Below are 57469 nucleotides of genomic sequence, written 5' to 3'. Positions count from 1 at the left end.
CACACACTCCGCAGCTCGCCCGGAACCGCGCCGCTTTCGCCGACGATTTCCTGACGGGTGAATATGGATAGATGGAGGAATGCTCCAACACCTTTGCGGCTTGTGCCGCAGCGCGTCACGATGCGGTAATCTTCGCGTTACCGGAGATTTGGCCGATACGCAAAAAGATTATAGGTCGCGTCGAAATTACGCGCCGATCCGCCTGCTGGCATGAGTTCGCCTTGCCACACGCACGCGCGTGCGGATCGCACGACCTTCGAAAACCACTGTCATGCGCGGCCTTTCCGAACCAACGCATCGGCTGAACGGCAATCGCTGGTTCCACTTACACGTTGCAAAAAAACGCGCCGCCGGATGCGACGATCGGCACCCTGAGGGTAAACTCGCTGCCCTCTCCGGGACCTGCGCTGGTTGCCGACACCGTGCCACCGTGAGCTTGAGCAATGGCTCTCACGACCGCGAGACCAATGCCGAGGCCGCCCGCACTGGCGGCGATCGTTCTGCTCGATTGTGCGAACAGCTCGAAAATATGCGGCAGCAGAACGGCCGAAATCCCCGAACCATGGTCATTGATTCTGATGACAAGATCGTTTCGTTCTGCAAGCACGGTCATTCGTATATTGCCGTGCGCCGGCGTGTATTTCACCGCGTTATGCAACAGGTTGCCGACGGCCTGGGTCAAGCGAACGGGATCGCCTTGCACGCGCAAAGGCGCGTCGGGAATCGATACGGTGAAAACCTGTTTCTTCTCGGCGGCGGCTGTTGCCGTGATCTCGCAGACGTCGGCCAACAAAGCCCCGATCTCAATGTCGACCTTGCTGAGACGGAGTGCGTCACGATCGACACGGGTCGCATCCATCAAATCTTGCGCCAACCTTGCAATCCCGTTCACCTGCCGGTCGATCATATCGATCAGGCGGAGTATCTCCGGGCGTTCAGCCGACGCCTGGCGGATCAACTGGCTGGCGAGCCGCAACGGCGTCAACGGGCCGCGCAACTCATGCGCCACCACCGCCAGGATCTGGTTGCTGACTGGCGGTGCCGCGCCGCCGAGGGGCGCCGTGCAAGCGTCCTCCACGGAGTTATCCGCGGCCGCCCGGATGCCGTGCGTCGTCATTGCATCCGTCACGACGAAATAGTTCAAGGCAGCGCCGTCCGAAAGCGACTCGGTGGACGCCAGATGTGCAGACATGTCATTCCCCATTTCGCGCCTGGGTAGACGACGAAGAGCGACGAGAGGCGCGTATCGGACTGGTGGTCAACTACTACAGAGGCTGCTTACTAGGCACCAGAAGCGCGCGGTTCGCCAATCCTGCCTCGCCGGCACGACCAGGATCGTGCAACCAATACAGGTTGAAACAACAGATTCGCCGATGCGGTCCGGTAAGTCTGTACGGTGGCGTTCGGACCGGAAATAACGACCGTTTGCACGCAACACGGCGAGGGTGCGGCGCATGTCTGATGATTGCCCCAAGCCTTGACGCGGCAGTAGCGGCGGCATCGGAAGAATCTCGGTACATCGGCGCGGATGGTGCGTTTAAACATAGACAGGTGTCTGTACGTTGTCGTACCGCTTTCTGCCGCGCGCGCGCGTAGCGTGTGTTTATCGTCGACCAGCGGGGAGAAAATCATGCTTAGACGAACCTTCATCTGGGGTACGCCCGGATCGCTTCTGGCACTCGGCGCGGTGCTTTCGGGTTGCACTACCACCACCTCTTCTTCCGACGCGAGCCGCAGTGGGCAAATGGACAAGCGACGCGCTATCGATGCAGGCGTCGACTCGACGTTGACGCGCCTCTATGGCATCGCGAACGGCTCGCGTGAACTGGTCGGCAAGGCACGCGGAGTACTGACGTTTCCGTCGGTCATCGACGCCGGCTTCGTAGTTGGCGGCCAGTATGGCGAAGGTTCGCTGCGCGTCGGCGGACGCACCGTCGGCTACTACAGCACGGCGACCGGTTCGATCGGCTGGCAGATCGGCGCACAGTCGCGCGCGATCGTGTTCCTGTTCATGACCGACGAGTCGCTGGCCCGCTTCCGTAGCAGAGACGGATGGTCGGCTGGCGGAGATGCTTCCGTGGCCGTGCTGAAGGTCGGCGCGAACGGCAATCTCGACACCACTACCGCCACCGGACAGGTCGAAGCTTTCGTACTGACGAATACTGGCCTGATGGCGGGTGCGTCGCTGCAAGGCACCAAAGTGACACGGCTCGCGTCGCTTTGATATTCGGACCGAGGGACGCGGCGCCATGCCCGCCCTCGCCGGCATAGTGCAAAGGCACAGATGGCATAAACGGCAGGAGCAGGTCATGAGGCAAAACATCCAGAAGTTGTATCAAGCCCGTATTCATACATTCACCCCCGAATGCATGGAACTGCAGGACGGTACCTTCAATTTTCATCTCCGGCATGCTGTGGAAGGTTGTGTGCCATCGGCCGACAGGCACTATGACATCGGTATTTTCAAAACGAGTGCGCAAGGCTATGCGGCCGCACTTGCATACGGCGACAAGTACATTGCCGAACATAAGTTTGGAATGTAGCAACGGCGACGGCCACTACGGCTGCCGTTCAATCAGACAGGTGGCACCATGACAGACAGAATGATCTCAGGCAGGACACACGACGTGTACATGACGGTCAAGGATCATGTTGCCGATGGCTGGGTCGCGAGCGTGTGTATTGTTCGGAAAGGCGCGTCGAAGAGCAAGGAACTCATCAAACTCGACACTTTCTTCGAGCGTGAGGATGTTGCGTGGGAGTCGGTCGAGACGCTCGCGCGTGCCGAGCTCAACAATCTGAAATAGCACACGATTTTCTTCGAGGCCGACATGTATAAACGCATTCTGGTAGCGATAGACGGCAGCGAGACCTCTGAACACGCGTTCGACAGCGCGCTGCAACTCGCACGCGACAATGGCGCGCAACTGCAGCCGCTGTATGTGGTCGACAACCCCCTCATGGCATACGACGCGTCCGGCTACGATCCGACGGTCCTGCGCGACGCCTGCATTGAAGAAGGCCAGCGGCTGATGGCGGATGCGCTGGCGCGAATGAAACACGAAAACGTAGCCGGCACACCGCGGATCGTCGACGTCGCGCCGATCGGCGAAGACATCTCGGAACGGATCCGCATTTCGGCCAACGAATTCAATGCGGACGTGCTGGTGCTCGGCACGCACGGGCGCCGCGGTTTCAAGCGTCTGTTCCTGGGCAGCGTGGCAGAACGCGTCGTGCGCAGCGCGAGCCTGCCGGTGTTGCTGGTTCCGAGCCGGCAAGGGCAAACCACGGTCGCGGAAACCGCCAGTCCCGCACACACCGACGTCGCCGCCGCGACGTACGAACTGCCCCGCTAATCGCGGCCCATGCATCGCGGCGCGCTAGGCCAGGCCAGGCCGCGATGATCACCTTGAACGGCAGCCGGATTCAACGCCTCTATCATCACAGCGCAACGGCGTGCTGCCTGAAGACGCGTGGCTCGCCAATCGGCATGACAATCCGGCCGTGCACCTCGTTGATCACATCGGCTGCGGACAGATAGAACGCGAGCGCCGCCGTGACAAGTCCCACGTAACCACCGGCCATCCGCAAGAGGACCGAACCCGTCCATTCGCCACCCGCCAGCAAGCCGAACGTGATCCACAGTGCCAGAAAGATAGCCTGCAGTGCGCGCGGCGAACGAAACGTGGCCAGCCACATATAGAACGTAAATACGCCCCACAGAAACAGATACCAGCCAACGAAAGCGGCCGGCACTTTATCGTGGAGAAACAACACGAAGAGTGCGAACGACCACCAGAAAGCCGCGTAGCTCAGAAAGGCGGTCGCGCCGAAGGTGTTGCCGCGCGGCAGTTCCATCACGCCGGCAATCGCCTGCGCGGTCCCGCCGTAAGCGAGCGCGCACGCGAGCACGAGGCCCATCGACTCGCCCGTGAACCATCCCGCATTGATCATGCTCAGCAGCCACGTCGTCAATGCAAAGCCGGCGAGACCCAGTGGCGCGGGGTTCGCGAGTAGTGTTCGGTTCGGTGCGCTGGCCATGGCCTGCTCCTGAAAGATAGAAAACAATCCGGCGATCCCGCGGCCTTCGCGACGAATCACCCGAGCTGATCGAGAATGGCCGGATTCTCCAGCGTGGAGACATCCTGGGTGATCTCTTCGCCCGCCGCAAGCGAGCGCAGCAAACGGCGCATGATCTTCCCGGAACGGGTTTTCGGCAGATTCTCGCCGAAGCGGATTTCCTTGGGCTTGGCGATCGGCCCGATCTCCTTGCCGACCCAGTTGCGCAACTCATTCGCGATTCTGATCGCCACGTCGCCGGTGGGCCGCTCGCCCTTCAACACCACGAACGCGACGACGACTTCGCCGGTCGTATCGTCAGCGCGCCCGACAACAGCGGCCTCCGCAACCAGCGGATTGGCGACCAGTGCCGACTCGATCTCCATGGTGCCGAGCCGGTGGCCGGACACGTTGAGCACGTCGTCGATGCGGCCGGTAATCGTGAAGTAGCCCGTGTCTTCGTCACGCACCGCCCCGTCGCCCGCGAGATACAGCTTGCCGCCGAGTTCTTCAGGAAAGTAGCTCTTCGTGTAGCGGTCCGGATCGCCCCATACGTTGCGCAGCATCGAAGGCCAGGGACGTTTGACGACGAGAATGCCGCCCTGCCCGTTCGGCACGTCGCGCCCGGTCTCATCGACCACCGCGGCCATGATGCCCGGCAACGGCAGCGTGCACGAACCCGGCACGAGCGGCGTGGCGCCCGGCATCGGCGCGATCATGTGACCGCCCGTTTCGGTTTGCCACCAGGTGTCGATGACAGGGCAATGGCTGTGACCGACGTGCTCATAGAACCACGTCCACGCAGCCGGGTTGATCGGCTCGCCGACCGTACCGAGCAGACGCAGCGTCGAAAGGTCGAAACGGTCCGGATGAACCTTCGGGTCGGACTCGGCCAGCTTGATCAGCGAGCGGATGGCGGTCGGTGCGGTGTAGAACACCGTCACCCGGTGTTTCGCGATCATCTCCCAGAAACGGCCGGCGTTCGGCCATGTCGGCACGCCTTCGAACACGACCTGGGTTGCGCCGATTGCCATCGGACCATACGCAATATAGCTATGACCGGTGATCCAGCCGATGTCGGCGGTACACCAGAACACGTCGCTACGCTTTGCGTCGAAAGTCCACTTCATGGTTTGCGCGGCCCACATCAGGAAGCCCGCCGTGCTGTGCTGCACGCCCTTCGGCACGCCGGTCGAACCGGACGTGTACAGGATGAAGAGCGGATGCTCCGCGCCCACCCATTCCGGCTCGCAAACGTCACCTTCGGCTTCTGTGAGCTCATGCATCCACAGGTCGCGTCCTTCATGCCACGCGACCTTGCCGCCCGTGCGCCGATAGACGATCACGCTCTTCACCGCGTCGCAGCCGCCCATCGCGAGGGCTTCATCCGCAATGTTCTTCAGAGGCAACGCCTTGCCGCCGCGCATCTGCTCATCGCAGGTGACGAGCGCGATCGCACCCACATTGACGATCCGCTCATTGAGCGACTTCGACGAAAAGCCGCCGAACACGACCGAATGGGTCACGCCGATCCGGGCGCAAGCCTGCATGGCGACGATGCCTTCAATCGACATCGGCATATAGATCACCACGCGATCGCCTTTTTTCACACCGCGGGTTCGCAGCGCGTTGGCAAAGCGGCTCACCCGTTCGAGCAACGCGCGATAGGTGACATGCGTGACCGTACCGTCGTCGGCTTCGAAAATCACGGCGACATGGTCGCCGTTACCGGCTTCGACATGGCGATCGAGGCAGTTATACGAGGCATTCAGGGTCCCGTCTTTGAACCATTCATAGAACGGCGCGCGGGATTCGTCGAGAATCGAGGCAAACGGCGTTTTCCATTGCAGTGTTTCGCGGGCGAGACGGGCCCAGAATCCGGTGTAATCGCGCTCTGCCTCGGCGACCAGCGCGCGATAGGCATCCATGCCGGATATCGCCGCGTACGCCGCTACGCTGGCGTGTGGAAGGAATGCCTGGGGCTCTTCCAGAATCGAATCGGTAGTTGACATCACGTCTTCCTCGCACGCTTTGAGCGTGCTTGAGAAATGCTTTCCGGCGAGCCATTGCGCCAAAGCAGCGCAAGTCACCGGCCAAGGCAAAGTAGCTCGGTCACGGAGATCGTGACTCGAGAAATTGCTTCGTTTCCCGTCGTTGCGTTACGTCAGGAACTTGTAATGACGGTGCTCGTGCAGTGAGCGGAAGTCGGTACGGTGGCGTACCGGTTCGGAAATCCGCTTCTGATCACCGTCACATCCGCATTCGAATGCGCGTGGCCTGAAATGGCCTAATGCCCAGGCATCAGCCGTAAAGACGAAGACGTAGCGAAAATTGTCGCAGGGCGTCGATGCGACTTTGTTCCGCACGATGGCACCAGTCCTGCAACTGGCAGAGTAGTTGTTCACGCGAGAGATTCGAACGCTCCCAGATTGCCGACAGGTCGTCGCGCAATTCGACGTAGACACGAAGCGTCGGCGCATTGTCGTATAGCCCCTTGGGCACCGGTCGACGCGCCTTGGCTTGCCCTGCCTGCCCATCGTCGCGAAACCAGCGTCTGACGCCACGCATCAGCATGGCTTTCTCGCGACGGCTGGTGTGTTTCACATGCACCAGTTCCTGCCGGAAGGCGCGTTCAGCTGTTCGCGCAAAACTCGCCATCACCTCGAAGCGGTTTCGAAGTACGGCTTGCAGCGTATCGTCGTCGATCTCCGCTTTGCCTTTGACCAGATGCGGCCGCGGCGCCACTTTCCTGACCGTGGCCAGCCCGAGCGCGGCAAGCACGCAAATGTACATCCAGCCCATGTCGAACTCGTACCACCTGTTCGACAATTTTGCGGATGTCGCATACGCGTGGTGATTGTTGTGAAGTTCTTCGCCGCCGATCAGGATGCCGATGGGAATCACATTCGTGCTCGCATCAGGAGGGCCGAAGTTGCGATAACCCCAGAAATGACCCAGCCCGTTGACTACTCCGCCAGCCCAGAAAGGAATCCATATCATCTGGATGGCCCATACCGACACGCCGACAATTCCGAACAGCGCGACATCGATCACGATCAGCAGGCTGATGCCGAGGTTTGGATACTTCGCATACACGTTGCGCTCCATCCAGTCGACCGGTGTGCTGTGGCCGAACCGGCGAAGCGTCTCCTCGTTTTTCACCTCGGCGCGGTAGAGTTCGGCACCGCCAAGCACCACCTTCCAGATGCCCTTGATCTGAGGACTGTGAGGATCCTCCTGCGTCTCGCACTTCGCGTGGTGCTTGCGGTGGACCGCGGCCCACGTGCCCGTCACCATGCCGGTCGTCATCCATAGCCACAAGCGGAAAAAATGGCTGGCGAGAGGATGCAGGTCGAGCGCGCGGTGAGCCTGGCAGCGGTGCAGATAGACGGTTACGCTGATAATCGTGACGTGCGTCGAAATCAGCGTAGCTAACAGAATCTGCCAGCCGGAAAGGGCCAGCAGACCATCGGAGAGAAACGCGAGTGAGGTACTGAACAAGTTGCCTCTCTTTCTACAACAACGTAGTGCCGATCTGAATGTCTCGCTACCGATCAATCATATTTCGCGGCGTGCGAGACCTTCAGAATGCCCGAATCCGTATGAGATGTCGGTACGGTGCCGCACCTGTTGCGGACACTTCATGCTTGAGTAGGCAGGACATTCCGGCCTCGGCGAAGGCCGCCGCGTTCACTGGCCGTACACGTCGAAGTCGAAATACTTTTTCGCGATCCTGTCGTATGTGCCGTCCGCGCGCGTGTCGGCGATCGCGTTGTCGATCTGCGCCTTCAGGTCGGTGTCTTCCTTGCGCAAACCGATCGCAGTGCCGCTTCCGAGCGTCTTCGCGTCGTAAAGCGCGTTGCCGGCAAATGCAAAGTCCTTGCCTCGCGCCGTGCGCAGGAAACCGACGTCAGCTTGCACGGCGTTCTGCAGCGATGCATCGATGCGGCCAGCGATCAGGTCCGAGTAAACGAGATCCTGATCCTGGTAAGCCACGATTACCGCGCCAGCCGGCTCCCAGTAAGTCTTCGCATAGGTCTCCTGGATCGAGCCCTGCTCTACGCCGATTCGCTTGCCCTTCAGCGCTTCGGGCGTGGGTGTGATCGTCGAGCCCTTCTTCGCGACGAGACGGGTCGGGATACGGAATACCTTCGAAGAAAATGCGATCTGCGCCTGGCGCGCCGGCGTCATCGACATGGTCGACAGCACGCCGTCGAACTTGCGCCCCTTCAGCGCGGGAATCATTCCGTCGAACGCGTTTTCGACCCACACGCATTTCGCGTTAAGGCGGCGGCAGATTTCATTGCCCAGGTCGATATCGAAGCCGACGAGCTTGCCGTCGGCGGATTTCGATTCGAATGGCGGATAGCTCGCGTCGACACCGAACCGCACGGTCGACCATTCCTTCGCAATCGCGTTGCCGGATGAGACAGTCAACAACGCGATGGTCAGGCTTGCAAGCAGGGATTTCATGTTTCTCCTTTCATGACTTTTTAAACGAATGAGCGGCGGGCTCCGCTGCCGGAACCGCATCCGGCGCGCAGCGCCCGCCATTCGACCGTAATTCGTCCGGTCTTACCAATTCATTAAAAAAATCAACTCATGCGTACGGCGCATGGCAGCGCGTCAAACGGTCTGACCCGCACCGAGGTCCGCGCCTGTCGTCGGATCCGATTCAGCATCCGACGCGGTTCTCGCCGCCATTGCCTGCAATACCTTCACATCGCGTTGCGACACGTTGACGGTGGCGAGGCCATCGCCGCCATCCACGGCCGGCTCCGGCGACTCGACGAATTCCCAATCCGGACCTTCGTTCCATGGCCCGCGCGGCGCATCATCGCCTTGCGACATGTTGTAGTACACGCTCGTGTATTCCGGCACGCCAGGAAGCTTGCCCTGCGGAAAGTTCGGCTGGATCGAATGCAGGGCCTTCTCGAACGATTTCTGGTGGGCGATTTCTCGTGTCATCAGAAAGCCGAGTGTTTCCTTGATGCCCGGATCGTCGGTGACGTTGATCAGGCGTTCGTAGACGATCTTCGCGCGAGCCTCGGCGGCAATGTTCGAGCGCAAGTCGGCCGTCGGATCGCCGATCGTGTCGACATAGGACGCGCACCAGGGCACGCCGGCCGAATTGGTCAGGGCCGGGCCGCCGCCGTATAACAACGCGGTCGTGTGGGAGTCGTTTCCTCCGCCCGTCATCGAACGATAGAGCTCTGCCTCCGCCTCCACGGCTTCGGCAAGCTGGCCCTTGGCGCTCTTGTTCAGCATCGCCACGATCGAGCCGACGATTTCCAGGTGACTCATTTCTTCCGTTGCGATATCGAACAACAGATCCTTTCTGCCAGGATCGTCTTCGCCGATCGCCTGCGTGAAGTATCGGCAGGCGGCACCGAGTTCGCCCTGAGGCCCGCCGAATTGCTCCAGCAGCAGATTCGCGAGACCCGGATTCGGCGCGGCGACGCGCACCGTGTACTGCAGGCGTTTGTTATGGATGAACATGAGGTTTCTCCGGTGATTGGCCGAAGCAATTCCCTACGGGTGCAGACGTGACCTGTTATGTCCCTGCACCAGTCTGGAATCGCGTGCGACCATGGATCAATCCGGACAGCGGTGCAACCGAATGGCTGCCCGCACCCAACGGTGGGCGTCCGGCTCTCAGAGCGGACGCTCTGGCGGATGCTCGGCGGAAATGCCGTGCATGGCAACGCATTGCCACTGAGTGTTCAGCATGCGCTGTGCCCATCGTGCAAATGCGATTGTTTAATTGGCCGTGCGGGGCCAGCACCATGGCTCTGCGGCAAAGCCGATCAAGCGAAGCCGCCTCCTCGCGAGTTCGATTGCCGGCAGCGCTCGCAGATATGGAAGTGTTATTTACGTGCCCGCCGCCGGGCACGTCGAGGCGGTACAGCGAATCTCTACCTGTCGCGCGGCAGTCGCACGGCGAACGCCTCCTATTGCGCCAGGATCGCTTCCATGTTCCGCAGGATGAAGTCAGCGAGTCGCATGTCCGCCCCGAATAGTGGCAGCAACAACCTTTGAACTTCATACGTACGCCACGCCCATGCCAAGCGGAAATAAGTCGTGTGATCCGGCCGGGTCCGCCGATTGCGTTCATCGGCTACACAGTCCGGAGAACCGGCGATGAAGCAGGTCCACTCTCACCATTTACTCATTGCAGACGACGACCCTGCTCTGCTCGCCGCGTACGTCCAGTATTTCGAGCTTCACGGCTACGAGATTCGAGCCACCCGGGACGGAGCCGATGCGTTGTCCGAGTACTGCCGGTGGTTTCCCGCAGTGGTTATTCTCGACGTTCAGATGCCGCGACTCGACGGTCGAGAGGTGGCGAGGAAAATCAGAGGTCTCAAGGGCAAGCCCATACCCCTGCTTGTCGCGGTGTCCGGGTTGTCATCGCAGTACGAGAGAGCGGCATCGCTCAGGTCCGGTTTCGATCACCATTTCGCCAAACCGGCCCAGCTTCCGGTCATTCTTTCCGCCATTGCTCTCCACTCACGTACCCAGGACCCGGACATTGCCCAGGTTCAGCGCCGTCGTTGACCGTCCGTTTTCGGGGCCGTGCGCACGCCGGCAATCCGGCCGAGTCAGCGGGCTGCGTGAAGCTCAGACGGCTCCAGATAGAAATTCCTGTTCCCCACGAGGCGCGCGACCATGAAGTCGATGAACGTCCTCACTCGCAACGGCTGCTCAGTACGATGACGATAGTGGATATAAACCGCCTCGCGCTCGGTGACATGCTGAACCAGCAACGGGACCAGGTGGCCGCTTCTGATCGGCGCGGTGGCTGAGAAGCTGCCGAGTTGACCAATGCCGAGTCCGGCGATCACGGCCGCTGTTTCAGCGTCGATGTCATTGACGCATAAGGCCGTCGCGATGTCGCGATAGACGATTTCATCCCCGATCAGGAATTCCCACGGCGCCTGCTTGCCCGTATTCGCGCGCCGGTATCCCGTGCAGCGGTGAGCGTCGAGTTCGTCGATAGTGCGCGGCGCGCCATGCCGCTCGATATAGGCGGGCGACGCGCAGACGATCAGCTGGATCGGCAAAAGCCGACGCGCGATGCTGCCGCCCGACGGCGGAGACCCGCCACGAAAGCCCACATCGGCGCGATCGGCAATCAGGTCGGTGAAGTGGTCGTCGAATTGCACATCGAGCTGCACGTCCGGATGCAATTCGGCGAATTCCAGAAAGTACGGCCACAGCACCACGTGCCCCATTGCCCTTGGCGCGCTTACCCGCAGCGGCCCCGCAATCTCGGCTTTCGAGCGCCGCGCGTCGTCGAGTGCGGACGACAGGACAGCCAAAGCAGGCTTCACGCTGTCGAGCAGGCCTTGCCCCTCCTCGGTCAGGCTCAGCTTGCGCGTGGTCCGATGAAAGAGCCGTACGCCCAGCTCCTTTTCCAGTTGCATGACCGCGTGGCTCGCCGCCTGCGGCGAGATGCCCTGATCGACGGCCGCCTTGCGCAGGCTGCCGAGTTCCGCCGCCCTGACGAATATGGTGATCGCGCGAACTTCGTTCACCGCCGGCCCCATTAGCAAATAAAAGTTGATTATCAGTCTAGCAATCTACGCCTAGTTCGTGCGAATCGATACTCCTATGATCCGTTCACCCCCACCCCAAACGTAGGAGAAACACATGGTCGAGCTCACGAAGAACGGTTTCAAGCGTGTCTGGTTCATCACGGGCGCGTCGCGCGGCCTCGGCGCGCTAATCGCCGAGGCGGCTCTGGCTGACGGCAATGCGGTGGTTGCCGCCGGCCGCAATGTCGCGGCGATCGTCGAGCGGCTGGGCGACTCGCCGGCGCTGCTGCCCGTTGCGCTGGACGTTACGGACGAAGCGCAGGCGAAAGCCGCGGTTCAAGCCGCGCTCGACAAATTCGGCCGCATCGACGTGCTGATCAACAACGCGGGATTCGGCTTGCTCGGCGCGATCGAGGAGTCCAGCGACGCGGACGTGCGCCGCATGTACGACACCAACGTGTTCGGGCTGCTGACTGTCACGCGCGCCGTTCTGCCGGTGATGCGCTCGCAGCGCGCCGGTCACGTCATCAACATGTCGTCGATCGGCGGCTATCGGGCCGCCGCGGGATTCGGCGCGTACAGCTCGACGAAGTTCGCGGTCGAAGGCCTGACCGAAGCATTGCGCGCCGAATTGAAGCCGCTCGGCATTCACGCGACTGTCGTCGAGCCGGGTTACTTCCGGACTGACTTTCTCGACGCGTCGTCGCTCGTCGTCGCGCGCGAGGTCATTGCGGACTATGACGCGACATCGGGCAACGTGCGCCGGCACGCAGCCGACATGAATCACAACCAGCCAGGCAATCCCGCGAAGCTCGCAGCGGCGATGATCGAACTGGTCGACGCGCAAACGCCGCCATTGCGTCTGCCGCTCGGCACCGACACGCTAAAGGCCATCGCCGAGAAAAATGCTTACGTAGCGCAGGAAACGGAAACCTGGAAGGCGCTGTCGGCATCGACTGACTTCAGCGCTTGATACCTGACGATCGGATAGACGAGCGCCGGATAACGGCGAGAGCGACAGAATGGGTACGCCCGCGGCGTACCCATTTGCGCAAAAGTGATTTCGATACCCGGTACTTCTGAGGCCTGCGGCCCGCACCTATAGTCAGCTCAGCTTTCGGACGCCAGCCCAGCTTCGTGATGGGCCCGCGTGAAGCTTTCCCAATCCAAAGGAACAGACCATGTTGACCCGCACGTCTTCGGCACCTCTCGTCGAATCCACTGCCGCAACGCTCGACGCGCAGTACTTCGAATACACGTCGTCAGCCAATCCGATCGGCGCGAAGCTCATCTCGCGCGTGCCGTTCCGCAATTTCCCGCCTTCGCTGTACGCGGACGGCGCGACCCGGGTCGTGCCGCTCGACCTCTCCGCCGAGTTGGGTTGCCCCAGCCCCGCGACCGGTCCCGGCCTGAGCGCCAACTTCCTGCGCGTCAACGCAGGGGACGCATTGACGCTCGCGCCGAACGCGACCTCGCAGGTTTGCTATGTCATTAGCGGGACCGGCAGCGTGACGCAGGCCGAGACCCACTTCCCGTTCGAGCAGGGCGATTTCTTCACGCTGCCCGGTGGCGCTGCCGCCGTGCTCTCCGCGGACGCAACGGCCACGCTCTATTACGTCAACGACGCGCCGCTGCTCACCTATCTCGGCACGACCGGCGTCACGCCGCGCTTTGCGCCGACTCGCTATCCGGCCGCCCAGGCGCAGGCGGAATTGCGCAAGGTCGCGCAAGAAGCCAACGCGGGCCGCCGCAACCGCATCAGCGTGCTGATGGGCAACGCCAACTTTCCGCAGACGCGCACGGTCACGCATGTGTTGTGGGCCATGTTCGGCATCGTGCCGCCCAACTCGATGCAGAAGCCGCACCGCCATCAATCGATTGCGCTCGACTTCATCGCCGGTGGCAAGCCGGGCGTCTATACGCTGGTCGGCACCGAACTGGATGAGAGCGGCAATATCGCCCATCCGACTCGCGTCGACTGGGAAGCCGGAATGGCGTTCGTGACACCGCCGGGATACTGGCACGCGCACTTCAATGAAACGGACGAAAACGCTTATGTGATTCCGATCCAGGATGCCGGTTTGCAGACGTGGCTGCGCACGCTCGACATCCGCTTCGTCCGTTAAGCCTGAAGCGCCAGCGCGAGTCCGTCGTCCCAGTACGGCGGCTCGCCGATCGCCCCGGCGTAGAAGTCAACGAACGCGCGCACCTTCGACGAGACGATTTTCTTCGGCGGATAGACCGCCCAGACCGCGGGTTCGGCTCGGCCGGTGCGCGCCTCCCACTCAGGCAGCACGTGCAGCAGGCGCCCTTCGCGCAAGGCCGTGGAGGCGAGCCATGTGGGTAACAGAGCAAGGCCGCAACCGGCCGCCGCGAGTTCCAGCACCGCCTCGGAATCGTCCGCGCGCAGGCGTCCTCGCAATGCCACCAGCACCAGCTCGGGCGATGCATGCGCATCCGCGATGCGAGTGAAAGACCATTTGTCGTCCGGCAGCAGCGCCAGGCGAAGCACATCGTGAGCGGCCAGATCCTCAGGGACGCGCGGCATCCCGTTCCGCTCGAAATACGCCGGGCTGCCGCAGACGATACGGCGATGCGGCGCAATCCGTCTGGCCATCAGCGACGAATCGGGCAGCACGCCGATCCGGATCGCCACATCGATGCCGGCTTCGATCATATTGAGCGTTTCGTCGGTCGAGACGATATCGAGGCCGATGTCAGGGTAGCGCGTCATGAACGCCGGCAGATGCGGCACGATATGCCGGCGCCCGAACGCCGGCGGCATCGTGACGCGCAGCATGCCTTGCGGCGTGCGATTCAGCGACGACGTCAGCTGGCGCGCGTCGTCGAGCGCCTGCAAGGCAAGCATCGCGTGCTCACGAAACAGCCTGCCGCCCTCGGTCAGGACGAGCCCGCGCGTCGACCGGTTGAACAGCGCAATACCCAGATCCTTTTCCAGTTCGCTCACATAGCGCGAGATGGTCGAGGTCTTGACCGCCATTTCATGAGCCGTCTTGCTAAAGCTCTGCAGTTCCGCTGCGCAAACGAAGGCGCGTACCGCGGCAAAGTAATCCATCGTGTGTTTAGTGTGAATCGAGCGTTCTGCAAAGAGTTTTCACGACAGAACCCGCGCAACGCTCCGCGCGCGAGCCTGTTCGATCACAGCAACGGCAGCGTCAGCCGGATGTGTTCCGCGAATACCGTGATCAGATGGGACGGGCGCTTGCGCTCGAACTTCAGCGTAATGCCTATGCTGGGCAAAGGCGGGAGCGCGGGGTCGCCATTGAGTATGGAGAGATCCGGGGCGACGGCAGTCTGCGTGATGACGGCGACGGCCTGCCCCGAGCGCACCAGGGCCGTGAGGCCGGCCAGACTGCTGCTCGCATAAGCGATGCGGTACGCCCTGCCTGCGCGTTGCAGCGCTTCGCAGGCCGCCACATGGTCGAGCGTATCCGGATCGGAAAGCGCCAGCGGCAACGGATCGAAATGCGCGCAATCCAGTCCCGGGTAGCCGACCCAGACCAGCGGCTCACGGCGAATGATGTCGTCGTTCGCGGCGTCATCGTCGTCGTTGTCGTCATCAGGCAGCGAGATCATGGCGAGGTCCAGCGCATGCATGTCCAGTTGTTCGAGCAGGCGCGGCGTGGGTGCGCACATCACCTCGACCAGTGCATGCGGATGCTGGCTCGAAAACTGACGCAGCAAATGCGGCAGGAAAACGGCGGCGTAGTCGTCCGGGCAGCCGAAGCGGATCGTTCCCGACAGCCCTTTGCCGGACAGATCGGCCATCGCCTCGTCGTGCAGCCGCAGAATGCGTTGCGCGTGAATCAACAGGCGTTCGCCGGGATTCGTCAGCACCACCCCGCGACCCGTGCGCTGGAACAGCGGCTGATCGACGATCTCTTCGAGGCGCTTCATCTGCTGACTCAGCGCCGACTGGGTCCGGCCGATCCGGTTCGCCGCGCGGCTGAGCGCCCGAACCTCGGCGACGACGGTAAACGAGCGCAGCAGATCGATTTCGAGTGAAAGACTCAAGGTATTAGGCCCGCTTCTATCTTCGATAAGAACTATTCGATTCTATGAAACCAGAGCGCCATCTAGACTGCAAGTTATTCCCGCTAGCCGTCAAGGAGAAGCAAGTGTCGCGAAACAATGATGCAGTTTTCTGGCGCAACGCCAAACAGCACCTCATCCGCTATGGCGGCACCTTCGAGCCGATGATCATCGAGCGCGCCCAGGGCAGTTTCGTCTACGACGCGGACGGCCGCGCGATTCTGGATTTCACCTCCGGCCAGATGAGCGCGGTGTTGGGACACAGCCATCCGGAAATCGTCTCGGTCATCAACGAATACGCCGGCAAGCTCGACCATCTCTTTAGCGGCATGCTGTCGCGACCGGTGGTGGACCTGGCGACCCGCCTCGCCGACATCACGCCCGACGGACTCGACCGCGCACTGTTGCTCAGTACGGGCGCGGAGTCGAACGAGGCCGCCATTCGCATGGCGAAACTGGTCACGGGCAAATATGAAATCGTCGGGTTTGCGCAGTCATGGCATGGCATGACGGGGGCAGCGGCATCCGCCACCTATAGCGCTGGTCGCAAAGGCGTCGGTCCGGCCGCGGTCGGCTCCTTCGCGATCCCCGCGCCGTTCCTGTACCGGCCGCGTTTCGAGCGCCATGGCGAATACGATTACCTGGCGGAGCTGGACTATGCGTTCGATCTGATCGATCGTCAGTCCAGCGGCAATCTGGCCGCTTTCATTGCGGAGCCGATCCTCAGTTCCGGCGGGATCATCGAACTGCCGGAAGGCTACATGGCTGCGCTGAAGCGCAAATGCGAGGAGCGCGGCATGCTGCTGATCCTCGATGAAGCGCAAACCGGCGTCGGCCGCACGGGCACGATGTTCGCCTGTCAGCGCGATGGCGTCACGCCCGACATTCTCACGCTATCGAAGACACTAGGCGCCGGCCTGCCGCTCGCGGCCGTCGTGACATCCGCGCAGATCGAGGAGCGCGCCCATGAATTGGGTTACCTGTTCTATACGACCCACGTGTCCGATCCTCTTCCTGCCGCCGTCGGTTTGCGGGTGCTGGATGTGGTCGAGCGCGAGGGGCTGGTTGCGCGTGCAAACCTGATGGGCGCGCGACTCAAACGCGGCCTGCTGGACCTGATGGAACGCTTCGACTGCATCGGCGACATTCGCGGCCGGGGACTGCTGCTGGGGATGGAGATCGTCAAGGACCGCCGTACGAAGGAGCCGGCGGATGGGCTGGGCGCGAAGATCACCCGCGAGTGCATGAACCTGGGGCTCAGCATGAACATCGTGCAATTGCCCGGCATGGGCGGCGTGTTCCGGATCGCCCCGCCGTTGACCGTTCACGAGGATGAGATCGACCTGGGCCTGGATCTGCTTGGGCAGGCGATCGCGCGTTCGCTGTAGTTCTTCGCGCGCGCTTATTGATGAGCATCTCCAAGCGGCCCGCGGGTTTCCCTGCTGAAGCGGCGGACCGCTTGGGGCGGCTGCCCGATGGTCCGCAGGAACGCCCGCCTCATTCGCTCGCGATCCGTCAGGCCGACTTCGTCCGCGATCACATCCAGAGATAAACGCCCCTTTTCCAGCAACAGTCTTGCGGCTTCGACCCGCAAATGTTCGACGGCTTTAGCGGGCGATTGCCCCGTTTCTGCACTGAAAGCGCGGCTGAACTGGCGTGGGCTCAGGCCGGCGACGTCGGCTAATTCCTCGACGGTCAAAGCATTGCGCAGATTGGCGTTCGCGTAGTCGATCGCCTTCTGGATCCGGTCGGACTTGGGCTCGAGATCGAGCAAGGTGGAAAACTGCGATTGCCCGCCGGCGCGGCGATGATAGACGACCAGCTTGCGGGCTACCGCGCGTGAAACGTCCTGGCCATGATCCCCTTCGATCATGGCGAGCGCCATGTCGATCGTGGCCGTCATGCCGGCCGACGTCCAGATCGGTCCGTCGACGATGAAGATCTGGTCTTCTTCGACAGCTACATTGGGGAAACGGCGCTGCAGGTCATGGGCGAAACGCCAATGAGTCGTCGCCCGGCGACCGTCCAGCACCCCTGCTTCGGCGAGGATAAACGCGCCCGTGCATGGCGCCGCGATTCGCCGTGACGTTGTCAAAGCGCGCCTGACGAACGCAGTCAATTCGCTCGAGACGATGTCGATCTCCACGCCGGAGCCGAACATGACGGTGTCGAATGCGGCGTCGGAGAACGGCTGCGTTTCCACCCGTATACCCGCCGAGGACAACACGAGTCCTCCCTCCTCTGAGAGCAGCGTCACTTGATAGGCGGGTTCTTCAAGCACGACGTTCGCCAGTTCAAAGGCGGTCACTGCCGCAAAGCCCATCAGATAGAAATTTGGAAATACAACAAAGCCGATCGTGTGCATAGCTTGCCCAAGGCATGTCCTGAATCGCTTGTATATATGACATTTGAGACACGGTCAACGGCGCTTATTCTCTATCCATACCGTTCGGGCGCACAGAGCCGGCCGGCCCGACGCCGCGATCGCGTGTCAGTCAGATTGTGCGACGCGCGTCCTTGGACTGAACCTCAAACCGCATAGCACGAGAACTTTCGTATGGATCGCCGACTACTGATACTGGCCGTGGGCATGTTCGCAATGGGCACCGACAACTTCGTTGTCGCCGGTATCCTGCCCGGCGTCGCCGCGTCGCTGAATACATCGGTCAGCCTCGCCGGGCTGATGGTCACCTTTTACGCGTTGACCTACGCGGTGGCCGCCCCGGTCATGGCGGCTCTGGCGGGCGGCTGGCCGCGCAAGCTTCTGCTGGTTGCCGCGCTCGGCATTTTCGTGGCCGGCAACATGTTCACCGCGCTCGCCACGGACTTGCACTGGGTTTTATTTAGCCGGGCTCTGTCGGGCTTCGGCGCAGCGCTGTTCTCGCCCACTGCATTGGGCGTCGCCTCCGCGCTTGCTCCGCCCGAAAAACGCGGCCGTGCGTTAGCCGCGGTAACGGCCGGATTGACGGGGGCGACCGCGCTCGGCTCGCCGATCGGCACGTTTATCGGCGGATTCGGAAGCTGGCGAACGACGCTGTGGTTCGTCACGCTGCTCGGGATGGTGGCGATGATCGGCGTCTGGACGATGCTGCCATCCGTTCCCCGCCCTGCGTCCGTCCGATTGCGAGAACGGCTTGCACCGGTTCGCGACGCGCGGATAACGCTCACCTTGCTCACTTCGTTATTCGGCTTCGGCGGGTTCCTTATGGTGTACACGTATGCGGGCGTGGTGCTGCAACGTGTCACGCACGGCGACGGACGCATTCTCGCCGGCATGTTCCTGTTGTGGGGCGTGGCGGCGACGGCCGGCAATCTGCTCGCCGGCCGCCTCGTGGACCGGTTCAGGAGCCGCCACATCATCAATGCGATGCTGTGGCTGGCCATCATCAATTTTTGCGCGTTGCCGTGGGCATCCGCGCATGTATTCAGCACTGTCGTTGCGCTCACGATCTGGGGCATATGCGGGTGGGGGCTGATCGTTCCGCAACAACATCGGCTGGTGCAACTGAAACCGGATGTTGCGCCCTTGCTGCTGGCTCTGAACAACACCGCGACATATATCGGGCTCGCCTGCTCCGGCGTGCTTGGCGGCGCGGTGCTGCGGGAGATCGGTGCGCAGTACCTGAGTCTCGTTGCGGCCGCGCTGATTGCGATCGCCTTTCTGTTCGCCGAAGCCGCGCATCGTTGCATGAACCGGGTGCACGTACAACACGATGCGACGGCCCGGGGTCGCGAGACCGCGGTCATGGGGAAACCCTGATCCGATCCGGAGCGCCGCACGCAGCGCTGGAAGCGTTTCGCAACTTCTGCGGGATGGTTCTGAAGGGTTAGCGAGACGACCCGAAGATCCGGCGACTCGGCTAAGCAACCTGGTCGAAACTGGCGCCTCCATCTGAACTCACGAGATATGAATTCCTGAGTTGCGCGAGAACAATGCAGTCAACGCAAGTTCAGGCAGCGGTGCCATACAGGGGCAATATTTTCGCCTCCAGCATTGCAATCGCCTGAATGGCAAGTTGTGACAGCGTGTGCTTGCTACTGGTTGCGATTGCAAGACGGCTGAAGAGGGTCGGCTCGGTAATGCGGATCACCCGGAAGCGCCGCTTGAGCACATCGCTACTGGTGGCATTGAGCGATAGCACCGCATAGCCGATGCCCTCGCTGACCAGATCGAGAATCGAGGTCACCGCATCGACCTCCAGCTCGATCCGCAATCTGACGCCCTGTTCCGCGGCAGCCGCCTCGACCATCCGTCTGATCGCATGCATGCGGCCGGGAATGATGAGCGGATAGCGCACGATTTCCCGCAGCGCGATCGCTGTTGTGGACTCGCCCGCTGCGTCTGTGTGTGTATCGCCGTTGTCCGGGCCGATCAGAAACAGTTCCTCAGTAAAAATGGTTCGCTTGTCGATCAGCGGCGTATCGAACGTGTCGTACAGGACAGCGACGTCGATGCGGCCCATCATCAGCCATTCGATCAGATAGGTGGACAGGCCTTGCGCCACCGAGATCGTCGCGCCGGGAAAAGAAGAGCGAAAGCCACGCACGAGTTCATGCGTGGCGACCCTCGCGAAGCTGGGGGTAATGCCGATGCCGAAATGACCGCCGGGTGCTCCGTGCAACTCGTCCAGATCCTGAGAGGCGCGCTGCACCTGCTGGAGGATACCTTTCGCATGCGCGAGCATGCGCTGGCCGGCCGGCGTCAACGTCACGCCGCGCCCGGTGCGCTCGAGCAGCGTATGTCGCAATTCCACTTCCAGATGCCGCACCAGCCGGCTCAAGGCGGGTTGATTCGAGTCCAGCGTAATCGCGGCACGCGTAAAGCTGCCGAGTTCAGCGACGTGAACGAATGCCTCGAGCTGCTTCAGGTCCATTGTCGATAACTCATGTGAAATTCACATAACAGCTAGTTGAATATGGAGATTGTATCGATCCATCGTCGCGGCCACAATGCAGACAACCCATAGAAAGCCGCGCCATGCGGCCTGACATTGAGACGACGCTCATGAAATCCTGCCTGCCGCCCGACCCCCACCCCATTCAACCCGCCCAGCGCCTGCCCGCCGGTGCCTGCGATGCGCATTGCCACGTGTTCGGCCCGGCCGAAATCTTTCCGTATGCCCCGGACCGCAGCTATACGCCGCCCGACGCGCCGTTCGAGCGGCTTGTTGCGCTCCACGATTTTCTCGGCGCGAGCCGCGGCGTGATCGTGCAGGCAAGCTGCCATGGCACCGACAACACTGCAATGCTGGATGCGATTGCGCGCGGCAACGGACGCTATCGCGGCGTCGCGATTGTCGACGGCGACGTCACCGACGAACAGCTGGCTGATCTCGACGCGCGCGGCGTGCGCGGCGTGCGCTTCAATTTCGTCGCGCATCTGGGCGGTGCGCCCGATCTCGACGTTTTCGATCGCGTGCTCGAACGTATCGAGCAGCTTGGCTGGCACGTCGTGCTGCATCTCGATGCACAGGACATCCTCCAATACGCCGGGCGGATTGCGCGTATCAAGGTGCCGTTCGTGATCGACCACATGGGTCGCGTACGCGCGGAAGCCGGAGTCGATCAGCAGCCGTTCCGCCAGTTGCTGGAACTGATGCGTAATCCGCTCGCCTGGGTCAAGGTGTGCGGGGCCGAGCGCGTGTCCGCGGGCCGCCGTCCGTTCGACGATGCGATTCCCTTCGCGCGCACGCTGATCGAAGCCGCGCCCGAGCGCGTGCTGTGGGGTACCGACTGGCCGCATCCGAACATCAGCAAGGACATGCCGAACGACGGCGAACTGGTCGACCTGCTGTTCCGCTTCTGTCCGGACGCAGCGCTGCGCGAACAACTGCTCGTCACGAACCCGGCGCGGCTTTACGGGTTCTGAGCGACCCGCTCCCTTCTCTCACTTTTGAACTGCCACACCACGAATGGCAGTCAGGCGCAAATCCGACTCGATCGGGTTTTCGCTCACCATTCGAATCAGGAGACAACGATGACCGATATGCATCGCCACGCGGCCAACGCAGGCCCTTCGGCCGATCAGGGAGCAGCGCCATGACCGACAGCGCCGTCATGACGCCCTCCGCACTCAGCGCGAAGAAACCCTTCTATCGCACGCTGTACTTCCACGTTTTGCTCGCGATTCTGCTCGGCGTGCTGCTCGGTCATTTCGCACCGTCGCTCGCCGTGCAGATGAAGCCGCTCGGCGACGCCTTCATCAAGCTGGTCAAGATGGTGATCGGCCCGATCATCTTCTGCACCGTCGTCACCGGCATGGCCGGCATGGGCGACATCAAGAAGGTCGGGCGTGTCGGCGGCAAGGCGTTGCTGTATTTCGAAGTCGTCTCGACACTGTCGCTCGTGATCGGACTCGTGGCCGGACATCTGTTTCGTCCCGGCGCGGGCTTCAATCTGAATCCCGCGGCGATCGATACCAAAGCGCTCGCCGGATTCACGACTGCCGCGCATGAACAGAACACGGTCGAGTTTCTGATGCACATCATTCCCGACACCGTCGTCAGTGCATTCTCAGCCGGTAACGTGCTGCAGATTCTGCTGATCTCGGTGCTGTTCGGCGCCGCGCTCGCGGCCACAGGAGAATATGGCCGGCCGCTAGTTCGCATGATCGATCGCTTTGCACAGACGTTCTTCGGCATCGTTCACATCATCATGAAGGTCGCGGCGATCGGCGCGTTTGGATCCATCGCGTTCACGGTAGGTACCTTCGGGATCGGTGCCGTACTGCCACTGCTCAAGCTGATCGGGACGTTCTATCTGACGCTCGCCTTCTTCGTGCTGGTGGTGCTCGGCATTATTTCCCGGTTGCTCGGCTTCAGCATTCTGCGCTTCCTGAGCTATATCCGCGAGGAAATCCTGATCGTGCTCGGCACGAGTTCGTCCGAGGCCGCGCTGCCGCGAATGCTCGAAAAACTCGAACGGCTCGGCTGCTCGAAGTCCGTAGTGGGTCTTGTGATTCCGGCCGGCTATTCGTTCAATCTGGACGGCACCAACATCTACCTGACGATGGCCGTGCTGTTCATCGCGCAGGCCTTCAACATCGAACTTACCCTGACGCAGCAGCTGACGCTCGTGGGCGTGGCGATGCTGACGTCGAAAGGTGCGAGCGGCGTGGCTGGCGCGGCCTTTGTGATGCTGACATCGACATTGATGGTGTTCCCGATTATTCCCGTGTCCGGAATGGTGCTGATCCTCGGCATTCACCGCTTCATGGGAACGGGACTCGCGATCGCCAACACCATCGGCAATGGTGTCGCCACCCTGGTGGTGTCCGCGTGGGAGCACGAACTTGACCGCTCGAAACTGAACGCCGAAATGTCGCGCCGTCACACCGAATGACCGGCTAGCCGGCGACAAAAATCCTCGTGTGTTTCGCTGTCTGTGTGCGCCACCGGCGCACGCAGTGGGAGCACTCGTACATAAAACTACAAACTGGTTTGGAGACGAAACATGACGTCGTTAAAAAAAGGCGCTAACCGCCTGCTTTTGAAACTCAACGCTGCATGCGTGGCCACCGCACTGCTCGCGGCCGGCGGCTTCGTTGCACGTACCGCGTACGCCGACGATTCGCAGGCAGCCGCCGGCGCAGCGACGATGTCAGGCTCCGCCGTTCAGCTGTATGGACTGATCGGCATGTATCTCGACAGTTCCAAACTGAGCACCGCTCGAGCCAGCACGGTACAGCTAGGCGGCGGCGGGATGACGACGTCGTTCTGGGGCATGCGCGGCCGCGAGGACATTGGCGGCGGCAATGCGGTGTTCTTCGCGCTCGAAAGTTTCTTCAGGCCGAACACGGGGCAGATGGGACGCAATACGACGGATGGCCTGTTTTCCCGCAATGCGTATGTCGGCCTGACCGGCGCATACGGCACGTTCAAGTTCGGAGAACAGACCAATCCAACTTATCTTAATCAGACATTCGTTAATCCGTTCGGTGGATCGGTGGTGTTTTCGCCGTTGATCGTGCAGTCGTACACGGCGAGCTACAGCAATACGCAGATCGGCGACACAGTCTGGCAAAACGCCATCGAGTATGTGTCGCCCAGCTATGGCGGCCTCACGGGCACGGCGATCTATGGCGTCAGCAGCACCGCGGGTCAACAGGGGAAGGACAACATCGGTTTGCATCTGACATATGCAAACGGGCCGCTCACGGCAGTGTTCTCGGCGCAGCGTGTACGAACGGCGGCGATCGCGCCGTCTAGCGGTCAATATCTTTATCTTGCAGGCGCTGCGTACGACGCAAAGATCGTCAAGCTCTATGGAGCTGCGCAGATGACAAGCAACAACGACGTTGAGACCGGCTCGCATACGTATGAGCTAGGGGTTTCCGTACCGTTGTCACCGGCGAACGTGATCCTTGCCGAATGGGCGCGCACGAAGAAGAGCGCACCGCTGAACCATAGCAACGTACGCAACACCGGCTCCATTGCATACGACTACATTCTGTCCAAGCGCACGTATGTGTACGTGGTCTATTCCTACGACAAGCTGACGGCCAATCCTTCGGGCAGTACATACGGTGTCGGCATGCAGCATACGTTTTAGGGCGAGGCGAATCTGCAGACGCAAAAGATTAGCTAACGAAGTCCGCGCGCATGCATCCCGACACAGAGATGCATCGAGGGCATTCCTCTCATTTCCGACCTCCCCTGCGGCCGCCCCCGCCAAGCTTCGTCACGGCCTGGAGCCGGCATGAAAGAGGATGGACCTTGCTTAAACCTCCCGGGCACGCGGCCACGGCGCTCGTCACCGGGCACACGCCGTGTTGTCAGCGCGCGGCAAGCTTCATCCTGACGGGGTGTCCGCGGATAAATCACTTGTGGAGTCCCCGTCTCCCGGCCCTTCCGACGCCCACGCTTACACCTTCAACTCTTATATAAGATATAAGATAATTGACCGCAAGCGCTTGTCCCCTTTAAAATTGCACTAAACGCTACCCGGCACAGCCATGGCGGGCCGGATGCCATCCCCTGAAACGCCAACATCAGCAGGTTCTTTCATGCTTGAAAACTTTCGCGCTCACGCAGCCGCACGCGCCACGCTCGGTATTCCTCCCCTGCCGCTGACCGCCCAGCAGACCGCCGAACTGGTGGAGCTCCTCACCAACCCGCCCGCAGGCGAAGAGCAAACCCTGCTCGACCTGATCACCAACCGCGTGCCCGCCGGCGTCGACGAAGCCGCCCGCGTGAAAGCCGGTTTCCTCGCTGCCGTCGCCAAGGGTGAAACCGCCTGCGCGCTGATCCCGCGCGCTCGCGCCACGGAACTGCTCGGCACCATGCTGGGTGGCTACAACATCCAGCCGCTGATCGAGCTGCTGTCGGACGCGGAAGTCGGCACCGTTGCCGCCGAAGCGCTGAAGAAAACCCTGCTGATGTTCGACGCGTTCCACGACGTGAAAGAACTGGCCGACAAGGGCAACGCCAACGCGAAGGCCGTGATGCAAAGCTGGGCCGACGCCGAATGGTTCACGAGCCGTCCGGAGGTGCCGGAAAGCCTGACCATCACCGTGTTCAAGGTGACGGGCGAAACCAATACGGACGACCTCTCGCCGGCGCCGGACGCCACCACCCGCCCGGACATCCCGATGCACGCGCTGGCCATGCTGAAGAACGCGCGTCCCGGCATCACGCCGGAGGAAGACGGCAAGCGCGGCCCGATCAAGTTCATCCAGTCGCTGAAAGAAAAAGGCCATCTGGTCGCCTACGTCGGCGACGTGGTCGGCACCGGCTCCTCGCGCAAGTCGGCCACCAACTCGGTGCTGTGGTTCACGGGCGAAGACATCCCCTTCATCCCGAACAAGCGCTTCGGCGGCGTGTGCCTCGGCGGCAAGATCGCTCCGATCTTCTACAACACCATGGAAGACGCGGGCGCGCTGCCGATCGAACTCGACGTGTCGCAAATGGAAATGGGTGACGTGGTCGAACTGCGTCCCTACGAAGGCAAGGCGCTGAAGAACGGCGCGGTGATCGCCGAATTCCAGGTCAAGTCCGACGTGCTGTTCGACGAGGTGCGCGCTGGCGGCCGTATTCCGCTCATCATCGGCCGTGGCCTGACCGCCAAGGCGCGTGAAGCCTTGGGTCTCGCTCCGTCCACCCTGTTCCGCCTGCCGCAGCAGCCGGCCGATAGCGGCAAGGGCTTCTCGCTCGCGCAGAAGATGGTCGGCCGTGCGTGCGGCCTGCCGGAAGGCCAGGGCGTGCGCCCGGGCACGTACTGCGAACCGAAGATGACCTCGGTCGGCTCGCAAGACACGACCGGCCCGATGACGCGCGACGAACTGAAAGACCTCGCGTGCCTCGGCTTCTCCGCCGACCTCGTCATGCAGTCGTTCTGCCACACCGCCGCGTATCCGAAGTCGGTGGACGTGAAGACGCACCGCACGCTGCCGGACTTCATCAGCAACCGTGGCGGCATCGCGCTGCGTCCCGGCGACGGCGTGATCCACTCGTGGCTGAACCGCATGCTGCTGCCCGACACCGTCGGCACCGGCGGCGACTCGCACACGCGCTTCCCGATCGGCATCAGCTTCCCGGCGGGTTCGGGGCTGGTCGCGTTCGCCGCAGCCACCGGCACGATGCCGCTGGACATGCCGGAATCGGTGCTGGTTCGCTTCAAGGGCAAGATGCAGCCGGGCGTCACGCTGCGCGACCTCGTCAACGCGATCCCGCTGTACGCGATCAAGCAAGGCACGCTCACGGTCGCCAAGCAAGGCAAGAAGAACATTTTCTCGGGCCGTGTGCTCGAAATCGAAGGTCTGCCCGATCTGAAAGTCGAGCAGGCGTTCGAACTGTCCGATGCATCCGCCGAGCGTTCGGCTGCCGGCTGCACGGTGCATCTGAACAAGGAACCGATCATCGAGTACCTGAACAGCAACGTCACGCTGCTCAAGTGGATGATCGCGCAGGGTTACCAGGACCCGCGCAGCCTGCAGCGCCGCATCAAGGCAATGGAAGCATGGCTCGCCGACCCGCAACTGCTGTCGCCGGACGCGGACGCCGAGTATGCAGCCGTGATCGAGATCGACCTCGCCGACATCCATGAACCGATCGTCGCCTGCCCGAACGACCCGGACGACGTGAAGACGCTGTCCGACGTGGCCGGTGCGAAGATCGACGAGGTGTTCATCGGCTCGTGCATGACGAACATCGGTCACTTCCGTGCGGCGTCGAAGCTGCTGGAAGGCAAGCGCGACATTCCGGTCAAGCTGTGGGTCGCGCCGCCCACCAAGATGGATCAGAAGCAACTGACCGAAGAAGGCCACTACGGCGTGTTCGGCACGGCCGGTGCGCGTACCGAAATGCCGGGCTGCTCGCTGTGCATGGGCAACCAGGCACAGGTGCGCGAAGGCGCGACGGTCATGTCCACGTCGACCCGTAACTTCCCGAACCGTTTGGGCAAGAACACGAACGTGTACCTCGGCTCGGCCGAACTGGCGGCAATCTGCTCGCGTCTGGGCAAGATTCCGACCAAAGAGGAATACATGGCCGACATGGGCGTGCTGACCGCCAGCGGTGACAAGATCTACCAATACATGAACTTCGACCAGATCGAAGACTTCAAGGAAGTGGCGGATACGGTCGCGATGTAAATGTGATGACGAGCTACAACGCGCGATGCGCGTTGTAGCTGACGCAAGAAAAGCGCTGTAGGTGTTTGAACTACACCCCGAAGAGTTGGACACCTGTCCAACGATTTGGGGTGTTTTTTTTGAGCAGGCACAACCCCAACGCTACCTTTCCGGCCGAAACGAAACCTATGACGGCACGCTGGCTAGCTGCCTTTCTGGCAGTTCGTGCTTACCTGAATCGTTGACCAATTTCGAGGCCAGATGCAGCAAACGCCATGTGCAGGCCATCCGAGAGCAACAAAACGCTTGGGCATGGGTCACGACCGATAGCTGGCCCGGAATCTGCGCAGTGTTTCGGGCAGGCGCGCATTTGCGCGTCCCGCTTACTCAAATCAAGGATTCTCCATGACCGATCCCCGCAACATCGCGCACGACAAGAAAGTCCAGCAAGAAAAGAAACATCACGGCGAAGACGTCGCGCCCGACGCGGAACACGCGCCTCAGCCTGGAAAGAAGCCGCACATCAAGCATGAAGAACCCAAGGAGGAGAACTCACCCGCTGACGAAGCCTCCAGCTAGGTTTAACGCCCGGGCGTGTCCCGGGTCCGTCGGCGCAGCAAGGGTGCGGCGGCAGGCCTGCGCGGAGCTTCCGTAGGCCATGAAGCGCCATCCGGGCTGCGTCTGTGAATGTCCGCCATCGACGAAACAGCAGCTACTTCTTCATCAACGCGTGTCGCGGAAGGGTAATCGTGAATATGCATCCGATACCCGGAATGTCGCGCACGCTCAGAACGCCATCATTTAATTCGACGCTGCGCCGAGCGATAGACAGGCCGAGCCCGAGTCCCGATTTGTCCGTTCCGAACTGGGTGAACGGCAGAAACATCTGTTCCGCCTTGCCCGGCGGCAAACCACCCCCATGATCCTTCACTTCAATGAGAATCTTGTCGGCGACGGCATATGCGTTCAGCGTGACCTCGGAATTTGGCTCAGTAAATTTGAAGGCATTCTGTAGGAGATTGCCGAGTGCCGAATAAAGAAGGTCGCGGTTGCCACTCACAGCGAGCTGGGGATCGACTGGCGTTACCACAAAGCTACACCCGCGTAGCTGCGCGGCCAGATTTGCCGCCTGCTTTGTTTCGTTTATGAAGTCCGACAGCGAAAACAGCGTCCATTTCGCGCTATCCCCTGAGGGGACGCGAGCTTCTTCAACTGAATGATCGATGAGCTTTCCCAAGCCGGTCAGGCTACGTTCCAGGACGGCGCCCGTGGCGCCGAACAACGGTAAATTTCCAGCCTTTGCGGCGGCAAAGGCGAGATTTGCCGTGTTCAGGAAGTTGCGAAGCTCGTGGACGAAGGACCCAATGCGCTCGCCTTCTTCAAGGGCGTGTTGAGTAACCATTCTGGAGTCGCGCTGATAACTGAATTCAGTGACAGCATCGGCAATCGCGTTGTCGAGGCAACGGTTCAGCGTGCGGAACTCGTCGATCGAAAACGGCGCGTCGCGTTCGTGAGCCAGATCGGTAATTGCCTGACACAGGTCGCCGTAATCATGGACCACCTGATCGACCGAGTACCCGAGCCGCAGTAACTCGTGTCCGTGCTGGGCTGCCGCCTCTCCGATCTCCGAGCGGCCGACATTACCCCCGGATGAGCCCGACACAGTGACGCTGTCTCCTGGGTGATCTGTCTGCTCTATGCGCAGCGTGCTAATGAGTTGTTCGAGGAACAGCGGAACACCGTTTTCGAGTTGCAGAACGGACGCGTCGCGCGCTGGACGCTGTCCCACCTTGATCCTACATCGGGAGATCAGCTCGTCGCGGTTATTTGCAAGAAATGTGTGAAGCATCGTGCCTCCGCTGGTGCCTTCCATACTAACCCAGAATGCCGACAACTTCAGATGGACCCGATGACCATGTGTCACCGACAAGGTCCACGCAAAAAAGACGCCAGCTTTAAATCGGGCTTCGGGCATGTGCAGATGCGCGCCGCTACCCTTCCGGGCACCGAGCGGGCGGGCGCGGACACGAAAAAGCGGATGTGAGCCGGACGGTGGCCATGACGCTCTGGCAGATTCAGATCGACTTGAACAACGGGCTCTTCCCGAACGCTTCAGCGCCGTCCGCACTGGTCAGGAATTTTTCCGTGTAGATATCGCGTTCGAACAACTGCCCTTGCATCAGCGTTCTAATGGACGCTTCGATCATGACGGGCGGTCCGCACAGATACGCTTTGTGGCCGCGAAAGTCGCCGGCGAAATGCGCTTTTGCCGCTTCATGAACGAAACCTCGAAAGCCTGTCCAGGAGGAGTCTTCAGCCTCGCTGGAGAGGGCCGGGACGTACGTGAAATTCGTATGGCGGCGCGCCAGTTCGAGAAAGAACTCGTGATAGTAGAGTTCTGCGCGGTCGCGGGCGCCGTAGACCAGCGTGATGGGCCGCGCATCGCCCCGCTCCAGAAGATCGAGCAGCATCGAGCGCGGGCTCGACAGGCCGGAGCCTCCCGCAATCAGGATCACCGGCTGCGGGTCGGATACCCGCATGAAGAAACGGCCGAACGGTCCACTGAAGCGGATCGCGTCGCCGGGCTTTAGCGTTTCATGCAGATACGCCGTGCCCTTACCACCCGGCACACGCCGTACGTTCAGTTCGACGAGCGTGGACGCCCCCGGCTTGTCGGCAAGCGAAAACGCGCGCGGCACATCTTCACCGGGGATATGCACATTGACATACTGGCCGGCCTGAAACTGGATGCCCTGCTCGTTCAGTTCGATAAAGATGCCCTTGATGGTGGGCGTCAGATCGACAATGTCCTTCACGCGTCCCACGTAGTCCCTGACCGGGAAATGGCGCGCATCCGCGTCCTCATCAATATCCGCCTCGATGGTCGTATCGGACTGCACCGTCGCGCAGCACGCGAGGCACTTTCGTTCATCGCGTTCGAAATCCATCAGCGCGAACGGCGATGCGTTGCCATGTTCGACCTCGCCGTCGATCACCTGCACCTTGCAGGTTGCGCACATTCCGTGGCAGCACGCGTGCGGCAACCACACGCCTGCGCGCAGACACGCATCGAGAATGGTCTGATCGTCGTGGATTTCGATCGAGTGGCCAATTGGCTCGATCGTCAGCTGATAACTCATGTCAGCCCTCCTTTTTTCCGTTGATGGCGTGGACCCGTGACTAGCTGCACGACCCGTGAATACCCGTCAGACCCGGCGTGCGAAAGCGGATCACCGCTTTGTGCTGCAGGCCGTTTTCGCCGAGGGTCTTGTCGAACTCGGGTGTAAAGCGCTCGTTGGAGCGAAACCATTCGATCTGCTCGACCGAGACCTTGTCCCAGTCCGGGTGCGACGAATAGATACCCGGCAGCACTTCCTTGACGAGTGCGTCGAACGTCAACGTCGGCGGCACCGGAATGCAATGGGGCGCACAGAACATGAGGTGGTCTTCCCAGCCGATGAAAAGCAGCCGGTTGCCGTGAAAGTTTTCTTCACGGTCTTTCACTTCGCCCTGATAGCCTTCTTTGAGCGCGATAACGGCCATGATGTGTCTCCTTGAATGATCGATGAACGCGCGTTCAGGCGGCTTTTTCAGTGGATTCGGTTGCCGCGGGCGCACCGCCGCTGACACCCGGTTTGCCGGTCCAGCGCATCCAGTTCTTGCGGTCGGACGAGTCTTCGAACTCGTGACCGTCCTCGCCGACATTGATGTGGTAGTAGCGCAGTACTTCGAGAAGCGGATTGAAATCCGCCGCGCTCGGGTCGGCGTCTTTCTCGAAACAGTTTCCCTGGTAGATCTGCTGCACCGGCATCCACGCCTGCACGTATTTCTCAGGCTCGTTGTTGAAGATGTCCTTGCAGCCGTCGGAACAGAAGTGATATTTGTTGCCGAGATAATCGCTTTCGCGATAACAGATCTTCGTCGGGTCGTCCGGCTCGGTGAACGCCATCGGAATCTGGCAGATCTGACAGAGCATGGGAAGCGTATTGTTGTAGAAACGCTTGCCCGCCTGTTGCTGCTCGCGCCAGTATTCGAAGCGCGGCCGATAAAGCGTGTCGAACGTTTTCGGATACTTTTCCGCCAGCCACGTCATCTCGTCGTCGGAAGGAATCCATGTGTGCATTGCAGCCGCGTGTGTGTAGTTGTAGAAGATGCCCCACGCTTCGTGGGAAAGACGGTCCTTTTCTTTCGACGCTACCTCGTGGTACTTCGGCATGCGAATGCCATAGCGCTCCAGATCGTGGAATAGCGCGCCACCGTTTTTCTCGAAGTAGGTTTCCCACGCCTCTTGCCACGACATGATCCGCTTCGGCAACATGTAATCCATCATCATGGCGACCAGCGTCAGCAACCGGTAACCGCGCCAGAACCACTTGTCGACCCATTTCTGGATGATCGGCACATTGCCCGGGTCCTGCTCCAGCAGAAACTTCACGACCTCGAGGCCCAGCGTCATATGCCGCGATTCGTCCGATTGCGCGGAAAAGCCGAATGTCACCGTCGCCATATCGCCATTGAATGCGGCGCCTGACATGAACGGCATGAACAGCAGATTCGTCAGCACGTATTCGAACGAGAACGAGATGGCCGTGACGAATTCGAACGGTCCCGCGCTCATCGCATCTTCGAAATACGACTTCGGCACCGAGAGATACCAGACCCGGTCGTGCATATGCTTGAAGTCGTGAAAACCGTTGAAGAACTTGTTGTAATGGCTGATGGTGTGAACCTGCGTTTGCGCGTGACGCAGTTCGTCGATTGCCTGCATCTGGCACGCGATACGCGCGCCGGCGCCGCGGAAATTACGCCCCGCAAGGGCGAAACCGCGATGCGCGGCATATTCGAGCGGACTGACGCCGGTCAGGAACAGTTTCAGCGCGTTGATATAACGCGGATCCGTGACGTTGAACTGACCGTTGTTTTGCTGGAACGCGTCGATGATCGCGTAGAGCTTGCGTTCCTTTTCGCCCTGGTACTTCCAGTACGCGTCCATCGTGAGACGGAACGGGTCTTCCCATTTGTCCCAGTCATGCACCTTGATGCCTTCGAAGGTATCGTAGGGAAAGACCTTGTCCATCGGTTGATAAGTCGTCTCCCAGCCAAGGCCGCGCGTCAACATCGCGTAGTTTTCCTTGATGCTGAGTTTTTTCGGCGTTGCGCTTGTCGTGCTCATGTTTTGTCTCCGGTCGCCGCTCAGGCTTTCCATTCAAGAATGAATTCGTCGTCGGTCTCGTCGATGTTGCCGCCGAGCGAGATCAGGTTGAGTTGCAATTCGCGCAGATCGAAATCGCGGCCGATCAGCGCTTCGATCGTTTGCCGGCGGATCACGAGACGGCCCACCGCATCGATCTTGACCATCGCAGGAAACGCGTTGACGACCGCATGTGGGTTATCCGCTTCGATGGCTTCGATGATCGGGCGCGAGTCGTCGTTGGTCTGAAAGGCGATGAATACGGAATCAGGCATGGGTCACCTCGGCGGCGTTTGTCGGGACGGCCACGCCCTGTTTGGCGATGCGTGCATCGAAGCTTTCCGCAATGACGCGCAAAGCGCTTTCTGCCGGCATGTCGCCCAGCGCCTGCACGGCGACCGGTCGCAACGCGGCCAATACCCGCGTGCGCCACACTGCAATCCACTGCCCCAGCAGCGCCGCGTTTTCATCCGACTCCGAGGCTGCCGTTTTGAGCGTGGCATCGACCCATCGGCTCGACTCGTCGAACCACCCGCTGGCGAACTCGTTGAGCATGCCGAGTCCCGCACCGTACTGCGCCGAGAAATGCGGGTCGATATGGCGATAGACGAGCGGATAAAGCAGGCCGTCGAGCACGACGTTTTGCGCGACGTAGGTCTCGAACCAGTCCTTGATCACCATGGTGTCCTCGACCACGCGACGCAGTTCTTGCCACACCGGATCGTCGAGCCAACGCGCTTTGCCTTCTTCGAGCGACGTGCCCTGATTGCCGTCGAGCATCAGGCCGATCCGTGACAGGTATTGCGCAATGCCCAGGCGGTCCATGCTATGGAACATCGTCGCCTGCGTAATTGCGGTACCCCAGCCGTAGCCGGTCACGAAACAGTTGTTCGTGTTGGCCGCCCACTCGACGTGCCTGAGCGGCACCATCAAGGCGGCGATTTGCGCCTTGGCATCATCGGGCAGATCGCTGAGAAGACGCCGCTTCGAGACGAACTCGATGTTCTTCTCCATCGCGTCCTGCTGTCGCGCGCGCGCAATCGTGTAGGTGCCGTAGTAGTACTGACGCGGATCCTTGAACGCATACCAGTCGCTCATCCGGATCGCCGTGCGGCCCTTGTCGTAAAGCGCGAATTCGGGCTCCCACAGCGGGCGGTAGTGAAAGTTGTCTTCAGGCTGCAATTCCAGCGTGGCTTCCTGATAGCGCGACGCCGGCTTGTCTGCGCCGAGCCGGCGCGCCACGTGCGAAAACGTTTGACGTACCTGCTGGACAGCAGACGTCTTGATGTCGATTTGCATGCGTCTCTCCTTTCGTTGTTTGATTCGAATCACTCGGCAAGGCCGGGCTGTCCGTAGCGCCACTTCAACTGTTCGGCATCGAGCGCCTCTCCTTCTTCGTCACTTAGATGAACCACGTGGTTTGCCGCGCAGAACCGCTCATATGCTTGCCATGGCATGACGAGTTCGACGCTGAGCGCCGGATCTCCAATTGAAAAATCGAACTCGACAAAACCATCGAGACGCTGGTGCCTGAAACGCACATAGCGTTGCGTGACATCGAAAGCGCGCGCGATAGGCGCGGATGATTGCGGATGCGATTGCATCGCTGTCTCCTGTTTGTTTTGCTTGATGCGTCTGTTGTCTCGACGTTGCGTGATCCGGAGAACGAGTTCTCTTCACGCTTTGATCGAAATCCGGACTGGCGTGCCTATAAATGCAACTCGTGTGCCAATCCAGGTTTCGAGCTTCGATGACGCGCCGCGCCAACTAGCACAATCCCTTGTAGATCAAGGCTCGAACAGCCGGCGAACCGGCGGCGACAGGACAGGCATCGAGTCGGCGAGGCAACCCGTATTTGACGAAATGATCGAAGCCTGCCCCCAATACGCGATTGCTGTTCGATCAAATCAGCATCCGGGAACACCCCATGTGCCGGGAGCCACGATTCGACATGCAAGAGGCCGCGACGCATTGCATACTGATGGGAATCCCCTGCCGTTGATTCGATAAAAGAAGTCGGAGACAAAACCAGATGGTCACGCGAGGCAAAACTCAGACCGCCAAACGCGAGCGGATATCGGTCGTTTCCCCGAAGGGAAGCCGTGTCGACAGCCTGCGATATCCCGACATCGCTGATCTGATGTCGAGGCTCCATTTCTCCCCGGCCGATGGGCGCATCTGGTTGGACGATCAGCGCATGCTGCTCGTTCATACGGGGTCCATCGGTGTGATGCGGCGCGAGTTGATCGACAGTCTCGGTATCGATGCAGCGCGTGGACTGCTGACGCGCATGGGCTACAACTCCGGTGCGCGCGATGCCGAACTGGCGCGCAAGGTTCGCCCCGATAGCACGATCACGGAAATGTTCGCGGTCGGCCCGCAACTGCATATGCTCGAAGGCATGACCGCCGTCGAACCGGTGCGTCTGGAAATCAACGTCGAGAAAGGCGAGTGCTACGGCGAATTCATCTGGAAGAATTGCGCGGAAGACGAAGAACATATCCGCATCTACGGAATTGGCGCAGAGCCTGTCTGCTGGACCCAGATCGGCTACGCGTCCGGCTACACGAGTGTGTTCATGGGGCGCCCCATCCTCTACCGCGAGCTCGAATGCCGCGCGTTGGGTCAGACACAGTGCCGTATCGTCGGCAAGCCCGTCGAGGAATGGGGCGACGAGGCCGCGGACGATCTGCGTTTCATGCAGGCACAGTCGTTCACGCAAGGTCTGTCCGCGGCAAGCTCCAGACGCGAGCCTGACGTGGCGGCGCTTCGGGATGTGCCCGCGCCGACCGCTTTCGGTGACGACAATATGGTCGGCGCATCGCCAGGCTTCAACGCGGTGTGCCACATGATCCGGCGCGTGGCGGGTACGCGTGCCACCGTGCTCTTTCTGGGCGAGAGTGGCGTCGGCAAGGAAGTGTGCGCCCGCACGTTGCATCGGATCAGTGCCTGCGGCGATGGCCCATTCATCGCCGTCAATTGCGCGGCCATTCCCGAGGCGCTGATCGAGTCGGAGTTGTTCGGTGTCGAACGCGGCGGTTTCACCGATGCGACGCAGAGCCGTCCTGGCCGTTTCGAGCGAGCGAATGGCGGCACGCTGTTTCTCGACGAGATTGGCATCCTCAGCATGACCGCACAGGGCAAACTGCTGCGCGCGCTTCAGGAGGGGGAGATTGAACGGGTTGGCGATACGCAGACGCGCCGGGTCAATGTGCGGGTCGTTGCGGCGACCAATCTCGACCTGAAGGACGAGATTCGCGCGGGCCGTTTTAGAGAAGATCTGTATTTCCGGCTCAACGTCTTTCCGATTCGCGTTCCATCACTACGCGAGCGGCGCGAGGACTTGCCGGTCCTGCTCAATCATATGCTGCGCAAGTATCGCGAACGGCATGCGCGCGACGTGACCGGCTTCACCGGTCGCGCGCTCGATGCAATGCTGAACTATGGGTGGCCGGGCAACATCCGGGAGATGGAGAACATCGTCGAGCGCGGCGTGATTCTCGCGCCGGATGGAGGTGCGATCGACATCGGCCATCTTTTCACGAGCGGAGAGACCATCGATGCGAAGCTATTCGGGCTCGGCACGGATGGCTCGCTCGCGCCTTCGGGATCGTTGCTTGAACAGGCCGCGCAAGGACAGGAGGCCGAGGTTGAACGCGTCACGAGGAAGGTCAACAGCCTGCTCATGGGACTCGCCGGGGACGTCGATACGACGTCGCTGGACGATATCGAAACGGCACTGCTGAGAAGTGCGGTTCAGCGGGCGCAGGGCAATCTCTCCGCTGCCGCTCGTACGCTCGGCATCACGCGGCCTCAACTGGTGTATCGCCTGAAGAGCCGCGGGCTTCGGGTATAGGGCGTAGTTGCCGGATCGTCAATTGAGTCGGCTCTGCACTACCTTTCATTGGGTGTTGCCTTTGCCGCATGGACGGCGTGCATCACACCGTCCGGTTTGCGTGGTTTCATTCCGAGCTCAAGCTTTTCAGCCAATGCTCGATTGAAGCACCCGAACACTCACTACTTCTCCAGCCAATATGACCGTCTGGCCTGACGATCCAGACGTCGCCGCCTTTCGCACGGAACGTTGCGGCAAAGTCGCCCTCGGCGTCCGTCACGATCGTCATGAGCTCGGACACAGGCACTTCGCAATCCGGATGCGTAACCAGTACGGCCGATGCGGCGCCCGGCAACGACGCAGCAAGTGCATGACAACCGTCGGCGAACGCGTCATATTGCTGCCCGGCCGCGTCGACATAACCGACGAGCGTATGCCGTCCCGAGCCGACATAGTCATGCAATCGCCTCGCGTGGCCAACGAAGCGTTGTGCCAGACCTCGCACGTCAGGCAGCCGGTCGCCAGGTGCGGGCGATTCAGGATTTGCGTCAGAACATAGGTCAGCGACGATCGGGCTGCCACGATAGGTGATCAGCAACTGGGTCTCGCGCATCGCCGGATTGGCGGCCTGGCGCGCGAGCACGGCATTGAGTGCCGCGCTCGTCGACTTGACGACTTCGACGCCAACGGGATGCCGTTCTGCCGGATAGCTATCCAGCAACGCCGGACCCGTCAGCCCCTTGGCGACATAGGCCAGTTTCCACGCGAGATTGTGCGCGTCCTGCAGACCCGTGTTCATGCCCTGTCCACCCACAGGCGGATGTATATGCGCCGCATCGCCGGCAATGAACACCCGGCCTCGCCCGTAAGCGGACGCGATACGATGGCTGACCCGGTAGACCGACGACCAGCGCATCGACGATAGTTGCGTGCCTTCGGGTAGCAAAGGCAGCATCAGTCTGCATATCGTTTCGAAGTCTGGAGCGTCAGTGCTCGCGAGCGAAGCGACACGTTCGTCGGGCACGATCATCGAGAGCCGATAGCGCTGCGTGGCGCCTCGAATGGGCACAGCCACGAGGCTGGCCTTCGCGCGTGCCGCATCGGTCCACTCGAATCGATACATGGGTCCGCGCGGATACGGCCAGACCACGTCGACATCGGCGAGCGCGAAAGTTTGCGGATATTGTTCGCCTTCGAAGCTCAGTCCCAACCCTGAGCGGACCTTGCTGTGCGCGCCATCGCACCCGACCAGCCATTTGCAACGAATAGCGAGCGATTCGCCTTGCGATCCGGTCAAATGGGCTTCGACTGCATCGCCGTTGTCGGTGAAGCTGTCCAGCGTGCATCCGTAATTCACCTGACCGCCGTGTTCCGCGTACGCCGCTTCGAGCAGCTGCTCCGTCTCGTACTGCGCAAGTGAAAGGGACCCGTAGGGCAAGCCTTCTTCCGGCACACGCATGCTCCGCGCGGGCACCATCGTCGCGTCTACCCGCGTTTCGACGCCGGTGAGCCATACGCCCGCCTCGATGGCACGATCGGCGATGCCCAGATCGTCGAAAATTTCGAGCGTGCGGGGCGTCACGCCGAGCGCCTTGCAGAAGAATCCTCTTCCCGCCATCCTGTCGATCACCTTCACCGCGACATGGTCGCGTTGCAATTCGGTGCCCAGCAGCAAGCCGACCGGGCCGGCGCCAACGACGAGTACGTCCACGTCTTCCATGTTTTGCTCCTGACAGGCTGCGTGTTCAACTGTTACGGAAGCCTATGCATCGAAGCGCTTCGAGTTCGCATAACAGGTATGAATGTGACGTTTGCTTCAGAACGGGGATAGGCGTAGCGCGCTTTAATTAGAGCGCAGGCAGGGCAGGACAGCAAGGTTCCGTATTCCGTCGACGCTCGTGTACGCCATTTGTTCATGCGTGAACTATGTCTCGGAGCGCTTTAGCCGCGTTGAAACCGAAAAACGTTCTGCAGCATGAATGCTGATCGATACTTCGAAAGTCTCACCTGTCGAGCCCTCGCGCAACGATCTGCCCGAAGGCTTTTCTCGGTGATCCGTAGTCTTTGTGCGTCACATCCATCACTGCCGGGAACAACGCGGCTTTCTCCTGCGCCTCGCGCAACTGCGTCTCCAACTCCTTGATGCGCTGCTCCGGCTTGAGCAGCTTCGAGCGTTGCTTTGGCATGGTGGAACCTGATCGCACACGACCGGACGGACCGGCCCAATCCTGCAAGCCGTGCTTGCGTAACCACGCCAATACCGTCGAGCTTTTATCGTTGTGGGATTTCGGAGTTATCTGATTCGGTGGGAAGTGCGGAGAGCGCTTAATGAATCGCCGGTTTAAAAAAGAACACAAGCATCGAAGTCCTTTGATCGTGTCCGGCAATGTGGCGTGCATTGCACATAGTTCGGACTTCCAAAGGCAGAAATGGAACCGACTGCGATTCCCGAGAGCTTCATCCTGTCGGCCGACGCGCTGCATCAGGCGAAGTTCGCAGTAACTGCGTTCAGCTAAACCGCCGCTTCCCGATAATTCCGGAACTTCGATGTCTGCCCGATCCCCGGATTGAAGCAGTTGCAAGGATCCAGTTGCTGATAGAACGCCGCAAGCTGCGGCTTCGCGTGGTAAAGATGGCCGACGTTATGTTCCGCCGGATATTCGGCGCCGCGGCGGTCCAGCAGTGTCCACATCTTGTGTTCGACCTCGAGGCAGTCGTTGCCCTTCCTGACGATGTAATCCTGGTGAAACACATGGCACAGGAAGTGGCCGTAGTACAACTTGATGGCAATCGTTTCCTCGATGTCGGGCGGCAGCGTCTCGATCCAGTCGCGATCGTTGCGGCGCAATGCGATGTCGAGCGCGACGATATCCTCAACCTCGCGGGTATGCACGGCACGATAGCGAACCGCGGCACCGGCGGCAGCGAAGCGATGCAGGAACGCTTTTCTGCCCTCTTCATCGGTGCATTCGAAATAAGCACCCGTGGCGTTCGCAAAGTACCCGGCGAGGAACGCACGAGTTTCGTCGACGCTTTCGGCTGCGACCTTCAGCATCAGGTGATGCTCGTATTTGTCGCGATACTGCTTCATTCGCACCGGCAAATGGCTCGGGAACAGGCGGCTCCCGGCCTGCATGACGCGATCCGTGAAATGCGAAGGGAGAAAGCCGAGGCGATCGAACAGCGCGTCGCAACGGCTCTTCAATCCGAACAGCGCGGGCAGGCGCGACGTACCAAGATAATTGATCGCCAGAAAGGTGTCCTTTCCGTACTCTTCGGCAACGTCGAAAGCATCCCGGTGAAGATATTCGCCCGAGATCGGCAAGAATTTGAAGTCGTGCAGTGCGTGGCGGCGGATCTCGGTGAGCTCGTCGGGTTGGTTCGTGCCGATATAGAACACCTTGGCGTTCCGTTCGATCGGGAACGTGTCAAGTCTCACTGCAAACACCATCAGCTTGCCAGCCGAGCCTGATGCTTCATAAAGGCGCTGCGGGTCGGCGTTGAAGCGCGCCGGCGTGTCGGCATCGACCTCACGCACATGGCTCTCGTAGCCGTGGTCCGACCCGGCGCCGGCGTCGCGCTGGACATCGGAATCCGAGAACTCACCGCGTTCCAGCCGGCCAAGCATATCCTCGGGCGTCTCGCCGAGCCGGATCCCGAGATGGTTGACGAACTGCAGGCTGCCCGTTTCATCGACCTGCGCAAATGCCGCCATTTCCGTGTACGCCGGGCCGCGCTGCACCAGCGCACCGCCCGAGTTGTTGCAGACACCGCCAAATACCGACGCGCCGATGCAACTCGAGCCAATCACCGAATGCGGTTCCCGGCCAAGGGGTTTCAGCGTCCTCTCCAATTGGTCGAGCGTGGCGCCAGGCAGGCAGACGACCTGCTTGCCGCCGTCGATCACAAACACCTTCTTCATGCGGCTCGTGCTGACGATCACGATGTCGCGATCGTAGTCGTCGCCGTCGGGCGTCGAGCCGCCCGTGAGGCCCGTGTTCGATGCCTGCGTGATCACGATCACGTTCGCCGCGACGCATGCCTGCAGCACTTTCCATTGCTCGACGATCGTACCGGGACGCACCACCGCGAGCGCCTTGCCCGCGCCAAAGCGAAAACCGGTCCGGAAGCGTCGGGTCGCGGCGTCATCGGTCAGCGTGTGTTTCCTGCCGACGATGCTGCGTAGCTCCGCGATCAACGTGTGGGCCACGTCGGGGCGGACGGCGACTAACGGTGAGTGCACTGCTGACATTGGATTCTCCTCGTGAGGTATCGATGCGCGCCGACTTTGCTCAGGGTTGTCGGCTGCGGCCTTTGCGCGCATCGGATTGACACGAAGGTTAAAATCACTCCCGTCATTAGTCCAATATCTTGAAGACGCTATTTGGAGACGAAAAACATATGGAATTTCGCCAACTGCGTTACTTCCTCGCCGTCGCCGAACACCTGCATTTCACCGACGCCGCGACTCATCTGGGCATCGCCCAGCCGCCTTTGAGCCAGCAGATCCTGAAGCTCGAGCGGGAGATCGGCACCCCGCTGTTTCTCCGCCATCCGCGCCGCGTCGAGCTGACCGAGGCGGGACGACTCTTTCGCGATCGCGCGCAGCGTATCGTGGATGACGCGCAGCAGGCATTCGTCGAAGTGCAGAACGCGGGACGCGGAGAGACCGGACGCCTCTCGCTCGGCTTCGCGGGTTCGACGGTGTTTCATCCGGCGGTAGCGATGACCATGCAGCGCTATCGGCATGCGTATGAGCGCGTGTCGATCAGTTGCGAGGAGAGCAACAGTTCGCTGCTGCTGGATAAAGTCGCCGACCGGCAACTCGATGCTGCGCTGGTGCGCATGCCGTTGAACTGCCGGGATCTGATAGTCGAACCATTGGTCGACGAAGACATGTTGGCGGTGTTGCCGGCGCATCATCGCTTGAACCGGCGACGGCGCATCGATCTGGCGGACCTTGCGGACGATCCTTTTATTCTCTTTCCGCGCCCCATCGGCCCGGATTTGTACGACTCAATCATTGGCGCCTGCCGTGAAGCCGGCTTCGCGCCGACGATCGGCATGGAGTCGCCGCAGATCTCATCGGCGGCGAATCTCGTGGCGGCAGGGTTCGGCGTCGCGGTGGTTCCCGCGTCGATCCGGCAGATCCAGGTCGAAAGCGTGTCGTATCACGGACTGCGGGGCGATCCGCTGTCGACGGGTATCGCGTTGATCCATCGGCAGCGCGAGAAGTCGCCGACCGTACTGAACTTCGTGAGGATTTTGCGCCAGCAGCGAACCGCCGCCCGCAAAGGGTGAGGTTCAACGCTGCATCCTATCAATGAGGATGCCGATTCAATTGACTCGCGCACTTCCGAGCTAGCGCTCCTCCTCATCCGTCAATCTGGTTAGCGCGCCGGATGCGCGCCGCCAGGCGCAGACTGCCGCACGACGAGAACCGGGATTGAACTATGCGTCAGGACCTTCTGGGTTTCGCTGCCGAGCAAGAACGCCCGCATACCGCTTCGACCGTGCGACGCCATGACAATGAGATCACAGTTCTGTTGCGCTGCAACGCTGATAATCGCTTCATACGGATGGGCGCGACTTTCAGAGACCGTATTGCACTCCACGCCGGCCTGCCCGGCGGCTTTTTTGATGACGCCGAGATAGTCCTCCGCGCGCTGTCGCGCGGTCTGAATGATGCGATCCTCGTTGTCGGCAATCATCTCCGTGCCGTACGCGAGGACATGAAACTCCGGAATGACATGGAGGCCCGTGACTAAAGCTCCGCTTTCCGCCGCGAGCGTGACCGTCATCTGAATGGCGGCCTCGGAAAGCGTCGAGCCGTCGGTCGGCACCAGCAGATGCCTGAACATATGTTTCTCCCCCGCGACCTGGCCCGGCTCGCGTCGAAATGCTGCACGGCGCCGCTCTCACCTGAACCCGGTGAACCTGAATCAAAGGCGGCCTCTTTGAGTATAGTCACCCTCGCCTCGCAGGCAGTGCTGTCCGTGAGCGAAAACAGGCGCTCCCGCGCCTCTTTACCGGTCTTCCGTCAGCCCTTTCAAATAAGCTTCACCGGCGTCCTGAGCCGCGGCGCGCATGGCGAACCTGTCGTCCGAAACCATCGACCGTTTGACCTTTTGTGCTCCGAAGTCGACCAGCGTAATCACCCAGACAAACTCGCCGGCCTGCTCGGCCGTTTGAACGAATGCGCGTACGTCTTCACTGTCGTTTGTTTTTGCGTTCATTGTGATCTCCTGAGAAAGGTCGCGGAAAGAGACCGGTTCACGCGCCGGATGAAGGCCTGTTTTATGGAAGCTTGCCGATAATCGCGCTGCATTCGTCCTTCGTGAACGCGCGCAGCGTTTGCGTGCGGACATTGCCTGCCGATCCCAGCGCGTAGCCGAATGCCGCGAAGCTCTGTTCATCCGGTGCGTCGATGATCGTGACGATGTCGTATTTGCCCACCGTCCAGAAAATCTCTTTCATTTCACAGCCGAAGGACTTGGCCAACTCCGCCGCCTGACCCGCCCGCTGCGGACTGTTTTTAATGTTGCGTATGCCCTGATCGGTGAATTGTGCAAGAACCACATAGGTCGCCATGACGATTCTCCTTACGATTAGTACGAATCGCGTTGTCCACGCGCAAGCTCGATCGCGAACGCGGCTGCGATCGGGTTGCCCGAAAGCGTTCTGCGCGTAACCTGATTCTATGCAATGGAATTGCGTGCCACTGGATGTTTGGCTCGGTCGGCAATTGAGCGGCGGGCAGGTCGTGACTGCCTCAGATAACAGGCTGACGATGAACAGTTCACGCTCCATCGACGTGCTGCGCGACGGCATGCGTTCGCGTCGCTCAATGCAACGAATGACTATCCTGCACATCGACCGACGATCTGCCGCGCTCGCTTTCCTGTACACCTGCGCCCGGCTTCACGGTACCGTCGGCCTGCGGAACTTCCACCGGTTTGACTTCGACGGGGACGACGCCGTCTTTCTTCAACCCGAGCTTATCTGCAGTCTTGGGTGACAGGTCGACGATTCGATCTTTGACATAGGGGCCCCTGTCCCGGATTTCGACCACCTCGCTGTTGCCGTTTTTCAGATTCGTGACCCGGGCTTTGGTGCCAAGCGGTAGCGTCTTGCTCGCGGCGGCATTGGATTGCGGATTCATCGGCGTACCGTCGGCCATTTCTTTTTTATAAAACTCCCGACCATAGTACGAGGCCTTGCCCTTGCGTGACTTGCCGGAGCGATCGAGATGGCGTGGTGCTGGCGTCGCGCTTGCCGGGCCGGTATCGGCGGACGCTTGCGGTTGCGCCGGGAGCGCCGCTCTCAGGAAGCACGACAAGACCACTAACAGAAACGTTTGAAGCATGGATCCTCGAGCGCGTCGCAAACGAACGTGGTCGGCATCGCCGGGTAGCCAATTCTCTGTGGTATGAAGATTGTTTTTCATTTGCCACTCCTTTCCAGCTTGTCCAGACAGCGGGCACTTCGTTCAACGAGCGGTACGTAAATTACCGGTGCATTCGGGATGCTAAACAAAGCTCCCGCGCCAGGTTAAGCGATGCCTGTCTGCTTCGGCCCGGCGTCCGTCCGTTCGTTACGCGAGTCGCCTGGCGAGTCCACGCGCGGCTGCGCCACACAATTGCCTTCACCGGAAGGCCGCAACAATCATCGTGCACGCTCAAACATCTGTTGATTGCCTCGTTTCCCGCGGACGACCCATGCCTGTTTCACAAGCAATTTCGTCGCCACGTCTATCACCCGGCAATCTGAACGAGTTGATTCGCCCTGCTCGACATCCAGGTACTCGGACTCTCCGAGTGCCTGGTCAGTCAGGGATTCATGCTGGAGTTGGAGGGGCACGACGCGCCAGGCATCCACTACATCATGCCGGGCGGGGTCTTGCGCCGACAATGTGCCGGCGTGGCCAGGGCGCTTCGACATCGAGGTCGAGTGCGTGGCGGGGATCGATAGCAGCCGCACCTCAGTGTCTGGAAGATGCCGGTCGCAGGGTAATTCGTTGCCGCTCGTTGAAATAGGAAATGGAATGCATGAGCGGCAAAAAGCCGGCGCTTCTTCGCGCCGGCTTCAACCATGCCGCTATCAGTCGATCTGCTGGATGCCGGCCAGTCGCCACGCCGGGTCACCCTGCGCCTGCTTGACCAGGTTCCAGATTTCCTGGAACGGCTGCGCGGTCTGTGCATCGTCTTCCCGGATCTGACCGTAAAAGCGAACGCTGACCAGCGTCTCGACCGCGTTGCTTTCGCTACTTAGCACCTCAGCTTCGAGTTGCGGCACCTCCGTATGGCTCGCCTCGCGGCCCCGCGTTTCCAGATCCTGCTTGAGACGCGCGAACATCTCCGGCGTCGTCAACTCGAACAGGTCACCCTGCTCGTTGCGGTCCCATGCACCTTGAAGTCGCATGAACATCGCCTTCGCCGATACGAGAAACGCCGTCTGATCCGGCCCGGACGAAAGCTCGGGCGCCTTCATGGTGTCCGTTGCTGCGGCCGATCCCATCGCGGCACGCGGCCAGCCGCGAAAAGTCGTCGTTTCAGGCCGCGCTTGCCCCATCTGATTCAACAATGGCGAGGCGCCGTTTTGCTGCCGGTTCGCGGCGCCGTGTCCATAAGCGAGATCCGGACGACGCCGATTGGCGATAAAGCGAAACAGCATGACGCCCGCGAGAATCACTGCGCCGATCAGCAACGCATTGGACATCAATTGCGCGAGCCCTTCGCCGAGGCCAAACGATGACAGCAACGCCGCAATGCCGAGTCCGGCGGCGAGTCCGGCGAGCGGCCCCATCCAGCGATTACCCGCCGCGGCGGCCGGCGCCTGTGCGGCCTGCTGGGCCGGTTGAGCTTGCTGGCTGCGTTGTGCCGGCCCGGACGGCGACGCCGCTTGCGACTGACGGCCGATGCTTTGGCTCCCGCCCACGCGCTTCGCTTCGGCATCGTTCGAAGCCACGGCGCCGAGAGCAAGGAGCCCCGCCAGACCGAGCGCCGCCGTCCCGCGCGTCACCGCGCCGGCAGCACGTCGAAGTTGATTGATTATCTGCGTGTACATAAAAAGCCTCTTTGGTAAGTCAGGGGACTGTCCGCTTCGCGCGTTCTGCCTCGTCGCGCCGAATACATTACGAACAGTAATTTTTTTCAGGTCGCAAAACCGGCTGGTGAGTGCGTTTGAAAGCCATGGTGGCCGACCTGAACAGTGTTGCCATGGATGTAGTGCTCCAACTGCCGGATCGTGTCTTCCTGCTCGGCAATCAGGTTCTTGATCAGATCGCCGATCGACACCATGCCGATCACCTGTCCTTCCGTAATCACAGGCAAATAGCGGATCCGGTACTCCGTCATGAGCGCCATGCATTCCTCGGTGGTCTGCTCCGGGCCGACATAGCGCACGGTCGTCGACATAATGTCGCGCACCGGCGTATTCCTTGATGAGCGGTGCATTAGCGCGATCTTGCGCGCGTAGTCGCGCTCCGTGACGATGCCGGCCACACGCCCCTCATGGACGACGATGAGCGCGCCCACCCGCCGGTGAGCCATGATCGCGACCGCGTCGTAGACCGAGGTGGATGCCTGGGTCGACCATACTGTCTGGGACGCCTTTGAACGCAGGAATTGTGCAACCGATGCCATCTGCCACCTCCGTCAGCTACCGTTAGCCGCCCCACACGAACCCTTGGGCGAGACCTCAATCTACCTGAACACGAGATAACGTAAAATGCGTATTTTTTATATCGATACTTCGAGAAAACCGTAGCATTTCGTAATCTTTGGAGCAATCGTGAACTTTAAGCATCTGCATTACTTCTGGGTCGCGGCGCACGCGGGCGGCATCGTTCGGGCGGGCGAGCAGTTGCATATCTCGCCGCAAACGCTGAGCGGCCAGATCAAACTGCTCGAAGAAGCGCTGGATAAGAAGCTGTTCAGGAAAAGCGGCCGCACGCTCGAACTGACCGACGCAGGCCGCCTGGCGCTCGATTACGCCGACGAAATATTCTCGCTAGGCTCGGAGCTCGAAAGCGCCGTGCGGCGCGAGAACGAAGCGGGCCCGCAAACGCGGTTTCGCGTCGGCATCGCGGATTCGGTGCCGAAGGCGATCGCTTACCGGCTGCTGGAGCCGGCGCTAAGCCCGTCCGTGTCGGTGCGCATGATCTGCCACGAGGGCAAGCTGCATGCGCTGCTCGCGCAACTGGCCTTGCACCGCCTCGACCTGATCATCGCGGATGCTCCCATTCCCGCCGACGTCAATGTCAAGGCGTTCAATCACCGGCTCGGCCGTTCCACGCTTAGTTGCTTCGGCGCGCAGGCGCTGATCCAGAGCGGCAAGAAACGCTTTCCGTTGTCGCTCGGTCAGTTGCCGGTGCTGCTGCCCGGTACGGAATCGGCGGTGCGCCGCAAACTGGACCACTGGCTGGCGTCCCATGCTATTTCACCGCGCATCGTCGGCGAATTCGACGATGGCGCGATGACCATGGCATTTGCTCGTGAAGGCCGCGGCTTGCTGTTCGCGCCCACCGTGCTGGAAAGCCAGTTACAGGCCGAGCACAAACTCACGACGGTCGGGCAGATCAATTCCATCGTCGAGGAATTCTTTGCGATCTCGATCGAGCGCCGGATCAGCCATCCGGCTGTCGCGATGATTCTGGACGCCGCGCGCAGCGAGCTGTTCAACGTCTAGCGGAGCATGCTTGCGGAGATGCCATTACAATCCAGCACTTCGATCCGACTACCTTGATTCGCGCCATGAAATACCTCTTTGCATCGACACTCGTGGCACTCATCGCGGCTGCAAGCACGGCCGCGACCGCGCAGACATCCGCGAGCAGCGACACACCCAAACTGCAGTGCGCGATTGGGTATGTCACCGGTATCGGCGGGTCCGCGCGGAGCTTTCGCGAATATCTGGCGACACCGGAAAGAGACCGCTATCGCTTCCTCGCGGACAACCCGATTCAATGCAAGGTTTCCGACGAGGGTCGTGCGTCCGGCTGCACCGGACTCACGAGTCTGCGGCGTGAAAAGGTCAGCGTGTACGACGATATCGACAGCGAGACGATGTCCGTCGTCGCGCGCGTGGAACTCGAACACGGAACGTATCCGGTGATCATTTCCGTGCGAAGACAGGACGTGAAGTGCGAGGAGTGAACACGCCTCACGCCCCGTTTGGCAATGTAGCAATGACTCAGGCGCGCTTCGCAAGAAAATCCGAGATTTTGGCAAGCCCTGTTTCAAGCACATCGCGGTTGTTGGCGTAGCCGAGGCGCACATAACCTTCCATGTCGAGCGCACTGCCCGGCGTCAGCATCACGCCGGTTTGTTCGATCAGTTCAGTGCAGAATTCAAGCGACGACATCGACAGGTCGTACTTCAACAATGCCGTGGTTCCGGACTTGGGCTTGATATAAGACATCGCCGGTTCTTCGGCAATCCATGCGTCGACGATCGCCAGGTTGGTCCGCACGATGTCGTGGTTGCGCGCCAGAATCGCCGCACGATTTTCCAGCGCGATTGAAGCAAAATGATCGTCGATCATGCCCACGCTGATCGTGTTGTAGTCGCGATGAATCGCCACGGCGCGAATCAGATCCTTCGGGCCGGCGATCCAGCCGAGCCGCAAACCCGCGAGCGAGTACGTTTTGGACATGCTGCCGGTACTGATGCCGCGCTCGTACAGATCCGCAATCGAAGCCGTATAACCGCTGCCTTGCTGGTCCGTGCCGCGATACACCTCGTCGCATAGCACGTACGCTCCGCACGAACGCGCGATCTCGCCGACTTCGGCGAGGAACGCCTCGTCCATCAGCGAACCGGTGGGATTGTTGGGGTTGTTGATCGCGATGAGCCGGGTTTTGTCGTTGACGAGACTACGCAGTTCGGCGAGATCCGGCAGAAACCCGTTCTCTTCGCGCAGCTTCAGAATCCGCACGTCGGCGCCGTAGCTCTCGGGAATCGAATAGTGTTGCTGGTAGGTCGGCAGAACGGAAATCACCGTGTCGCCAGGCTCGACCAGGGTTTCGTACACCAGCGCGTTGCCGCCGATGGCGCCGTGCGTCACGATCAGGTTTTCCGGCGACTGACGCGCGTACATGGCCGAGATCGCTGCACGCAAGCGGGCCGATCCTTCGATCGCGCCGTAGGTCAGCTTGAGCCCGCGCAGCTCGTCGAGAATGTTGTCCTGTTTGTTCGCGAGCGTCAGCAACTGATCGACCGTTAGCGATTCCACGCAGGTTTCCGCCAGATTGCACGTACACCGGTTTTCGTACAGATCCATCCAGCGTTCGACGCCGAAGTCCTTGATCTTCATCTCACTCTCCTTTGTTATTCAATCAGGTGATCCGTCGGTGAACATCTAGCGGAACCGCTCGGGACGAAATGGCCGCGCATCGATAAAAGGCTGGGCGCCCGTCATCATCTCCGCCAGCAGACGACCCGTCACCGGACCGAGCGTCAAGCCATGGTGGTTGTGGCCAAACGCAAACCAGAGCCCGCGATGGCGCGGCGCGGGCCCGATGACCGGCCGCATGTCGGGCGTGCACGGACGCAAGCCGAGCCACGGATGTTCGTCGAGCCGCGCGCCGAGACCGAATGTCGGTCTGGCGGTACGCTCCGCTCGCTCCAGTTGCACACCTGTCGGCTCCGCCTCGCGCCGGGCTATTTCGACGCCTGTTGTGAGCCGCAAGCGGCCTTGCATCGGCGCCACCACGTAACCCTGCTGCGAGTCTACGAGCGGCATCGACAGCATGGGTTGTGTGGGTTGGTAATGCATGTGATAGCCGCGTTTCGCCCGCAGCGGAATGCGATATCCGAGCGGCGCGAACACCCGATCCGACCACGGGCCCAGCGCGACGACGACCTCTTTCGCGCTGATCCTGCCCGACGAAGTCTGCACGGTCCACGCGCCGCCTTCCGCCTTCACCGTCGTCGCCTCGCCCGTCAACAGCGCGCCGCCGCCCTCCTCGAACAGCCGCGCATAACCTTTCGTCAACGCGCCGGGGTTGACGATGCTCTTCGGATCCTGCCAATGCAACGCCCCGCAAAATCCCTCTGCGACGCCGGGCTCGCGCGCGGCCAGTGCCGCGGCGTCGAGCGTCGTCACACGCAACCCATAGGTGCTTGCCGTGACTTCGGCTGCCGCCGCTTGCCGCAAGAATTCCGCCGGCGTGCGAAACGCCTCGATCCAGCCTTTGTCGCTCGCTAGCTGTTCGAGGCCAGCACGCGCGATCAGCGCATCGTGCTCCGCAACGCTGTGCCGCATCAGCGGCAGCATATCGTGCGCCGCGGCCATCAGCCGTTCGGGTGACGATTCCCACCAGAAGCGCGCGAGCCAGCCGGCAAAAGACGGCAGCGCCCGATAGTCCCAGTAAAGGTCGGTCGAGCGATTGCGCGCATAACGCAGCAGCGTGCCGAGATCGCGCGGAAAAGCGTACGGAACCACCGACGAACTCTCGATCAGGCCGGCGTTGCCGAAGCTGGTCTCTTCACCCGGACCACGCCGGTCGACCAGCGCCACCCGGCGGCCGCGATCCTGCAAGTGCAGCGCGGACGACACGCCGACGATCCCCGCGCCCAGCACGATGACATCGAAATCCATACACTCGCTCTGCTTTCCCTGGCGGGACCGGAAGCATGCATGCGACAGCACGCACACAGGTCCGGTGCGACTCCGTTCGCACCGGTTCGACAACGCCTTACTTGGCGATGATGTCGCGTTTGAAGTACTTCTGCGAAAGCGCGCTGAGCGTGCCGTCTTTCTTCAGCGCGTCGAGCGCGGCATCGATTTTCCCGGCCAGCGCCTTGTCGCCCTTGCGCAAGCCGAAGCCGGTGCCTTCGCCGAGCGTCGCCGGATCGCTGAGCGGCTGGCCGGCAATCGCATAGTCGTGGCCCGCGGGCTTGTTCAGAAAACCATCCTGAACCGTCTGCGCTTCCTGAACGGCGGCATCGAGGCGGCCGGCCACGAGGTCCGCGTATACCTGATCCTGGTCGGCATAAGAGACGATCGACACGCCGGCATTCGCCCAATGGCGCTTCAGAAAATCTTCCTGCGACGACGCCTGCAGCACGCCCACGCGCTTGCCCTGCAGACTCTTCACGTCAGGCAGCAATCCCGAACCACGCTTCGCGACCATCACGATCGGCACGACATAAATGGGCCGCGTGAAAGCGATTGTCTGCTTGCGCTTTTCGGTGATGTTCATGGCTGAATTGATCGCGTCGAACTTGCGGGCCTGCAAGGCGGGAATCAGCCCGTCGAATGCGTTCTCCACCCACTCGCATTTCACGCCCATCTTCGCGCAGACGGCGTTGCCGACCTCGACGTCGAAGCCCTCCAGTTGCCCCGTCGGCGACTTGCTTTCGAACGGCGGATACGCGGCTTCGATGCCGAAACGCAAGGTATTTTGAGTCTCCGCGCTGACGGTGCCGACCGAACCGAGCAACGCAGCAGCGACGAAAATTGAAAGTGAAAGCTTCTGAAGCATGGTGGCTCCCTGTGTGGTGAGGCATCGCGAATTGAAGGCACGGACGACGGCTGACTGCAAAGCTTCGAGGCGGCGCCGATGGCACCGGAGCAACCCGGACTGACGCTTTCTCTGGAACAACAGTCTATTCTGGACTCCCGCAAAAGCAAGCGATTTTCAAAATAAAAGTCCAGACTGGACATTTTGACTTTAGAATTGCTTTCACGCCGCAGGCCGGCAACGTTGTGGAGAGCAGTCCAATGAGCAAGACAGACAAAGCCGTTCCGTTGATCGTCGTTGAGGAAACCATTCGCAAAGCCCTGCCTCATCTCGACGTGCGCCAGGCGTTGACGCAGATGTTTCGCGCGCTCGGCAACGACGCCGCCGTGCAGCCGCCCCAAACGCTCACGCTATTTCCAGGCGGCGCGGGGGACTTCATTACGTACCTCGGCGTGATGGCGAGCGCCGGGGTATTCGGCGCGAAACTGTCGCCGTACATCGTCACGCCGACCAAGCCAGTCATCACCGCGTGGACCGCGCTGATGTCGATGGAAACGGGACAGCCTTTGATGTGGTGCGATGCCGGCCTGCTCACGATCGAGCGCACGGCCGGCGCAACGGCGCTAGCCATCGAGCACCTCGCCGCGCCCGATGCGCGGAAGCTCGCGATCGTCGGCTCGGGCGCGGTAGGCCAGGCGCATCTGCGGCACCTGGCGTCAGTCCGCCCTTGGCGTTCGATTCAGGTGTTTTCGCCCGACCTCGAGGACAACGCGGCGAAGCGCGCCACGCTCGCGGCCCTCGACGAACGCGTCGCCGTCTGCACCGCGCTTGAAGACTGCGTGCGCGATGCCGATGTGGTGGCCTTGTGTACTTCATCAGGTGCGCCCGTGCTGCTCGACGGCATGCTCGGCAAGCCGGCGCTCATTACGTCGATCAGCACCAACGCTGCGAACGCGCACGAAATTCCGCCCTCATGGATTCCCGCCATGGACGTCTATTGCGATTACCGGCAGACCACGCCGGCCAGCGCGGGCGAAATGAAATTGGCCGCGGAGCGACACGGCTGGTCCGCGGAAAACGTGGTGGCCGATTTGCCGGAACTGGTGTCGGGCGTCGCGCAAAAGCCGTCCTATCGGAAACACGCGTTTTTCCGCTCGATCGGACTCGGACTCGAAGACGTGGCCATCGCGTTCGAACTTTTCAGGCATCTGAAGCAGCGGGATGCATGACAGCGCGCGCGGCTGGATCGAGGTCCCGCCCATGGCAAAATGGCGGATAACACACGCACCTGCAGCACCATCACGCAACACGCTGCGGACTTTCCGAAAACCGGAACTTCATCTCTCCCTATGCGAAAGACCAAGACCACGGCCGCCCGCCGGCTGCTTCTGGATCGATACAGCCGTGTCGCCGACGGCATCGCGCTGCTGTTTTTCCCGTACGTCGAGATCGTCATTCATGACTTGCAAAGCCAGACCGTTGCTTACATAGCCAACAACCTGTCCAAGCGCGAGCTCGGCGACGAGTCGGCGCTGGAAGAAATGGATCATACGGCCGAGTCCGGCACCGTCGGCCCTTATGAAAAAATCAACTGGGATGGCAGGAGAATGCGCTGCGTCAGCACGGTCCTGTTCGACGACGCCGGGGCCGCCATCGGCGTGATGTGCGTGAACTACAACATCGCGGTATTCGAGGACGTGAAGCACGTGATCGACCGCGTGATCTCCGGCGCCGGCGTGGTGAAGCAACCCGAGGAACTGTTCAAGGACGACTGGCAGGAGCGCATCAACACGTTCCTTCACACCTGGCTGCAGGAGCGTCAACTGGCGCTGAACTCCCTGACTCGCGACCATCGCCGCGAACTGGTCGAAGCGTTGTGGGCCGAGGGCGCGTTCAAAGGAAAAAGCGCCGCGAATTACGTGGCGAACGTTCTCGGAATGGGGCGCGCCACCGTCTATCAACACATCAGGGATCTGCGAGGCGCGGCGGCCTGACCGGCGGGCCCACTTTTATTAAAGAAACATGACTGGGACGCCGTTATCCGGGTAACGCATCATCAACCGCCAGGCGCGTTTTTGCCGTCGCACCAGATACCCATTCGTGCCTTGCCCTTACACGCAATCTACCCCGCCTGCCGCCGAACCGGCGGCAGCGCCGCAAGCTTTCATCAGCCTCCAGCCGGACAGCGCTGCACGGCTCGCAACACATTGCGATGAAATCCGCAAATGCGCCGTTGCGACGATTAATTTGGAAAAGGGCAAGATCGGCAACAAGCCGTCATACTCTGTCTCTTCTTGCAGTGGACGGTCCCGGCAACGCATCCGGAAAACTTCACCGGAAACGCGATCCATGCATGACCGTCCGCTCCGTCCTTTCGACGGCAATTTCCGCGTTGCGCCACGCGCGGTTCAAGTGGAGCGTGCTTTGCAATGAGCTACACCCCTGTCGTTCCGTTCGCCCACGACAAGGCTGATTCGGGCGCCTTCGTGGGCGGCGCCCCGGCGTTTCGCCAACTGGTCCGGATGATCGATCGGGTCGCCCCGACTGATCATCCTTTGCTCATCTTCGGCCCGACGGGTTCCGGCAAGGAACTGGTCGCGCGCCGGGTGCATGCGCACAGCCAGCGCCAGGATCAACCGTTCGTCGACGTCAACTGCGGCGCGATTCCCGAGAACCTCGTCGAAGCCGAACTGTTCGGGCATGTGAAAGGCGCGTTCACCGGCGCGGCCGAAAATCGCCAGGGACTTTTTCAGCAGGTCGGCAAGGGCACGCTGCTGCTCGATGAAATCGGCGAACTGCCGCTCGCGCTGCAGCCGAAACTGTTACGCGTGCTTGAAACGCGCACCTTCCGTCCGATCGGCTCATCCACCAGTCTGCATTTCGCGGGGCGCGTCGTCGCCGCGACGCATCGCGATCTGCGCGAACTCGCGCGCGAAGGGCTATTTCGCGAGGACCTGTTCTACCGCCTCGCGGTGTTCGTGCTCGCCGTCCCCGGACTCGAACAGCGCATCGAGGACATTCCGGCGCTTGTCACCCACTTCGCAGCGCAGCACGCGCGCCGTCTCGAGTTCTCGCCGGCTGCGATCCGGCGGCTTTGCCAGCATTCGTGGCCGGGCCATATCCGGCAATTGCGCAACCTGATCAGTCAGTTGAGCGTGCTCGCCGAAAACACGCTGATCGATGTCGACTCGCTCGAACCGTTTCTCGCTAACGAAACCAGCGGGCCGGTGTCGCGCGCTAGTCTTGCCGACATGCTGTTGCAGCTCGAGGGCCGCGACAAGCTCGCCGCCGCCGAAGACCTCCTGATCGACCGCGCGCTCGAGCGGACCAGCGGCAATAAGAGCGCGGCCGCCACCATGCTCGGTGTGGGACGCAAGACCATCGAGCGGCGTTTGAAGTCGCGCGAGGAACATCACCGGGAAGCGCGCAAGTGTCTCGAACACGCGAGCGCGCTGATCGAGGAGTCGAAGTTCGCGGAAGCGATTCCACTGTTGCGCCGCTGCCTCGACGTGCTGCAGACGCCTCACGAACAGGAGGCCGTGCGCCGTTTGCAGTTCGACGCCTACCGGCTGCTCGGCATGAGCTTGCGCAGCGTGCACGGCTGGCTCTATGCGGAAGCCACCGCCTGCTACGCCGCCGCGCTGACAATCGGCGAAGGCGTCTGCGAGCCCGCCGAGATCGCCGCGATCCAGTTCGGCATCTGGACCACGCAACTGACGACGCTCCAGCTGAAGCAGGCGCGCGGCACCGCGCAGAACATGCTGGAGCGCGCGCAGAACGGCGGCGACCGGGTCTCGCTCGACGAAGCCCACGTCGCGATGACCAACACCCTCTTCTGGCTCGGCGACAGCGAGGAAGCGCTGGCCTGTCTCGCGCGCGGCAACCTGCTCGGCGTGGGGCGCAACGACACCCGTACCGGCTCGCAAGGGATCGATCTCGCCAGCCTCGCGTTGACTTTCGAAGGGCTGGCCGCGTATCAGATCGGCGCATTCGGGCAGGCGCGGCGCGCCATGGAGATGTTGATCCTGCGCGCGTCCGAACCGGGCGCGCATGCGCTCGCGCATGCCGTCAACCTGCAGGGCGCCGCGTGGCTCGCCTGCCTGTTCGACGACGTGGACCGGCTCGGCGACCTCGCGAGCGAACTCGAATCGGTGTCGATCGCGAACGGCTTCGCGTTCTATCGCGGCGTCGGCCAGGTGCTGCGCGCCTGCCATCTCAGTGCGCTCGGCCATTCCGACCAAGCGGAAACCGTGATGCTCGACGGCTACGACAATCACGTCGTGTGCAATGGCGGTGCGCTGTTCTATTCGTTCAAGACGTGGCAGCACGGCGAACTGCTGTTGCGCGCCGGCCGCGCAAAAACTTGCGAGGCGATTCTCGCCACCGCGATCGACGAGACCCTCGCCCGCCAGGAGCGCGTCTATCTGGGCGAACTGCTGGTCACCCGGGCGCGCGCGCAGTGGGCGCTCGGCGACGTGAACGCCGCCGAACTCGGTCTGCGCACCGCGCTGTCCACCGCGCTCGCGTTCGGTTCGGTGCCGGCGCGCGTGGACGCCGCGCGCTATCTCGCCGATCTGCTGCGCTCCACCGGCCGCAGCGCCGAAGCCATCGACACACTCGAGCGCGGCTTGCGCTCGCTGACCACCGATCCGACGACTCGCGTCACCAGCGCCGCGAATCTGCTTGCCGAACTTCAGCTGGACGCATCTTTCAACCTCGACAGTAAAGGAATCGCAAATGGCATATGAATTACGCCGGGAAGATCTGGAACCGCTGCTATTGGGAGCAGCGTTCTTCGGTAGCGGCGGCGGCGGCACGATCGAATCCGCACGGCATCTCGCCGAGCATTTCGTGACCGGCGACTATTACCCCACCGACACGGTCAAGGTCGTGTCGGTCGACGAGGCCACCGAAGGCGCGGCCGTCATGGTCGCCTACCTCGGCGCGCCTGAAGCGATCAACTCCGCGACGTATCCGCTCGGGCCCGTGACGGCCGTGCAGAACGTTCAGGCCCGGCTCGCCTCACAATCGACGAAGCTCGCCTACGTGATGCCGCCGGAAAGCGGCGCGCTGGGCTTCACGGTGGCGGCGCTGGTGGCGGCGAAACTCGGCCTCGCGGTGATCGACGCCGACGGCGCCGGCCGCGCCGTACCCTCGCTGCCGATGCTCACCTTCGCGGCCGCCGAGATCGATCCGCGCCCGGCGTTTCTCGTGAGCCAGGGCGGCCTGTGCGTCGAGCTCGACGTGACGCCGCGCAACAGCAATCAGGGCGGCCCGACGCATCAACGCGACGTGTCGGCGATCGTCGAGCAGATGATGCGTCCGGTCGTCGCCGATCCAGAATTCGGCCAGTTCGGCGGCCTCGCGATGTGGGTAATGAAGCCGGCCGAGATCCGCCACGCCACGCCGATTCACGGCACCTTGACGCGCGCGCTGGAACTCGGGCGCGCGTTGCAAGCCGGGCGGATCGGCAGCGCGCAGCAGATGATCGGCTATCTCGCCGAGCATTGCGGACTGGCCGCGCGCGCCATCTCGGAACCCGGCGAGCTCGTTTCGGCCGAGGTCGATACGAGCGGCGGCTTCGACGTCGGCAAGGTGCATATTCAGGCCGGCCAGCGGACCTATACGGTGCTGTATCAGAACGAGTCGCTGCTTGCGTGGGACAGCGCCAATCCGCAGCCGATCGTGTTGTCGCCGGACAGCGTGGCGTATTTCGTCGGCGGCGAAGGTCAGGCGATCTTCAGCAACGGCGATTTGCTCAAGGACGACGGTTCGTTGAACCCGGTGATCGGCAAGCGCCCCGTGACGCTGATCGCCTGGCGTGCCGAAGCCGAGTTGCGCAAGCCCGGCCTGATTCTCGACAGCTTCATGCAGTTGCTGAACACGCTCGGCTATCTCGGGCCGTATGTGCCGCTTGAGACGCTCCACACCGCACGTAAGGGAGAGGCATCATGAGCACGCCTTCGAACTCCCCTATCCGCATCTGCGTGCTCGTGCCCGTCGCCACGTCGGCCTATAACGACCGCATCATGAAAGCGATCGCGCCGGTCCTGCCGGCGGACGTGCAGGTCGAGATCCGCAATATCACCACGGGGCATCCCGATATCGAGAACCGCACGAACTGGCTGCAGAACGGCATGCCGGTGGTCGAACTGGCGCAGGCGATCGCCAACGACGGCTTCGACGGCATCTGGCTGACCGACTTCGACATGTGCGGCGTCGAGGCGGCGCGCGAAGTGATCGATATCCCGATCATCGGCGGCTTTCCCGCTACGGCCTTCACCGCGCTCGCGCTCAGCCAGCGCTTCTCGATCATCACGATCCTGCAGAGCACGCTGGCGATGCAGCGCGGTCATCCGCAGACTTACGGCATCCAGGACAACTTCGCGTCGATCCGCGCGATCGATTGCCCGGTTTCGCAGCTCGACAACGTCGACGTGGTGGTCGTTCGCACCTTCGAGGCGGCGCTGAAGGCGATCAAGGACGACGGCGCGCAGGCCATTCTGCTTGGCTGCACGGGTTTCGTGGACGTCGCGAGCCGCGTGTCCACGCTGCTTGGCGAGGCGCTCGGCGCGTATGTGCCGGTGATCGATCCGAATCAGGCCGGCTTCAGCTTCCTCGTCTCGCTGGTGCGGATGAAGGTACGTCCCAGCCGGTTGACTTACAGCAAGGTCAGTTTGCAGTCGTAAGCCGGTTGCTTGTCTTGTTATGCTGGTCCGGCGCGGCACGCTTGCCGCGCCCGCCCCCCCCCCGTTTC

Annotated in this window: 53 protein-coding genes and 1 pseudogene; 23 read left to right on the top strand and 31 right to left on the bottom strand. The window is 61.4% G+C overall.

What is annotated here, in order from left to right:
• Positions 1-325 precede the first annotated feature (325 nt).
• Positions 326-1192, bottom strand: a complete 867-nt coding sequence (locus tag PQR54_RS16080; RefSeq protein ID WP_408247290.1) for a sensor histidine kinase — start codon at positions 1190-1192, stop codon at positions 326-328.
• 438 nt (positions 1193-1630) lie between these two features.
• Here PQR54_RS16080 and PQR54_RS16075 point away from each other — a divergent pair, with 438 nt between their 5' ends.
• From PQR54_RS16075 to PQR54_RS16060, 4 genes are all read left to right on the top strand, one after another.
• A complete protein-coding gene (locus PQR54_RS16075; RefSeq protein ID WP_408247288.1) occupies positions 1631-2224 on the top strand; it encodes a BPSL1445 family SYLF domain-containing lipoprotein in 594 nt (197 codons plus the stop codon).
• An 85-nt stretch (positions 2225-2309) separates the two neighbouring features.
• Positions 2310-2543 carry a hypothetical protein gene (locus tag PQR54_RS16070; protein ID WP_408247286.1) on the top strand — a complete coding sequence of 78 codons (234 nt, stop codon included), beginning with the start codon at positions 2310-2312 and terminating at the stop codon, positions 2541-2543.
• A gap of 48 nt (positions 2544-2591) precedes the next feature.
• The gene (locus tag PQR54_RS16065; RefSeq protein ID WP_408247284.1) at positions 2592-2807 is read left to right on the top strand and encodes a hypothetical protein; all 216 of its coding nucleotides are present in this window, start codon (positions 2592-2594) and stop codon (positions 2805-2807) included.
• A gap of 24 nt (positions 2808-2831) precedes the next feature.
• Positions 2832-3356 carry a universal stress protein gene (locus PQR54_RS16060; protein WP_408247282.1) on the top strand — a complete coding sequence of 175 codons (525 nt, stop codon included), beginning with the start codon at positions 2832-2834 and terminating at the stop codon, positions 3354-3356.
• An 85-nt stretch (positions 3357-3441) separates the two neighbouring features.
• On the opposite strand, the gene PQR54_RS16055 is transcribed toward PQR54_RS16060, so the two are convergent.
• The 5 genes from PQR54_RS16055 to PQR54_RS16030 all read right to left on the bottom strand — a co-directional run bounded on the left by PQR54_RS16055 (position 3442) and on the right by PQR54_RS16030 (position 9558).
• On the bottom strand, positions 3442-4041 hold the full coding sequence (locus PQR54_RS16055) for an acetate uptake transporter (RefSeq protein ID WP_408247280.1): 600 nt from the start codon (positions 4039-4041) through the stop codon (positions 3442-3444).
• Positions 4042-4097: 56 nt separating this feature from the next.
• Positions 4098-6071 (bottom strand): acetate--CoA ligase, encoded by a 1974-nt coding sequence (gene acs, locus PQR54_RS16050; RefSeq protein ID WP_408247279.1) that lies wholly within the window; start codon positions 6069-6071, stop codon positions 4098-4100.
• A gap of 289 nt (positions 6072-6360) precedes the next feature.
• Positions 6361-7560: a DesA family fatty acid desaturase gene (locus tag PQR54_RS16040; protein ID WP_459251830.1), complete on the bottom strand. Its 1200-nt coding sequence runs from the start codon at positions 7558-7560 to the stop codon at positions 6361-6363.
• A 189-nt stretch (positions 7561-7749) separates the two neighbouring features.
• Positions 7750-8532, bottom strand: a complete 783-nt coding sequence (locus PQR54_RS16035) for an ABC transporter substrate-binding protein (RefSeq protein ID WP_408247277.1) — start codon at positions 8530-8532, stop codon at positions 7750-7752.
• A gap of 153 nt (positions 8533-8685) precedes the next feature.
• Complete coding sequence (locus PQR54_RS16030; protein WP_408247275.1) at positions 8686-9558, bottom strand: manganese catalase family protein; 873 nt, start codon at positions 9556-9558, stop codon at positions 8686-8688.
• Positions 9559-10200: 642 nt separating this feature from the next.
• Between PQR54_RS16030 and PQR54_RS16025 the strand changes: the two genes are divergently transcribed.
• Positions 10201-10617, top strand: a complete 417-nt coding sequence (locus PQR54_RS16025) for a response regulator (protein ID WP_408247273.1) — start codon at positions 10201-10203, stop codon at positions 10615-10617.
• Between the two features lie 44 nt (positions 10618-10661).
• On the opposite strand, the gene PQR54_RS16020 is transcribed toward PQR54_RS16025, so the two are convergent.
• Positions 10662-11597 (bottom strand): LysR family transcriptional regulator, encoded by a 936-nt coding sequence (locus tag PQR54_RS16020; protein ID WP_408247271.1) that lies wholly within the window; start codon positions 11595-11597, stop codon positions 10662-10664.
• A gap of 115 nt (positions 11598-11712) precedes the next feature.
• Between PQR54_RS16020 and PQR54_RS16015 the strand changes: the two genes are divergently transcribed.
• Positions 11713-12570: an oxidoreductase gene (locus PQR54_RS16015; RefSeq protein ID WP_408247269.1), complete on the top strand. Its 858-nt coding sequence runs from the start codon at positions 11713-11715 to the stop codon at positions 12568-12570.
• 208 nt (positions 12571-12778) lie between these two features.
• Positions 12779-13723, top strand: coding sequence for a cupin domain-containing protein (locus tag PQR54_RS16010; protein ID WP_408247266.1), 945 nt, complete (start codon positions 12779-12781; stop codon positions 13721-13723).
• Here the strand turns inward: PQR54_RS16010 and PQR54_RS16005 are convergent.
• Both PQR54_RS16005 and PQR54_RS16000 read right to left on the bottom strand, forming a co-directional pair.
• Entirely contained in the window at positions 13720-14673 is a 954-nt protein-coding gene (locus tag PQR54_RS16005) for a LysR family transcriptional regulator (protein WP_408247264.1), read from the bottom strand. The two genes, PQR54_RS16010 and PQR54_RS16005, sit on opposite strands and share 4 nt — an antisense overlap.
• An 83-nt stretch (positions 14674-14756) precedes the next feature.
• Entirely contained in the window at positions 14757-15632 is an 876-nt protein-coding gene (locus tag PQR54_RS16000) for a LysR substrate-binding domain-containing protein (RefSeq protein WP_408247262.1), read from the bottom strand.
• 104 nt (positions 15633-15736) lie between these two features.
• Between PQR54_RS16000 and PQR54_RS15995 the strand changes: the two genes are divergently transcribed.
• Positions 15737-17038: an aspartate aminotransferase family protein gene (locus PQR54_RS15995; protein WP_408247260.1), complete on the top strand. Its 1302-nt coding sequence runs from the start codon at positions 15737-15739 to the stop codon at positions 17036-17038.
• Between the two features lie 14 nt (positions 17039-17052).
• Here PQR54_RS15995 and PQR54_RS15990 read toward each other — a convergent pair whose 3' ends face one another.
• A complete protein-coding gene (locus PQR54_RS15990) occupies positions 17053-18015 on the bottom strand; it encodes a GlxA family transcriptional regulator (RefSeq protein ID WP_408247259.1) in 963 nt (320 codons plus the stop codon).
• A 192-nt stretch (positions 18016-18207) separates the two neighbouring features.
• On the opposite strand from PQR54_RS15990, the gene PQR54_RS15985 reads away from it, so the two are divergent.
• Complete coding sequence (locus PQR54_RS15985) at positions 18208-19410, top strand: MFS transporter (RefSeq protein ID WP_408247257.1); 1203 nt, start codon at positions 18208-18210, stop codon at positions 19408-19410.
• 190 nt (positions 19411-19600) lie between these two features.
• Here PQR54_RS15985 and PQR54_RS15980 read toward each other — a convergent pair whose 3' ends face one another.
• Positions 19601-20524 carry a LysR family transcriptional regulator gene (locus tag PQR54_RS15980; RefSeq protein ID WP_408247255.1) on the bottom strand — a complete coding sequence of 308 codons (924 nt, stop codon included), beginning with the start codon at positions 20522-20524 and terminating at the stop codon, positions 19601-19603.
• Between the two features lie 131 nt (positions 20525-20655).
• Between PQR54_RS15980 and PQR54_RS15975 the strand changes: the two genes are divergently transcribed.
• The 5 genes from PQR54_RS15975 to PQR54_RS15955 all read left to right on the top strand — a co-directional run bounded on the left by PQR54_RS15975 (position 20656) and on the right by PQR54_RS15955 (position 27798).
• Complete coding sequence (locus PQR54_RS15975; RefSeq protein ID WP_408247253.1) at positions 20656-21519, top strand: amidohydrolase family protein; 864 nt, start codon at positions 20656-20658, stop codon at positions 21517-21519.
• Positions 21520-21689: 170 nt separating this feature from the next.
• Complete coding sequence (locus PQR54_RS15970) at positions 21690-22991, top strand: dicarboxylate/amino acid:cation symporter (RefSeq protein ID WP_408247251.1); 1302 nt, start codon at positions 21690-21692, stop codon at positions 22989-22991.
• A 111-nt stretch (positions 22992-23102) separates the two neighbouring features.
• Complete coding sequence (locus tag PQR54_RS15965; RefSeq protein ID WP_408247249.1) at positions 23103-24200, top strand: porin; 1098 nt, start codon at positions 23103-23105, stop codon at positions 24198-24200.
• Positions 24201-24654: 454 nt separating this feature from the next.
• Positions 24655-27240, top strand: a complete 2586-nt coding sequence (gene acnB, locus PQR54_RS15960; protein ID WP_408247248.1) for a bifunctional aconitate hydratase 2/2-methylisocitrate dehydratase — start codon at positions 24655-24657, stop codon at positions 27238-27240.
• A gap of 384 nt (positions 27241-27624) precedes the next feature.
• On the top strand, positions 27625-27798 hold the full coding sequence (locus PQR54_RS15955; protein ID WP_408247246.1) for a hypothetical protein: 174 nt from the start codon (positions 27625-27627) through the stop codon (positions 27796-27798).
• A gap of 133 nt (positions 27799-27931) precedes the next feature.
• On the opposite strand, the gene PQR54_RS15950 is transcribed toward PQR54_RS15955, so the two are convergent.
• The 7 genes from PQR54_RS15950 to PQR54_RS15920 all read right to left on the bottom strand — a co-directional run bounded on the left by PQR54_RS15950 (position 27932) and on the right by PQR54_RS15920 (position 34014).
• Positions 27932-29068, bottom strand: a complete 1137-nt coding sequence (locus tag PQR54_RS15950) for a sensor histidine kinase (RefSeq protein ID WP_408248042.1) — start codon at positions 29066-29068, stop codon at positions 27932-27934.
• 226 nt (positions 29069-29294) lie between these two features.
• Positions 29295-30359 carry an NADH:ubiquinone reductase (Na(+)-transporting) subunit F gene (locus PQR54_RS15945; protein ID WP_408247244.1) on the bottom strand — a complete coding sequence of 355 codons (1065 nt, stop codon included), beginning with the start codon at positions 30357-30359 and terminating at the stop codon, positions 29295-29297.
• A gap of 40 nt (positions 30360-30399) precedes the next feature.
• Positions 30400-30762 carry a phenol hydroxylase subunit P4 gene (locus PQR54_RS15940; protein WP_408247242.1) on the bottom strand — a complete coding sequence of 121 codons (363 nt, stop codon included), beginning with the start codon at positions 30760-30762 and terminating at the stop codon, positions 30400-30402.
• Positions 30763-30796: 34 nt separating this feature from the next.
• Positions 30797-32392, bottom strand: coding sequence for an aromatic/alkene/methane monooxygenase hydroxylase/oxygenase subunit alpha (locus PQR54_RS15935; RefSeq protein WP_408247240.1), 1596 nt, complete (start codon positions 32390-32392; stop codon positions 30797-30799).
• A 20-nt stretch (positions 32393-32412) separates the two neighbouring features.
• Positions 32413-32685: an MmoB/DmpM family protein gene (locus PQR54_RS15930; protein WP_408247238.1), complete on the bottom strand. Its 273-nt coding sequence runs from the start codon at positions 32683-32685 to the stop codon at positions 32413-32415.
• Positions 32678-33709, bottom strand: coding sequence for an aromatic/alkene monooxygenase hydroxylase subunit beta (locus tag PQR54_RS15925; RefSeq protein WP_408247236.1), 1032 nt, complete (start codon positions 33707-33709; stop codon positions 32678-32680). The genes PQR54_RS15930 and PQR54_RS15925 overlap by 8 nt, the downstream gene beginning before the upstream one ends.
• A gap of 29 nt (positions 33710-33738) precedes the next feature.
• Positions 33739-34014 carry a phenol hydroxylase subunit gene (locus PQR54_RS15920; RefSeq protein WP_408247234.1) on the bottom strand — a complete coding sequence of 92 codons (276 nt, stop codon included), beginning with the start codon at positions 34012-34014 and terminating at the stop codon, positions 33739-33741.
• Between the two features lie 428 nt (positions 34015-34442).
• Between PQR54_RS15920 and PQR54_RS15915 the strand changes: the two genes are divergently transcribed.
• Positions 34443-36266, top strand: a complete 1824-nt coding sequence (locus PQR54_RS15915; protein ID WP_408247232.1) for a sigma 54-interacting transcriptional regulator — start codon at positions 34443-34445, stop codon at positions 36264-36266.
• Positions 36267-36372: 106 nt separating this feature from the next.
• On the opposite strand, the gene PQR54_RS15910 is transcribed toward PQR54_RS15915, so the two are convergent.
• From PQR54_RS15910 to dld, 3 genes and pseudogenes are all read right to left on the bottom strand, one after another.
• Entirely contained in the window at positions 36373-37965 is a 1593-nt protein-coding gene (locus tag PQR54_RS15910; protein ID WP_408247230.1) for an FAD-dependent monooxygenase, read from the bottom strand.
• A 286-nt stretch (positions 37966-38251) separates the two neighbouring features.
• A pseudogene (locus PQR54_RS15905) lies at positions 38252-38512 on the bottom strand (IS3 family transposase); the annotation flags it as partial.
• Between the two features lie 245 nt (positions 38513-38757).
• Positions 38758-40497: a D-lactate dehydrogenase gene (gene dld / locus PQR54_RS15900; protein ID WP_408247229.1), complete on the bottom strand. Its 1740-nt coding sequence runs from the start codon at positions 40495-40497 to the stop codon at positions 38758-38760.
• A 149-nt stretch (positions 40498-40646) separates the two neighbouring features.
• Here dld and PQR54_RS15895 point away from each other — a divergent pair, with 149 nt between their 5' ends.
• On the top strand, positions 40647-41546 hold the full coding sequence (locus tag PQR54_RS15895; RefSeq protein WP_408247227.1) for a LysR family transcriptional regulator: 900 nt from the start codon (positions 40647-40649) through the stop codon (positions 41544-41546).
• An 89-nt stretch (positions 41547-41635) separates the two neighbouring features.
• Here PQR54_RS15895 and PQR54_RS15890 read toward each other — a convergent pair whose 3' ends face one another.
• The 6 genes from PQR54_RS15890 to PQR54_RS15865 all read right to left on the bottom strand — a co-directional run bounded on the left by PQR54_RS15890 (position 41636) and on the right by PQR54_RS15865 (position 45889).
• Positions 41636-42106, bottom strand: coding sequence for a universal stress protein (locus tag PQR54_RS15890; RefSeq protein WP_408247225.1), 471 nt, complete (start codon positions 42104-42106; stop codon positions 41636-41638).
• Positions 42107-42271: 165 nt separating this feature from the next.
• Entirely contained in the window at positions 42272-42481 is a 210-nt protein-coding gene (locus tag PQR54_RS15885) for a hypothetical protein (RefSeq protein ID WP_408247223.1), read from the bottom strand.
• Between the two features lie 61 nt (positions 42482-42542).
• Entirely contained in the window at positions 42543-42836 is a 294-nt protein-coding gene (locus tag PQR54_RS15880) for a GYD domain-containing protein (protein WP_408248040.1), read from the bottom strand.
• A 253-nt stretch (positions 42837-43089) separates the two neighbouring features.
• A complete protein-coding gene (locus tag PQR54_RS15875) occupies positions 43090-43692 on the bottom strand; it encodes a septal ring lytic transglycosylase RlpA family protein (protein ID WP_408247221.1) in 603 nt (200 codons plus the stop codon).
• 653 nt (positions 43693-44345) lie between these two features.
• A complete protein-coding gene (locus PQR54_RS15870) occupies positions 44346-45311 on the bottom strand; it encodes a Tim44 domain-containing protein (RefSeq protein WP_408247219.1) in 966 nt (321 codons plus the stop codon).
• An 86-nt stretch (positions 45312-45397) separates the two neighbouring features.
• Positions 45398-45889, bottom strand: a complete 492-nt coding sequence (locus tag PQR54_RS15865; RefSeq protein ID WP_408247218.1) for a CBS domain-containing protein — start codon at positions 45887-45889, stop codon at positions 45398-45400.
• Between the two features lie 148 nt (positions 45890-46037).
• Between PQR54_RS15865 and nhaR the strand changes: the two genes are divergently transcribed.
• A complete protein-coding gene (nhaR, locus tag PQR54_RS15860; protein ID WP_408247216.1) occupies positions 46038-46934 on the top strand; it encodes a transcriptional activator NhaR in 897 nt (298 codons plus the stop codon).
• 65 nt (positions 46935-46999) lie between these two features.
• The gene (locus PQR54_RS15855) at positions 47000-47401 is read left to right on the top strand and encodes a hypothetical protein (RefSeq protein WP_408247214.1); all 402 of its coding nucleotides are present in this window, start codon (positions 47000-47002) and stop codon (positions 47399-47401) included.
• A gap of 37 nt (positions 47402-47438) precedes the next feature.
• On the opposite strand, the gene PQR54_RS15850 is transcribed toward PQR54_RS15855, so the two are convergent.
• From PQR54_RS15850 to PQR54_RS15840, 3 genes are all read right to left on the bottom strand, one after another.
• Positions 47439-48560, bottom strand: coding sequence for an aminotransferase (locus tag PQR54_RS15850; RefSeq protein ID WP_408247212.1), 1122 nt, complete (start codon positions 48558-48560; stop codon positions 47439-47441).
• A 45-nt stretch (positions 48561-48605) separates the two neighbouring features.
• The gene (locus PQR54_RS15845; protein ID WP_408247210.1) at positions 48606-49847 is read right to left on the bottom strand and encodes an NAD(P)/FAD-dependent oxidoreductase; all 1242 of its coding nucleotides are present in this window, start codon (positions 49845-49847) and stop codon (positions 48606-48608) included.
• A gap of 97 nt (positions 49848-49944) precedes the next feature.
• A complete protein-coding gene (locus PQR54_RS15840; protein WP_408247208.1) occupies positions 49945-50733 on the bottom strand; it encodes an ABC transporter substrate-binding protein in 789 nt (262 codons plus the stop codon).
• 239 nt (positions 50734-50972) lie between these two features.
• Between PQR54_RS15840 and PQR54_RS15835 the strand changes: the two genes are divergently transcribed.
• Complete coding sequence (locus tag PQR54_RS15835; protein WP_408247206.1) at positions 50973-51941, top strand: ornithine cyclodeaminase family protein; 969 nt, start codon at positions 50973-50975, stop codon at positions 51939-51941.
• Positions 51942-52061: 120 nt separating this feature from the next.
• Positions 52062-52706 carry a helix-turn-helix transcriptional regulator gene (locus PQR54_RS15830; protein WP_408247204.1) on the top strand — a complete coding sequence of 215 codons (645 nt, stop codon included), beginning with the start codon at positions 52062-52064 and terminating at the stop codon, positions 52704-52706.
• A gap of 117 nt (positions 52707-52823) precedes the next feature.
• Here the strand turns inward: PQR54_RS15830 and PQR54_RS15825 are convergent, their stop codons facing one another.
• On the bottom strand, positions 52824-53063 hold the full coding sequence (locus PQR54_RS15825; protein WP_408247202.1) for a hypothetical protein: 240 nt from the start codon (positions 53061-53063) through the stop codon (positions 52824-52826).
• A gap of 78 nt (positions 53064-53141) precedes the next feature.
• Here PQR54_RS15825 and PQR54_RS15820 point away from each other — a divergent pair, with 78 nt between their 5' ends.
• The 3 genes from PQR54_RS15820 to PQR54_RS15810 are packed head-to-tail and all read left to right on the top strand — an operon-like array spanning position 53142 to position 57401.
• A complete protein-coding gene (locus tag PQR54_RS15820) occupies positions 53142-55460 on the top strand; it encodes a sigma-54 interaction domain-containing protein (RefSeq protein WP_408247200.1) in 2319 nt (772 codons plus the stop codon).
• Positions 55450-56667 carry an S-methyl thiohydantoin desulfurase domain-containing protein gene (locus PQR54_RS15815; protein WP_408247198.1) on the top strand — a complete coding sequence of 406 codons (1218 nt, stop codon included), beginning with the start codon at positions 55450-55452 and terminating at the stop codon, positions 56665-56667. The genes PQR54_RS15820 and PQR54_RS15815 overlap by 11 nt, the downstream gene beginning before the upstream one ends.
• Positions 56664-57401 carry an aspartate/glutamate racemase family protein gene (locus PQR54_RS15810; RefSeq protein WP_408247196.1) on the top strand — a complete coding sequence of 246 codons (738 nt, stop codon included), beginning with the start codon at positions 56664-56666 and terminating at the stop codon, positions 57399-57401. Before PQR54_RS15815 ends, PQR54_RS15810 begins: the two co-directional genes overlap by 4 nt.
• Positions 57402-57469 lie beyond the last annotated feature (68 nt).

Origin of the sequence: Paraburkholderia phytofirmans (assembly GCF_046028095.1) — a bacterium.
GTDB classification, from domain to species: domain Bacteria; phylum Pseudomonadota; class Gammaproteobacteria; order Burkholderiales; family Burkholderiaceae; genus Paraburkholderia; species Paraburkholderia phytofirmans_A.
The sequence above is the reverse complement of the archived record's forward strand: the minus strand, read 5'-3'. Positions and strand labels throughout refer to the sequence as shown.

Bases quoted from the DNA above. Each gene is read 5' to 3' on its own strand.
- PQR54_RS16035 (WP_408247277.1), bottom strand. From the start codon at position 8,532: ATGAAATCCCTGCTTGCAAGCCTGACCATCGCGTTGTTGACTGTCTCA.
- PQR54_RS15915 (WP_408247232.1), top strand. From the start codon at position 34,443: ATGGTCACGCGAGGCAAAACTCAGACCGCCAAACGCGAGCGGATATCG.
- PQR54_RS16065 (WP_408247284.1), top strand. From the start codon at position 2,592: ATGACAGACAGAATGATCTCAGGCAGGACACACGACGTGTACATGACG.
- PQR54_RS16055 (WP_408247280.1), bottom strand. From the start codon at position 4,041: ATGGCCAGCGCACCGAACCGAACACTACTCGCGAACCCCGCGCCACTG.
- PQR54_RS16030 (WP_408247275.1), bottom strand. From the start codon at position 9,558: ATGTTCATCCATAACAAACGCCTGCAGTACACGGTGCGCGTCGCCGCG.
- PQR54_RS15975 (WP_408247253.1), top strand. From the start codon at position 20,656: ATGAAATCCTGCCTGCCGCCCGACCCCCACCCCATTCAACCCGCCCAG.
- PQR54_RS15950 (WP_408248042.1), bottom strand. From the start codon at position 29,068: ATGCTTCACACATTTCTTGCAAATAACCGCGACGAGCTGATCTCCCGA.
- PQR54_RS15855 (WP_408247214.1), top strand. From the start codon at position 47,000: ATGAAATACCTCTTTGCATCGACACTCGTGGCACTCATCGCGGCTGCA.
- PQR54_RS15845 (WP_408247210.1), bottom strand. From the start codon at position 49,847: ATGGATTTCGATGTCATCGTGCTGGGCGCGGGGATCGTCGGCGTGTCG.
- PQR54_RS16005 (WP_408247264.1), bottom strand. From the start codon at position 14,673: ATGGATTACTTTGCCGCGGTACGCGCCTTCGTTTGCGCAGCGGAACTG.
- PQR54_RS15825 (WP_408247202.1), bottom strand. From the start codon at position 53,063: ATGGATCGCGTTTCCGGTGAAGTTTTCCGGATGCGTTGCCGGGACCGT.
- PQR54_RS16070 (WP_408247286.1), top strand. From the start codon at position 2,310: ATGAGGCAAAACATCCAGAAGTTGTATCAAGCCCGTATTCATACATTC.
- PQR54_RS15930 (WP_408247238.1), bottom strand. From the start codon at position 32,685: ATGCCTGATTCCGTATTCATCGCCTTTCAGACCAACGACGACTCGCGC.
- PQR54_RS16015 (WP_408247269.1), top strand. From the start codon at position 11,713: ATGGTCGAGCTCACGAAGAACGGTTTCAAGCGTGTCTGGTTCATCACG.
- PQR54_RS15895 (WP_408247227.1), top strand. From the start codon at position 40,647: ATGGAATTTCGCCAACTGCGTTACTTCCTCGCCGTCGCCGAACACCTG.
- PQR54_RS15880 (WP_408248040.1), bottom strand. From the start codon at position 42,836: ATGGCGACCTATGTGGTTCTTGCACAATTCACCGATCAGGGCATACGC.
- PQR54_RS16080 (WP_408247290.1), bottom strand. From the start codon at position 1,192: ATGTCTGCACATCTGGCGTCCACCGAGTCGCTTTCGGACGGCGCTGCC.
- PQR54_RS15870 (WP_408247219.1), bottom strand. From the start codon at position 45,311: ATGTACACGCAGATAATCAATCAACTTCGACGTGCTGCCGGCGCGGTG.
- acnB (WP_408247248.1), top strand. From the start codon at position 24,655: ATGCTTGAAAACTTTCGCGCTCACGCAGCCGCACGCGCCACGCTCGGT.
- PQR54_RS15830 (WP_408247204.1), top strand. From the start codon at position 52,062: ATGCGAAAGACCAAGACCACGGCCGCCCGCCGGCTGCTTCTGGATCGA.
- PQR54_RS15945 (WP_408247244.1), bottom strand. From the start codon at position 30,359: ATGAGTTATCAGCTGACGATCGAGCCAATTGGCCACTCGATCGAAATC.
- PQR54_RS15985 (WP_408247257.1), top strand. From the start codon at position 18,208: ATGGATCGCCGACTACTGATACTGGCCGTGGGCATGTTCGCAATGGGC.
- PQR54_RS15835 (WP_408247206.1), top strand. From the start codon at position 50,973: ATGAGCAAGACAGACAAAGCCGTTCCGTTGATCGTCGTTGAGGAAACC.
- PQR54_RS16025 (WP_408247273.1), top strand. From the start codon at position 10,201: ATGAAGCAGGTCCACTCTCACCATTTACTCATTGCAGACGACGACCCT.
- PQR54_RS15820 (WP_408247200.1), top strand. From the start codon at position 53,142: ATGAGCTACACCCCTGTCGTTCCGTTCGCCCACGACAAGGCTGATTCG.
- PQR54_RS15885 (WP_408247223.1), bottom strand. From the start codon at position 42,481: ATGAACGCAAAAACAAACGACAGTGAAGACGTACGCGCATTCGTTCAA.
- PQR54_RS15970 (WP_408247251.1), top strand. From the start codon at position 21,690: ATGACCGACAGCGCCGTCATGACGCCCTCCGCACTCAGCGCGAAGAAA.
- PQR54_RS15990 (WP_408247259.1), bottom strand. From the start codon at position 18,015: ATGCACACGATCGGCTTTGTTGTATTTCCAAATTTCTATCTGATGGGC.
- acs (WP_408247279.1), bottom strand. From the start codon at position 6,071: ATGTCAACTACCGATTCGATTCTGGAAGAGCCCCAGGCATTCCTTCCA.
- PQR54_RS15965 (WP_408247249.1), top strand. From the start codon at position 23,103: ATGACGTCGTTAAAAAAAGGCGCTAACCGCCTGCTTTTGAAACTCAAC.
- PQR54_RS15810 (WP_408247196.1), top strand. From the start codon at position 56,664: ATGAGCACGCCTTCGAACTCCCCTATCCGCATCTGCGTGCTCGTGCCC.
- PQR54_RS15910 (WP_408247230.1), bottom strand. From the start codon at position 37,965: ATGGAAGACGTGGACGTACTCGTCGTTGGCGCCGGCCCGGTCGGCTTG.
- dld (WP_408247229.1), bottom strand. From the start codon at position 40,497: ATGTCAGCAGTGCACTCACCGTTAGTCGCCGTCCGCCCCGACGTGGCC.
- PQR54_RS15925 (WP_408247236.1), bottom strand. From the start codon at position 33,709: ATGCAAATCGACATCAAGACGTCTGCTGTCCAGCAGGTACGTCAAACG.
- PQR54_RS16060 (WP_408247282.1), top strand. From the start codon at position 2,832: ATGTATAAACGCATTCTGGTAGCGATAGACGGCAGCGAGACCTCTGAA.
- PQR54_RS15955 (WP_408247246.1), top strand. From the start codon at position 27,625: ATGACCGATCCCCGCAACATCGCGCACGACAAGAAAGTCCAGCAAGAA.
- PQR54_RS15865 (WP_408247218.1), bottom strand. From the start codon at position 45,889: ATGGCATCGGTTGCACAATTCCTGCGTTCAAAGGCGTCCCAGACAGTA.
- PQR54_RS15840 (WP_408247208.1), bottom strand. From the start codon at position 50,733: ATGCTTCAGAAGCTTTCACTTTCAATTTTCGTCGCTGCTGCGTTGCTC.
- PQR54_RS15875 (WP_408247221.1), bottom strand. From the start codon at position 43,692: ATGAAAAACAATCTTCATACCACAGAGAATTGGCTACCCGGCGATGCC.
- PQR54_RS15890 (WP_408247225.1), bottom strand. From the start codon at position 42,106: ATGTTCAGGCATCTGCTGGTGCCGACCGACGGCTCGACGCTTTCCGAG.
- PQR54_RS15920 (WP_408247234.1), bottom strand. From the start codon at position 34,014: ATGCAATCGCATCCGCAATCATCCGCGCCTATCGCGCGCGCTTTCGAT.
- PQR54_RS15940 (WP_408247242.1), bottom strand. From the start codon at position 30,762: ATGGCCGTTATCGCGCTCAAAGAAGGCTATCAGGGCGAAGTGAAAGAC.
- PQR54_RS16075 (WP_408247288.1), top strand. From the start codon at position 1,631: ATGCTTAGACGAACCTTCATCTGGGGTACGCCCGGATCGCTTCTGGCA.
- PQR54_RS15980 (WP_408247255.1), bottom strand. From the start codon at position 20,524: ATGGACCTGAAGCAGCTCGAGGCATTCGTTCACGTCGCTGAACTCGGC.
- PQR54_RS16010 (WP_408247266.1), top strand. From the start codon at position 12,779: ATGTTGACCCGCACGTCTTCGGCACCTCTCGTCGAATCCACTGCCGCA.
- PQR54_RS15850 (WP_408247212.1), bottom strand. From the start codon at position 48,560: ATGAAGATCAAGGACTTCGGCGTCGAACGCTGGATGGATCTGTACGAA.
- PQR54_RS15815 (WP_408247198.1), top strand. From the start codon at position 55,450: ATGGCATATGAATTACGCCGGGAAGATCTGGAACCGCTGCTATTGGGA.
- PQR54_RS15935 (WP_408247240.1), bottom strand. From the start codon at position 32,392: ATGAGCACGACAAGCGCAACGCCGAAAAAACTCAGCATCAAGGAAAAC.